We start from the raw sequence: 55,580 nt of genomic DNA on the forward strand, positions 1-55,580 counted from the left end.
ACCGAGTGATCTGGCGGAAAAGCTGACGTGCGAACCGGAAACCGACATTCGCCACTGCGCAGCGAGTCCGGAACTTTCGGCCCTTAGCGGTCGTTCGATCAAGTTTCAGCGAATGACCGAAACACCCTCTATCGACCGAAGCCGAGGCTTGGACGACTGGTCGCATTCTCTGGTCATTTAGGTCGCTCATCTAAGCCCCTACTGCCTCGATGTCAGTTTAGGGCCCAGCTCCAGAAAAGCTGCCGGCTCTCAATGTGGTCGATTTCGGCTGGCCTGAGCAGCTTTTGAGCGCGGTGGCCAGGTCGACCTGATATAAGCAAGTATGGTCCAAATATCTTCGTCTGAGATTACCTCACCGAAGGCGGGCATGCCGCTGTTGAAACCCTTCACGCCCCGGGCCGCCAGCGCAACCTCGCCCCCGAGTTTGGTGTAGTCGAACAGCAGCGTATTATCATGGTGCCAAGTATGCCCCGTTGCATCATGCGGCGGCGCGGGCAGCACACCATCTTCGTCTGGGGTGCGCCAGTCGGGCTGTCCTTCGAGGTCTGCGCCATGACAGGCGGCGCAGTGCTCGGCGTAGAGCGAGCGCCCCGCGACGGGATCGCGGCCGTCGAGTTCGTGATCGGCCTGCGCTGCTGATGCGGCCGCACAGAAAAACAAAGCAGCCCGTTTCATGCAACTTCTACCCATGTGCGCATCCCTCCGATCGCGTGGCTCAACATATGACAATGGATCAACCAGCGCCCCGGATTGTCGAAAACGCAGAGAACATCGCGGCTTTCCCCGGCAGCGACCAAGGTTGTATCACGCAGATCGCCGATGCTCCCGTCTGGGGCCACCTCATAGAAGTGGTGCCCATGCAAATGAATGCCATGTGGAAAAGCGGTATCATTAACCAAGGTGATCCGCACCGTTTCGCCGCGTTCGATGATGGCAAAGGGGTCCTGTGGCAGGTCCGAGACATCGTTGAAGGACCAGATATTGGCACCGCCGTGCCGACCGCCCATGGCACCGCCCATCATGGTCAGCGTCAGGTGCTGGGAGGGGGCGCCCGGTGCCGGGAGGTCCGGTGCCGCCAAGGTCGGCAGAGGCCCCGACTGCCGATCCGTATTCTCGCCAGAGATGGACAATTCGGCCAGACGGTAAGGCGCCTGTCGCGTGGGCATGTCAAAGCCGACCGGGCCGGTGACATCGACGATCAGATCGGCCCGCTGGGCCGGCGCCAGAACGAGGTCAGAGAACGCGCGAGGTTGGCGCAGTGCCATGCCGTCCAAGGCGACAACCGAACCAGAGACGCCAGAGATGCTCAGGGGGAAAATACGATTGGTCGCCGCATTGATCAGCCGCAGGCGGATGCGATCACCTTGCTTCACCTCGCTCCGCGATAGGAAACCGCGGGCAAAATTGCCCATATAGCCCGCATGGGCGACGCTATGCATATCGGTGAATTCATCAACAAGGCTGCCATCTTCGTTGATGATCCAATCGGACAGGATCACGGTGATGTCATGATCCAGATCGAGAGGGGCGTCGTCTTCGACGATCAGCGGCCCCATCAAGCCGCGCGCCACCTGCTCTTGCGAGATATAATGCGAATGATACCAATAGGTCCCCGCATCGGGTGGCACGAAGCTGTAAGTTTTGCTGTCATAGGGGTCGATCAGATCTTGCGTCAGCACCGGGACACCGTCCATCCGGTTTTCCAGTCGGATGCCGTGCCAGTGAACGGCGGTGCCCTCTTGCATGGCATTCTTGACCTCAATCGATGCCCGCGCACCCCGTCTAAGCCTGATCTCTGGTCCCGGCATCGAGCCGTTGAACCCCAGCATTGCGGTGGTGCCTTCGCCTTCGGGAAGGATCTGCTGACTTACTGTTTCTGCCTTCAACTTCAGTGGCGTCACGCCAGCAAAGCTTGGAAGGGGCAGAACCGCAGTGGCGGAAACACTGGCGAGGAATTGTCTTCTGTTCATGTCATGCCTTATCGGGGTGATTTGCGATTAATGCTGCCACGGGGCACAGGGCGCGCCGATGTCCGAGGCGTGTAGGTATGTCCTGCAGGGGCCAATTCCAACTGTCGATGACGGGTTGGGGGTGGAGCGCCTATGCGCTCTCTATCGGGAAATAGAATGTGTCGAACCACTTGGGTCATCCCTTCTCTGACAAGGGGGCGCGTCCCCCCATGATCTGCAGCACGAAGCTTCCTGACGCCGTGATCATAAGAAAGCCGTGAAATGCCTCTATCCCGGTAGTGAAGCGCAGGTGCCCCACGGGGGTCAGGTCGCCGCGTCCCAAGGTGGTGAAGTTGACCAGTGAGAAATAGAAATAGTCCATCATCGTGATTGGCTCATCCGTTGTTCCGGAAGCGTTTAGCGCGCCAATCTGCAAACCCTGCACCGCCCAGAGGAAGAACAGCGTATAGATGAAAGCCTCAATCACATGGGCAAAAGTAATGGCGCCGACCGCCAAGCCAAGGTTCTGGCCATGCGCAGTTCTTTTGCGTTGCGCGATGGTATCCGACACCCATTTAAGGACGAAATAATGGATTGTCGTGCAGATGCCGATAACCAGAATTGATAGAAGTATTGCTTGGATCATGACGAGCTACCTGTTTTGTTTGCGGGAGCTTCCCCTCAGGCGGTTATGCCGGGGCGGCTGTTGATTTGTGGGCAGCCACATGCGAACGCTCAGCCGCAGTTTGCGGGGCGTCCGCCGGCACCCATGCGTCATCCATCAAATCCTCAATGAATGTGCTGAGCAACTGCGTGCGCCCGGTGACGGCAGCCTTGCGATAAATCGCGTTTGTCTGCGCCTTGATCGTCCCTTCAGAGGTGCCGCGCAGCTCCGCAATGTCGCGGGTGCTCAGGCCCTTGACCAGAAAAACAGCGACGTCCCGCTCTGCGGGTGTCAGACGCCAGTCGGTGAAGTGCTGCGTCATTACCATCGAGAACTCCGAGGTGCATCGGCGCATCTTCTCTTCGGCGAGCCGGGCCCGTTGCAGACTGGTCCTGAGGGCGATCCAGCCAAGCGCCACGCCGAGGTTCAACCCGATGGCCAAGATCGTTTGCTGATACTCATGGCTCTGCCAGATCAGAAAATCAGGCTCCATTCCCATAGCGTCCAACAAGAAGCAGACGGTAAAGAAGATCGCCACAATGGCCTGCAGTGCTGCGATGGCCCAGAGGGCGATGGTTCCACGCGTTTTCATAGCTCGAAGTGCCTTATTATTATGAAAAGTGCATGGCCGGCTCGTTCAGCCAGCCATGCGATTGGCGCTTACTTCATCTCAGTCACAGTCAATTTGCCTTTGACACGGTCGGCTACGAACTCGATGTTCTGGCCTTCTTTCATTTTAGCAATCAGCGCTTCATCGGCTTTGAACACCATAGTCATCGACGGCATATCGAGGTTTTCGAGCGGGCCGTGGATGATGGTGACCTTATTGCCCTTAGCGTCGACCTTCTTGATCTTCCCGGATGAGTAGACGGCAGGTGCCGCGGGAGCCTCATCAGACTGAGCGACGGTGATCGGCCCATGCATGCCGGATTCGTAGTGGCCGGGGATCAGGCAGGCGAACTCAAAGCTGCCTTCATTGGCGAAGGTCCAGATCACCTCGCCTTCCATGCCAGAGTCGAGACGGACCGAGTTCGGGTCATCATGCTCCATGTCCATCTTGGCCATGGCTTCCTTGTGCTCTGCATTGCCCTCCATCGTGTCGACCACGAACTCATGCTCGATCTCGCCTTTGTTAGTGACGTTGAAGCGGATGGTCTCGCCTTTCTTGATGTCGAATTCTGCGGGCTCAAAAATCATCTCGCCATCGTCGGTTTCGCGCATAGTTACATCAATGGTGCGATCCACATTGGCGGATTTGCCCGGCATGCCGGCCATCATTTCCTTGTGCATGTCACCGTGGCCGTCATCGTCATGGCCGCCCCCATGGGTGCCTGCGGCAAAGGCCGGGGAGGTGATTAGAAGGCTGAGGGCGGTCGAGAGAAGAAGTTTATTCATGGTGTTTCCTGTATGGTTGTAGAGGTGATTATGGTCTGAGGGGCGCTTAGCCCTTGGAGGTTGGTTTCGGCGTGATCTGGGTTTTCGGACTGTGGTTCTGCGCAAAGTCCGGCAGCTCTCCCGTCCATTCATACGCCTCGGTGCCCGGAGGATTTTCATACCAGCCGGGATCTTCGTAGTCGTCCGCGTCGATGCCTTCGCGCACCTTCACGACCGAAAACATGCCGCCCATTTCAAGGGGTCCATGCGGCCCCCAGCCGGCCATCATCGGCACGGTGTTGTCGGGCAGCGGCATCGACATTTCGCCCATATCCGCCATGCCCGCCGTGCCCATGGGCATGAACTCAGGCTGCACGCGGCGGACCTGACGTGTCATGTTGGAACTGTTGGTGCCGATCAGCGTGGGCACGTCGTGGCCCATAGCGTTCATCGTGTGGTGCGACTTGTGACAGTGGATCGCCCAGTCGCCCAGATGCTCGGCCACGAACTCATAGGCGCGCATGGCGCCGACGGGAATGTCGATGGAGACCTCGGGCCACTGCGCCGATTCCGGCACCCAGCCGCCATCCGTGCAGGTGACCTTGAAGTCATAGCCATGCATGTGGATCGGGTGGTTGGTCATCGTGAGATTGCCGACGCGCACGCGAACCTTGTCGCCATGGTTGACGACCAGGGGGTCAATGTCCGGGAAGATGCGGCTGTTCCATGTCCAGAGGTTAAAATCCGTCATCGTCATGATTTTCGGGATGTAGCTGCCCGGATCGATGTCGAAAGCGTTCAGCATAATCAGGAAATCCCGATCAACGCGCATGAAATCGGGGTCTTTGGGATGGACCACGAACATGCCCATCATGCCCATCGCCATCTGCACCATCTCATCCCCATGCGGGTGATACATGAAGGTGCCGGATTTGGTCAGGTCGAACTCGTAGATAAATGTCTTGCCCGGCGGGATGCCCGGATGGCTCAGCCCGCCGACACCGTCCATGCCCGAGGGCAGGATCAGCCCGTGCCAATGCACCGTCGTATGTTCCGGCAGGCGGTTGGTAACATAGATGCGCACCCGGTCGCCCTCGACGGCTTCGATGGTCGGACCGGTGGACTGACCGTTGTAGCCCCAGAGGCGCGCGACCATACCATCAGCAAGTTCACGCTCGACCGGCTCGGCAACGAGGTGAAATTCCTTCACGCCATTGTTCATCCGGTGCGGCAGGGTCCAGCCGTTGAGCGTGACCACGGGGTTATAGTCCGGCCCACTGGTGGGACGGGTCGGCGCTTGGGTGAGGGCCGAATCCATCTCGGCGGCCTCGGGCAGGCCCATATTCATGGTCTGGCCCCATGCTTTGGAGGACACGAGCGTTGCACCCGCAGCGCCGGCCCCCAGGAGTTGACGTCTGTTAATCATCTGGTTGCTTCCTTGTCTCAATGTCCTGCGCCGCCACCGGCGGCGATCTGTGTCTCTCCGCCGGCACCGCCGCCGCCGCTCCCACCGCCGTAGATCGCGGCGGTCAGACCGGCAGAGGCCAGCCAGAACTCACGCTTGGCATTGGCTGCCTCAAGCTGGCTTCCGATCTTTTCGCGGGCGTCGTTCAACAGATCGAAGGTGCTGGTGATCATGCCGTTGTTGCTGAGCAGAGCCTCTTCATCGATGGTGCGGCGCAAAGGCAGCACCACGTCTGAGTAGTGCCGTGCGATCTGGTGGCTTGAGCGGTAGGCCGTGGCCGCCGCCCGGGCTTCGGAGCGGACGTTCACCGCCCGTTCGGCCAGCACATTGGCGGCTTGAAGATAGCTAAGCTCGGCCTTGCGCATTCGCGCCTTGCCGCTGTCGAAAATTGGGATGACGAACTCGAACTCGACCTGAGGTGAGATACTGGTCTCGACTTCCCCGTCCTCTTCCTCACGCTCGATCTCGGCACCAGCGATGACTTCGAGGTCGGTCAGGGTGCGGGTGGCATCGGTCAGACCATAGGCCTTGGCCGTTGCTGCCAACCCCAGCCGGGCGACTTCCAAATCAACACGATTGGCGAGCGCCAGCCGTTCGATGCCCTTGTGGCTGCTGACCGTATTGGGCACGCGGGGCAGAGCATCGGGCACATAATAGGCCACGTCCTGCCCCCAGAGCCCCATGAGCCGGGTCAGCTGTTCCTTGGCCAATTGCGCATCCAGCCGCGCCTGCGCCAGCTGTCCGGCCATCTCGGCATTGAACGCCTGCTCGCGGGCCTGTGCGGCCTTGTTGAGCGCGCCGGTCTTGCCCAGCTGCTGCGCCAGTTCCGCCGCCGCATCGGTGGTGACGGCAGCACGTTTAAGGTAGCCCACCGCCTCAAAGGCGGCGACCGCGTTGATCCATGCCTCGCGCGTTTCATTGGCCAGTGCCAGCGTGTCGCTCACCGCCTGCATCTGCGCGTGCTGGAATTCCGCCTCGGCAGCGGCGATGCGCTGTTTGCGGGTGCGAGCGTCCAGCAGGTTCACGGCGATCATGCTTTCCAAGGCACGGTAAAGCCCGACCTCGGGCGCGCCGATGCCCAGCAAGCCGATGGAGACGACGGGGTTTTCTGGCGTGGACTGCTGCCATGCTTCGGCCGCCGAGAGGCCGATCTGCGCATAGGACGCCTGAAGCCCCTTGTTGTTCAAAAGCGCGACCTGCACAGCGGTTTCGGCACTGATCGTTTTACCCTGCACCATGGCGCGGACCTGTTTGGAGGCCGCGACGGTCTCGGCCTGCGACTGCGCCCAGACGGTGCGCTTGCCGATGGCCTTGGAGGTGCGTGCCTCCACGGTGGCAAAGCCAGCATCACGGGCCGAGAAACTCACCGGCAGGTCCGTTGCCGTGCAGGCGCCCAAGATCAGTGGTGTAATGACGGCGGCGGTTTTCAATTTCCAACGCATCAGTGGTTCATCCCCTGCATATCCATCCCTTGCATAGGTGCCTGTTCAGCGTTCAACCGTCGCCAATCGAGCGGCTCCACCACGCCGCGACGCCGGTAGCCTGCAAAGGGTTGCTCTTCGGCGGTCGTGGCACTGCCGCGCGTGCTGTTGTCGGCGGCGGTCATCGCGGCGACTTCGGGCAGAGGCGTGGGCTGCTGCACATAGGCGGCAGTGACGTCTGGAAATGGGGGGAGCGTCGTGGCGCAAGCCCCAAGGGTCAGGGACATCGCCCCTGCAATCAGTGGTAATTTCATTGGTTTTTTGCCTGAGAATAAGGTGATCTTTCCCGCAGCCAGACGCCGCGGATGCAAAGGCCGTTAGTCGGCCGGGATCAACTCAGGCTCGAGGCGGACGCAATTGACCAGCGGATTGGCCAGAGGCGACAGAATGGGACACGCTGGTGTATTCAACGGATCGCACAGCCGTCATTTTGGCGTCCTGCGAGGAGGTCAGCGCTCCCGTCAGGCAAATTCCACCACAGCAAGGCTCGCCTTCGAAACTGTCAGATATTTCTGTTTGGTCGGGCATGGCCGCTGCGTCCGGATGCAGTTCGGACTCTGTGGTCATCTGATGACCCGCGTGATGCGCCGCCTGCGCGCTGTCATGCATCCCGCTTTCGGCATGAACCGACGAGGGCGGCAGCAGCAACAGACCACAGGCCAAAACCACGCCGAGAAGGACGCGACAGAGGTTGGATATGTCTTCCAGAGCACGCATAGGTGTTAGCAGTGTCGTAAGTCGCAGAGCCTGTCAACGCGTCCAGCGCTGGAAGGATTGCGGTTTTCTGGCGGAAACCGGCCTAAAGTGCGGGGCGGCGGATTGGCGTTCCGACCCAGAGAAGAGGTCAGAGGCGCTGGCTACGGTGCCAGAGCGCGATGGGCATTCGGTCCGAAACGCCTACTTCGACGCCTTTTGCAAAAGACCAATCAACTCGTCAAACTTGGCGCGTTGTTCTTCCGGGTCGCCGCTGGCAATCGCAGCCTCGACGCAATGCTGAGCGTGGTTCTCCAGCACAAGCTTTTCGACCCCCAGAACGGCGGATCGGATTGCCGCAGTCTGTGCTAAGATGTCCATGCAGTAGCGGTCGGCCTCAACCATTTTCGCGATGCCGCGCACTTGTCCTTCGAGCCGCGCCAGGCGATCCAGCGTCTTTTCCTTGTTAGCCTTCATGAGGCGTCGCTCCATTCGGGATTTGTTGCCGATCGGATAATATACCCCATATGGGTATAAGACGATGGCACACATTGGCAATTTAGGAGGACAATACAATGGATTCAAAGAATAAGCACGACGATCGCACAAGCAGCGGCTATGGCCGGTTCTTTGCGATGATCGGCACCTCGACGGTCGTGATGTATGGCCTGATGTATCTCAACACTTATGCGCTTGACCATGTCTTCTTCTCCCAGACGCGGATGTGGATGGCGCTCTATATGGGCGGGGTAATGGCAATCATTATGCTCGCCTTCATGCTCGGCATGTATTCCAATCGAAAGACGAATTTTGCGATCTTCACTGGTGCCGCCATCGCCTTTGCGGCTGGTGTCTACTTGGTCCGGTCGCAAGATACGGTAGGCGACACCGCTTGGATGAAAGCTATGATCCCGCACCATTCAATCGCGATCCTGACCAGCGAACGGGCAAACCTGTCCGATCCGCGCGTGCGCGAACTGGCCGACGCGATCATCGAGGCGCAGCGCAGCGAGATCGAAGAGATGAAGCTCTATATCGAAGACATCGAAGCAAACGGGGATGCAGCGCCTGGCACTTCCCGCACCAAACCCTGAGATCAAGGAGCATATCATGCCCAGAGACACCCGTGATGTTGCAGACGTAACAACTGATCCGGCCTCCTCCGCGACAGGGAAAACCGCCGTGCTTTACCGCATGGCCCTGCCAAACCATCTGTGTCCTGCGGGGCAGAAGGCGCGATGGCTTTTGGAGCGCAAAGGCTACGAGGTCGATGACCGCCTGTTCCGCGCGCGGTCTGAAGTCGACGCGTTCAAGGCGCAATACGATGTTCCCACGACCCCGCAAGTCTGGATCGAAGGGAAGCGCGTTGGCGGCTATGACGCCCTGCGCCAGGAACTTACCGACTATGACCCTACGGCGACCACTTACAAACCGGTGATCTATCTCTTCGCCGTTGCTGCGACCACAGCGCTTGCTCTGTCCATCGGCTTTCTTGGCGCGATCACGTGGCAGACGCTCGGTTGGTTCATTTCGGTCTCGATGATCCTGCTGGGGATGCAGAAGCTGAGCAATATCGAAAGCTTCACGACGATGTTCCTCAACTACGACCTGCTGGCACGTAAATGGGTGCCATATGCCTACGTTTATCCATGGGTTGAAACCGGGGCGGGCGTGTTGATGACCGGTATGTTGCTTACCCCATTTGCCGCTCCGGCTGCGCTCTTCATCGCCACGGTTGGCGCAATTAGCGTGTTCAAAGCCGTCTACATCGACAGGCGCGAGTTAAAATGCGCTTGCGTTGGGGGTAATTCGAACGTGCCGCTCGGATTTGTGAGCCTGTCCGAAAATCTAATGATGATGGGCATGGCCATCGTGATGTTGGCCAAGATGTTTACCTGAAGGTCGGGCGCAGCATCTTGCGCTTAGCACGAGTTCGCAGGGCGGAAATGGTCAACTGAAGCAAACGTGCATGGCACAAGTGTTTGTCTTAGCTTTGTTCGCATAGCTGCCGTTCGTGCGTTTTGCGGCGAACGGCGGCTTTCCGCCCATTCTGTGGAAAAACACCCGTTCGCTGGCGCAGAATACTGACCCCGGAATGGGACGCGAGCGCCTTTGTTGTCAGGCTTTTCGCGGTTGCTGCGGTGCGGGAAGGATCCTGGCCAATTTCCGGAGGTTCTGAGCAGTGGCGGCGAGGAGGAATTCGTCGTTTGCACCGCATGGCCCACGTAATCGGAGCCGATTCAGACCAAGGATCCGTTTGAGATGGGCAAAGAGCATCTCGACCCTCTTCCTCAGCTTCATCGAGATCACGTATTGGTCAGTTTTCGCAATGTCGCGGGCGACCTGCCGCGCATCTTCATGTTCCTCGCGGGTGATCTTGCGGGCATCAGCGTTCGGACAGCACTTTGCCTTGGAGGGGCAAGCCTGGCAGACTTCTTTCAGGGCACGATACCGGGCCGTCCCCTTGCCGGTCGGTCCCCGGTTCGGGTCGGAATAGTTCCGGCGGAACTGCTTCAGCTCGTGCCCCTCGGGGCAGATGTATTGGTCGTTCTCCGCATCCCATTCAAAGTCGGCGCGGGTCCATGTTCCGTCGCTGCGCCCCGACTTGTCGAAGACGGGGATGTGCGGAGAAATTCCGCGGTCAACCAACCATCCTAACATTGGCGCGGTGCCGTAAGCCGTGTCCGCGATCAGGCGCTCTGGATGCAAGTCGAACTTGGCCTTCACCCGCTCCAGCATGGTCTTGGTCGAACCGACTTCAGCCTGTCGGATGGATCTCGTCGCCTCCACGTCCACGATGACGCCATGGTCGGTGTCGATCAGGTAATTGTCGGAATAGCTGAAAAAAGCCGGACCTTTACGGGCGGCCGTCCATTGACTGGCCGGGTCGGAATGCGACGTGAACTTGGGTTGAACCTCGCTGGCGGCACCGAACGCCGCCTCATCCAGGGTGGCGAGATACTCGCGAACCGCGCGGGGCGCATTTGCCGGATCGACCTGCGCCGGGTCCCAATCCTCCTTTGGAGTCGAGTTCTGCTTGTTGGCATCCGCCTCAATGAGGCTGGCATCAACCGCCATGCGCTGGCCGCTGACCAAGCCCTCCTCGATGCACCGTGCGACAGTCGCTTCGAACAGGTGCCGCAGCAATTCGCTGTCGCGGAAACGGCCGTGCCGGTTCTTCGAAAACGTGGAATGGTCAGGAACGCGGTCGCTGAAATCGAGACGGCAAAACCAGCGATACGCCAAGTTCAAATGCACCTCCTCACAAAGCCGCCGCTCTGACCGGATGCCGAAGCAATAACCCACCAGCAGCATCCGGATGAGGAGTTCAGGGTCGACCGACGGCCGCCCCGTATGGCTGTAGAAATCGGCGAGGTAGCTGCGGATGCCGGACAGGTCCACGAACCGATCTATGAAGCGCAACAGGTGGTTCTGTGGGACATGCTCCTCAAGCGAGAACTCATAGAACAGCGCCGGCTGCGCCTCCTGCCTCGGTCCCATCATCGCCGATCCTCCTATCCCCTACAGGAATTGAATCAGCCGACGGACCGTCGATCAAGGGCGAGTTTTTCAACAAAATACGCCCTTGGTGTAGATTAGGAGCCGCCGTTCGCTGCGAAACGAAGGGTCTTTTTGATTTGAAGATTGCTTGCCCCTTCCAAGTTGTCGAAAGGCTTTTCGATCTCAATAATGCAGTGATGGCCAATAGGAATAGTTAGACCGATCCGAGATAATAACCGATGGCCTCTGCCAGTTCAGTTTCCTCGTATCTGAAATGAGATCGCACGACCTCCTCCAACTTTCTGAAGGCGGTGGCGGCATGAAGGAAATTCGCATCGTTCGGATCTTCCGTCAATACATCCGCCGCGCGGTCGAGGCGGAGGATCAACTCATGCACCACCGCGTGCTCCGCCTTCAATTTGGCGACGACCTCACGGAACTTGCCTTTACCCGCCGCCTCGATCCGAGGGAACATGTCGGCGCTCTCGATGTCGTGGTGGAACTTCAGAATTTGGCATTCGCGTCCGCAAAGCGAACCGAAGGCGCGGAAATTCTCTGCCATATCGAGCGAAAGCACGATCCGCTTGAGGTCATCGGGCGGGCTGTCCCCCGCTTCGATCCGCGCCAGAACCGCTCCGATTTGGGCCATCTCCATCAGATAGTGCCGATGAATGGCCGCCAGCTGCCGCCCCTGAGCACGGTGCCTATCCGTCGCCTCCGGCACCGGCGGCGCTGTCGGGCGGGCAGCCTCGTCGAGGCTGAGTTGATCCAGTGGCTGATTAGAAAGTTCGGTCATGATAGACATGTAAGTCCTTGTTCGTGAACGTCGACCGCCGGTGCAGGAGGCAACGTCATGGGTAGAAGACGCCTCCCTGCGCCCGTTTGATCTTGGGCTTGCCCTCCGGCGCCGGGATGAAATCGGCCTCGTCCCCCGGCACCGTCGAGAACTTACCCTGCCGCCATTCCTCGCGCGCCTCTTCGATGCGCTCGCGGCGCGAGGAGACGAAATTCCACCAGATGTAGCGCGGCCCCTCCATCGGCGCGCCGCCGAAGAGCATGAAGCGCGCATGTGCGCCGGTGCCGTCATCGACGCCCGTTACGGTGACCTCGTCCCCGGGGCGGAGGACCAGTAGCTGCCCCGGCGCAAAGGTATCCCCAGCCACGTCGATCCCGCCGTGGATGGTATAGAGGGCGCGTTCCTCGGTATTCGCCACGATCGGTGCCTTCGCCCCCGGCGCAAGGGTCACGTCGACGTAAAGCGTGTCCGACGCCGTCTTGAGCGGTGAGGCGACGCCGAAGGCTGATCCGGCGATCAGCCGGGCGGTCAGTCCCTCGGCCTCAACCGTGGGCAGGTCGGTCTTGCCGTAGTGCAGGAAGGCGGGGTCGCTTTCCTCCTCCGCCTCGGGCAGCGCCATCCATGTTTGGAGGCCGAACAAGCGCTGGCCGGTCTTGCGGCGCTCGGGCGCGGTGCGCTCGGAATGGACGATTCCCCTGCCCGCCTTCATCCAGTTTACCGCGCCGGGTTCGATCGCCAGATCGGTGCCGAGGCTGTCGCGGTGATGGATCTGTCCCTCAAAGAGATAGGTCAGCGTAGCGAGGTTGATATGCGGATGCGGGCGCACGTCGATGCCCTGATCGGTCAGGAATTCCGCCGGCCCCATCTGGTCGAAGAAGATGAACGGGCCGACCATCTGGCGCTTGTCCGAAGGCAGCGCGCGGCGGACTTCCATTTCGCCGATATCGACGGCGCGCGGGACGATCAACGTCTCCACCGCATCGACGCTCTTCGCGTCCCCGGGGATTGGGTCGGGACAGGGGCTCCAGCTCATGACGTGTCTCCTTTCAGCTTTTTCGTTGCAGGACGTCCTGCCATTCGGGATGACGGTCGATCTGTGCCTTGGCGAAGGGGCAAAGCGGCACGATCTTGCGGCCCTCGGCGCGGGCGTCCTCCACGCCGCGGCGTACCATCGCTTCGCCGACGCCGCGACCCCGCAGGGCCTCCGGCACGCCGGTATGGTCGATGATGATCGCGCGGGCGCCGAGGCGGGAGTAGGTCATCTCGGCCTCGTAGCCGTCGACCACCGCCAGGTAGCGGCCCTTGCTGTCGCCCTCTTCGCGGGTAATCTCGATCTCGCTGTCCATGGGCGCTCTCTTTACCTTTCGGTGTTCAGCTGCCTGCGCAGCCAGGCGGCCTCTTCGGCGACGATACCATGTCCGGCGCCGGGCAGGATCAGCGTCTCGACCTTGGCCCCCATGTTCTGCAGCACATCGGCGCTCTTCTGCACCCGCGCCAGCGGAATATGCGGATCGCGTTCGTGACAACCGAGCAGCACCGGCACATCGGCCAGCCGGCCCGCATAGTCGAAGGTCTTGGCCGGACGGTCGTAGAGGTCGGCCCGCGGAACGCCGCCCGCCTCGCCCGTGCCGACCAGCCCGCCGGAGAGCGCGGCCACAGCGCGGAACGGACGGGCCAGCCGCGCCGCCGCCTCCAACGCCAGACAAGCCCCCTGCGAAAAGCCGATCAGCGCCACGCGTGTTGGATCGAAACCCTGCTCAGACAGGTCATCCAGCAGCGAGGAGATGACGCTCAGCCCGCTGCCGAGCCCCGGCTCATTGGCCGTGAGCGGCGCCAGGAAACTGCCCGGCCACCAAGACTGCCCGGCTGCCTGCGGGGCCAGCACGGCGAGATCCGGCAGGGCAAGGTGTTTGGCCAGACCGAACATATCCTCCGGCGCGCCGCCGCGGCCGTGGATCATCACCAGAGCCAGCCGTGCGCGTTCCACCGGAGCACCAGCGCTGACCAGCCATTGTCCCGCGTGCGGACCGGTGCCGCGCGTCACCGCCCCGAGGCCGCTCACGACGGCACCCGGATCTGCGGCAGCACCTGCTCGATCTGAGCGCGGTGAGGCTCAAATTTCTCGGGCAGTTTCAGCGCCTCGCCCAGGTGGGCTGGGTCTTCGTCAACGGCGAATCCCGGTGGATCAGTGGCGATCTCGAAGAGCACCCCGCCGGACGTGCGGAAGTAGATCGCGTCGAAATACTGCCGGTCGATGACCGGGGTGACCTGTTGGCCCGCGGCAGAGAGCCGCGCCCGCCATGCCAGCTGCTCTTCCTCGTTGCGCGCACGGAAGGCGACATGGTGGATAGTGCCTGCGCCTGAGCGCCCGATTGAACGAGCGTCCGAGGTCATTAGGTCCACGGCCGAACCACGCTCGGGTTCGGTCGAGCGGTAGCGAATACGGGTCTCCGTCCCGCCGGTGCCGCCCGTGGCGGCGGCCTCCTCGCCCTCGCGCACGTAGCCCATTGCCTCAAGCACAGCGGCGGTGGCCGCGACCTCTTCAAGCCAAAGGGTCACGCTGTGAAACCCCTCGTCCCGCGCGCCGCCTTCGATCACCTCGACCCGCAGCCCGTCGGGGTCACGCAGCGCGATGGCGCGTTCGCCGAAGCGATCGAAAGGTCCTTCGAAGTCGATGGTGGCCTCCGCCAGTTCCCCCATGCGCCGGTCCAAGTCGGGGATCGCATAGGCCACCGCCGACGTCATGCCGGGCCCCGCGCGGCCTGGGCCTGCATCTACGAATGGAAAGAATGTCATGATCGACCCGGGCGCCGCGTCCTTATCCCCGTAGTAGAGGTGATAGGTGCCGGGATCGTCGAAGTTCACGGTGCGTTTGACCAGCCGCTGCCCGAGGGTGCGCACCCAGAAGTCAAGGTTGTCCTGCGGCGGGCCGGAGATAGCGGTGACGTGGTGCAGGCCGGGGATGGCTCGGGAAGTGCCTTGGGACATGGTGCTCTCCTTTCGATGCCAGCGGCGTGAAACGCTTCCGGCTTATTGTGTCGGTCGGTTGGGAACTTATGTAAGGCGAGAGTTACCAAGTGAAAGTCGTTACCAAATGGAAACCACCCAGAAAAAGGCACCCGGCCCCGGGGACCGGGACGCAGTTGATATCCCCTGCGCGGCGGACACGCTGCTGCGCAAGCTCTGGGGACAATGGAAAACCCATGTGATCTACGTGTTAGGCGATCAGCGTGCCTGCCGCTTCGGTGTGTTGCGACGCCAGATCACCGACATCTCTCCCAAGGTGCTGACCACCCGCCTGCGGGAGTTGGAAGCCGATGGGCTGGTTTGGCGCGAACAGGAGAATACCATTCCGCCCAAGGTGACCTATGGGCTGACTGAAACAGGCCTTGCCGTGCATGCAGTGCTGAAGAATCTTGAAAGGATTAAAGTCTAAGTGCGTAAAAAGACCGGAGTAAATCGGGTCAATCAATCTATCAAAACCCTTAGCAACGGGAATCGCGGAAACTTTTGAGTTGGCACTTATTGGTGCTTTCGGCCCATTGCCGACCTTGAGACAGAGCGGTCTCGCTGCGGCGCAGTTTCACCGAAGCGGTCTTTCATGCGTCGCGCAGCATTTTCCGACGGCCGACGTCGGCTGAGCGGACTTTGCTGCCTTTGGCCTTAGTGCTATCAGGTAGCAATCGGAGGTTTGAATTATGACACCTGAAAAACTAAGAGAAATTTATGGCAGCGCTTCGCCACATGCAGCGGCGAAGGTTATTTCGCAATTCGATAAGCATTGTAGAAAATTCATAGAACACGCGACTTTCCTCGTACTTGCGACCTCGGATGGTACAAATCTTGACGTGTCGCCAAAAGGTGATCCTGCTGGGTTTGTTGAAGTAGAAAGCGAAAAGACGCTTTTGATCCCTGACCGCCCAGGCAACAATCGGATTGATGGTCTCTTGAACATTTTAGCACATCCCAAAGTAGCACTTTTGTTCATGATTCCGGGAGTTACGGAGACCCTTCGGGTGAATGGTACAGCTGAAATAAGCGATGCCCCAGAACTCTGCGACAGGTTCGAAATCAACGGAAGAAGCCCTAAGACGGTCCTGCGTGTTTTTGCTGACGAGGTTTTCACTCATTGCGGCAAAGCACCTATGCGGGGTGGCTTATGGAAACCTACGACCTGGTCGGAAAGCCGCCCCATCGCTCCGCTCTATGAAATGATCAGAGACCACTCCAAAATGGAAGTTGCCTCTACTGAACAGTCTTATTCTGAACAGCGGTACAGAGAAACCTTGTACTGATCGTCGCGGTCGCATTAACCACCATTCTTCAGTCTGGTAGGTTGGGCTCGTTCCTGCCATTCGCTGCGGTCGCCCACCCAAACGGCGCTGAGGTTTGCAGGCCAACGTCGGCTTGGCGGAAAAGCAGACATCTTCTGACTTGCTGTGACCAGCAGGACATTTACCTTCGCAAACACAGGTATGGGAGAATGAAACTGTGCAGAAAATAGCGACATCCAATCCGAATTTCATGATCCAACACGCTTCTCCGGATGATGCGGGGCTTGTTGTCGAATACATGAAAAAACTGGGCGCCTATCAAAAGATGTCGGACAAGATCACGGCAACTGAGGCTCAGATCAAACGGCTTCTGAATGAAAAACTGGGCGAGGCGCTGTTTGGATACTACAAGGGCGAAATTGCGGGCTTTGCCTATTTTTGCCAGAAGTCATCTGCATTTACTGGACGGTCAGGAATCTATATCGATGGATTCTTCGTGGATACGAAAGTCCGCCATCAGGGTCTTGGCAAGATCATTATGGGGTATCTTTGCTCTCTTGCCCTCGAGAGAAACTGCGAGATGATGGAATGGGGGGTTCTGGACTGGAACAAACCCACCATAGAATTCTACAGAAGCCTTGGCGCCTATAGCGTAGACGAGATGACGATTTTCAGGTTTACGCCGGACGATCTGAAATCAAATGCTCTGGCATTCGAGGGCAAGCCATAACCATCTGTGATAGACGGTTTGGGCTCCTTCCGGACGTTCTCCGCAGCGCAGTATGGGCCCAAATCCGTACATTTTTGTCACCGGCGCTTACCACCGTATTTGTCCCGTGTGTTGTGACCATATGTTTTTGTCCAACAGGAGACATTCGTGGAGAGCGCAGCGAAATCCCGGTGTGAGCCCAAACTGACTACGCTGGACGTAATATGCTTTGCAGCCGCAGCATGGGCGTGCCTCTCGCTCCCCGGCCCTAAGCCGACCTTCACGCCTTGCGTAGCAAAGGTCAGCTTCGAGCCGTTAGTGACCGTGCCGAGCTCGAAGCTATTCCCAGTGGCAGCATATACTCACTCTTAGCATCTGAGGCTTGCGCCTATTCCTACAGGGTGTGCTAAGCTTAGCCGTGTCTACGAACTGAAGGAGTTCCTATGCCCATCCCGAAATCATTGCTGTTCACATTCGCAATCACCAGCGCTGGTTTAGCCGCCTGCACAGTACCTTCGATGCCCGAAGCACCTGATGGCGCGAGGTTTTTTGCGAAGAACTGTGTTTCCTGCCATGGAATGTCGGGCCGTGGCGACGGTCCTTCCTCGGCAGGGCTCGATCCAAAACCGACGGATCTCACGTTGTTGGCCCGTGAAAACGGAGGCTCTTTTCCCCGCGCCCGTGCATTGAGCTATATTTATGGTGACCCTGAACAAGGGCATCTCGCCCGGGTGATGCCTCAATTCGGAGGTGCTATGGCAAATGATACTGTGCCAATTGCGGTGGATGGTGTGATGACCCCGACGCCAAGAGTCTTGGCAGGACTTCTGGCGTATCTGGAAAGCGTACAGCGCTGATAAAAGAACCACTTTCAGCAAGGTTTTCTCGACCTGCGCGAAAAGCTTGCTGGCGAAATCTGACCTAACCCTGAAGCGACGCATGACCGGCGACATCGGCGGACCTCTCGGGATCCTTAGCAACGCCTGCAGCTGGCGCTGCAAGGCTCGTCACCTTTTATTCCGATCACCCCAGTCCGCCCTTTTTGGCAAACAATACCCTGCGCAATTGAGTTCTCTTTCGGTATGAGGATCGAGGTAGGAAGTACGGCTGCTGACTCCTATTTTAGAGCCATGCCGTTCCGAACAGGAGCAAACTGGTTAGCACGCCCAGGACGGGAATAATGATAGGCACATTGAAATGCTGCGGTACAGTGCCACCCCGCATCTTCAGCCTTATCAATGCAGAATTCACGAGAACGAAGACCAAGAGAACGATCTGCGACGTGCGTTCGGCCAGTGCTTCGATCGGCAATGCTAAGGTCAATAGCATGATGATGCACATCACCACGACCGTTGCAGAAACCGGAGTTTGGGTTCTTGGCCAGACCGTGGCCAAGGCAGCAATCAGGTGCCCGCGATCCGCCAGACCGTAGAGCACCCGCGACGCCATGATCATTTGGATTAAGACACCGTTGACGGTGGCAACAATTGCAACAATGGCAAAGCTCTGCTGGACACCTTTTGGGGCGGCCTCAAAAACGAGAGCAAGCGGGGCGGAAGATGACGCCAACCTGCTGAGCGGCACGGCTGTAAGTACCGCGGTTGTTGTCGCGAGATATAGCAAGGTTGCGATGGTCAGGGTCAGAACAATAGCCTTAGGCATGGTCGAAACGGGGTCTTTAACCTCTTCCGCAACGTTCGCCATATCCTCAAAGCCCACAAAAGCGAAAAACGCCAGTAGAGAGGCTGCGCCGATTCCTATCCAATGTGGTCCAACAAGGGGCGGCAGCATATCAACAAGATCGACCCCGAGAGGTTCAGAGATTCCGAAACCCCAAACAGCCACAAAAATTAGGCCGCCGATTTCGATCAGAGTGATAATCGCAGCGACAGTGACCGACTGAGTAATGCCCCACAACGCAATAAGCCCCATCAACACTACGACCACTACCGTCAGCACCCACTGTGGCGCTGCAAACAACCCCTGAAGGTATGACGCAGCCCCAATGGCGACAGCTGCTGCAGAAACCATCCCTGACAACGCAACTGCCAGACCCACCAAAGTCGCCATCGCCCCCGAGCGGAAGCCAGCTTCGACGTAAGCCGCTTCACCTGCACTAACGGGGTATCGGGTTGAGAGCTCTGCGTACGAAAAAGCGGTAAAAGCGACAACTACAGCAGCGATCAAGAAAGAAACTGGGGCGTAGGCACCGGCTTCCGCTGCTGTTGTTCCCACGAGTACATAGATGCCTGCCCCGACTGTGACGCCGAGCCCATAAAGGGTGAGCAAGGGGGTGGTCAGTGCCCGGCGCAACTTTTCTGTTTGGTTCCCGCTGTCGGAAAAGACGTCATGCGTTGTCACCGTAAAGAAATCCTCTCAAAGTTCGTTAAACTGGTCGTAGAATTGCCCACCTGCCCCGGATTAGATCCGGTCATTCGCCGCGCCGTCAACGAACTGGGAAAGTGCGGACGAAGCGGTCATAGGCGCATGAGACGCCCTCTACGCATGGAACAACGTTCCTACAAAAAACGCAATTGCGGCGGCCATCCCCCCAATCACCACAGTCTCGCCCGCAGATTGCCACCAGGGGCTGAGAGACCAGACGCTTTTCAGCGCGCCGATCGCGAAAAAGGTCATCATGGTCAGCGCGGCCGAGACAGAAAATGCGTTGCCCAGTCCGAGAATGAACGGGAATAACGGCACGATTCCGGCCGCCAGGAAGGCCAGAAAGGTGGTTACGGCGGATTTCACAGGATGTGGATCGACACCGCTTAGCCCGTATTCCCCTTCCATCATCAAGTCGATCCAGCTCTCGCGATCTTTCGTGATCGCATCGGTAGCCTGGTTCAGAACATCGCCCCTCAGGCCCTTTTGGGCCAAGATTTCTCGAACCTCAAGACGTTCGCCTTCGGGGTAGTTTTGTATGTGAAGCTCCTCGATTTTGCGGATGCGACGCATGTTGTCGAGTTCGGCTTTGGTGCCTGAATAATTGGCCGCCGCCATGGAAAACCCGTCGGCCAGGACGTTCGCTATTCCCAGCGCAATGATAATGAAAGGCGAGAGCCCGGCTCCAGCAACACCCGCGACGATGGCAAACGTCGTCACCGCTCCGTCAATTGCGCCGTAAACAGCGTCGCGCAGCACACCCCTACCCGGGGGGGCTCCGATTCGCTTTGCGATTTCTTGCTGGCTATGGCCGTGCTCAGACAATTCGAACCTCCTGAGAGATCAGTATAGGACCAAGGGGTCGCCCAGCTTTGATTCAAATCATAAGCCATGTCCGTTTCGGGATCTGGAGACGTCATACAAAGGGGCAGCGATTGTCCCTAAACATGGTTCGCACGCCAGTCATTCCCAAAGCTGCCTTTCGGGGTCTATCTATTGTAGCGGCACTGCACTCGCCAAAGCTGACCTTGGGCCCAGTGCCATTGCTGCTAAACGACGGCGATGTTCGCAATATTTTCCGCGCCTATCAATCGGCATTTTTTTGCTTGGGAGGCTGTGTCTTGCCGGTAAATTAGCGCAAGTATCGTCTCACGAGCCCTCGGATCGCCGAAAGCGTGAGTATCTTTGCTTAGTTACCGGCTTTCTGTGGCTTCTGAGTTGGTTCGGCGGCGTTCTCACTTTCGGTTTCGGTATCAGAACCAGCAGATTCGCCTTCGGTGTTCTGGTTTTCCGCCTCCGCCGACGATGACGTGTCAGACGCGTTGCCCTCGATCAAGGACGTATCACCCGATGCGCCATCGGTCGCTGTGTCAGTCTTCTGATCGCTGCTCGATGTCGGGCTCTGCATCTCATCTTTCGATGATGTGCCGGAGGATCCGGCATTCTGACTACCCGCTTCTGACAGGTCTTCGGGCGGGAGGCCGCCAGATTCCTGCAACGAATCCACCAAGTCGGCGCTGTCGTTAATGTCGCTGTCGATCTCGGTTACGCCCTCATCTTCGGCGTCGGACGACATGTCGCCTCGTTCATTCTCTTCGGCGGGCTGCCCGGAGGAGTTTGAATTTGAAGTTTCCGCTTGGGAAGCGACCGGATCATCGCCGTTGCCAGTATTTTCCTGCGTGCCTTGCATCTCGCGCGTGGCGGTTGATTCGGCCTCCGAATGACTGTCTTCCGACCCGTTGCTGTTGTTGCCGCCCGCAGAAGACCCCTGACCGTTTTCCGCGGCTGAGATCCGCTCCTCAATCTCCAACAGCTTGTTGGAGCGTTCTTCTACATTGCTGGTAAGGTCCGTTACAATTTTCTGGATTTCGTTTCGCTGCTCTTGGGCGTCAGCGACATCGGTTTCCAGGGCGGTCTTCCGCTCGGTCATGCTGGCGAAGCTATGCTCAAGCTCCGCTTGCCGGGCCTGCATGTCGTTCAGGCTGCTTTCCAGGGTTGCGACCTCGTCTCTCAAATTCGTTTCCTGCGCCCTCAGAGACTGGAGCTCGCTTTCGCCGGTGGAGACTTCTTCGGCGAGCCGCGCGTTGTCCTCACTAAGTGTTGCGAGGCTTTCCTGAACTTCGGCCTCACGCGCCCGAGCTTCTTCGACCCGGGTATTTATGTCGGTCAACTCCTGCGTCTGGGAGACAATTTGACTTTGGATGTCTGCCTTGCGGGTTTCAAAGCTGGTCATTTCTTCACGCATCGACGAGATCTGCTGCTCCAGCTCATTGTTTTGCTGCTGCTTCTGCGCCACCGTTTCGTCAATGGAGGTCTGCTGTACGATCAATTCGTCAAGCTTCGGCTGCAAGGTGTCGATGTCCGACTGGATGCCGTCGCGCTGCTCCTGCAGGGACTGGGTCTCCGTTTCCAGCGATGCGAGCTCCGCCTGCAATTCCTCGACGCTTCCGGCTGCTTCCTGCTGCGTGCTGATAGCGCTTTGCAAGCGCGAGATAGTGCGGTCGGTCTGCTTCTGAAGTTCTGCAGTGTCGGTGAATGCATATAAGGCAGCCCCCCACCCAACGACTGCCGCCGCCGCGATCCCGATTGTCTTTACATCCCAAGTTGAGCTTTTGTTCTCCGCCATGAGAAACTCCCCCTCCGGCCGAGCCGATCTCTGAAAAACTGTATAGGGCTGGAACGCGTCAGGCGGGTGGAAGTTCCGACCCCCGGGGTGCGCCGGTCCCAGCCTCACGGGGGGGCATCGTCGGGGACTGGCATGAAACGCGTGCCCCCTGTCGATCACTCTGAAGCATTACGCGTGGCGGGAGGCTGCGCTCAATCTTTCGCAGAGTGAGTTCATGAATGTATGGCAGGGGTCAAGAAGCCGGCGACATTGCACACGTTGCGACACAGTTTTGCCACCCACCTTTTGGAGGCAAACACCGACGTGCGGGTTATTCAGGTGCTGCTCGGCCACGCCAAGCTGACGACCACTGCGCGATACACTCATGTGGCCACCAAGACGATCCGCGACACTGTCAGCCCCTACGAGATGCTGGCCAAATTGCAGGATCAGACGGTGAAGCGAAGTCTGGAGTGACCGGGCGCCGGGGTGCCCCGGACCGAACTGGAGATTGCTGATATCTTCCGCACCCATGGTCCTGCGTGGCGGCTGGCCAATGCGGGGCATGTCAGCCTCTCCCAGTTGAAGGTGATGTCGTCGATCGAGGCCTGCCGGACTGAGGCTCTTGGCGGGCATGTGGCTGGCTGTGCCACATGCGGCCACCATCACATCGCTTATAACTCCTGCAAGAACCGACACTGCCCGAAGTGCCAGGGACCGGCCGCGCGCGACTGGATGGAGGCACGGGCCGAGGATCTGCTGCCCGTGGAATATTTCCACGTCGTCTTCACCCTGCCAGCTGAGATCGCGCAGATCGCCTATTGGAACAAGAAGGCGATCTATGGCTTGCTGTTCAAGGCGTCGGCCAAGACCATCATGAACATCGCGGCCGACCGCAAGCGCATGGGCGTGCGAGTGGGCATGACCAGCGTGCTGCACACATGGGGATCGGCACTGACCCATCATCCGCATATCCATATGATCGTCCCCGGCGGCGGCCTGTCGCCGGACGGCACCAAATGGGTCGCCAGCAAGCCTGGGTTCTTCTTGCATGTGCGCGTGCTGTCGCGCCTGTTCCGCCGCCTCTTTCTGGACGGGCTCGTGGCGCTGCACCAAGCCGGAGACCTGGCTTTCTATGGGGACTTGGAGCGGCTGGCGCTGACGGACGCCTTCACCACCTGGCTCACCCCTTTCCGCAAATCCGAATGGGTGGTCTATTCCAAGCCGCCCTTTGGCGGCCCAGAGGCCGTGCTTGCCTACCTGAGCCGCTATACTCACCGCGTCGCCATCTCAAACCACCGCTTGGTCAGCGCTGATGCCGACACCGTCGCCTTCCGTTGGAAAGACTACCGCCTCAAAAATGGGGACCGCCAGAAGATAATGCGCTTAGCCACGCCTGAGTTCATCCGACGCTTTTTGATCCACGTCCTTCCTGACGGGTTCCACCGGATCCGCCACTACGGCCTGCTGGCCAGCAGCGCTCGCAAAGCTAATCTCACAAAAATCCGCAAACTGCTCTGCGTCCAACCACCAGATCAGGCAGATGTCCAAGACGCTGAGCCAGACGTCACCCCGCTCACGCTGCGTGAACCATGCCCATGCTGCGGGGGACCCATGCGCATCATCGAGATCTTTCGTCGCGGGCAGAAACCGATGTCACGCGCGCCACCACGGGAGCAGGCCGCATGACCGACCGCCTGTCACAGATCATCAACCCACGCTGGCTGCTCCGTGCAGAACCGGACCAAGCCACCTGCGCCGATCAGGTATCAGCAGGTTCCCAAACCACAAATCCACCCAGCCCGGCGGGCAGCGCTTGGCGACTGGGCTGGGAAGTCCGCATCTGCAGCCTCGTGCAAAAGGCCAAACGGCCCGCTGAAACAGCCGTCGTCTCGATCGTCAGCGAACTTTACCCATAGCATCACCAAGACCCTCGCGGCTTCGACCTTGGGAGGTTTTCCAACGCGGGTCGTCCGCCCAACAAGACGCGAACCTCACGCCGCGACCCGCATCAGAAAACCTTCACCTTAGCCGACCTTGATGATGTCTGCAGCGAATGACGGCTTCGAGCCCCAGCTGACCGCATGAGGGACGGAGTTCTTCGCGGTTGCGCCAAAAGCTTGGCCGGCACGGTCGACCCTTAGCAGATCTTCACCGATTATACCTTATGATACGGTGCGGCACGCCAAACCGGACATTGCCCACACCCATTATTGAGAAGTTATAGAAACCGTAGCGTCTACCGAAATGCATTAAAGGTCGGAAACTGGCCAAGTGAAACGTGCTGCCACGCTGTTCGGCATCTCAAGATGTTTATGCACCAGGTTCTTCGCCGGCGTTGTTTCCACCGTCTTTATGGCCAAACAACGCGGCACCCTGATGGGCATTATCTGAGGTTTCAAACTCAAGGCTCGAGTGGGTGATGCCGAAGTCATCCGCGAGCTTTTTCTTGACCGCCTGCTTTACAGCTTCAAGGTCCGTCCAATCTCGCCCCATCAACACTACATGACAATCAAGCGCCACCTCATGCTCCTGCATCTGCCAGAGATGGACGTGATGCACATCCCGGACCCCATCGACATCAGTCATCGCGTCGACCACTGCGCCTGCATCCATGTCAGGCGGGCTACCCAGCATCAGCATACGGATCGGACCGCCGATTTCAGTGAGTGCCAGATAAAGGATATAAAGCGCGATACCGATGGTGATCGCGGGATCAACCCAACGCAGGTCGTAAAGGATGATGAGCGTGCCGCCGATAATCACCGCGACCGAGGCCAGAGCGTCTGACAGGTTATGCAAGAACAATGCCCTGATGTTCACGCTACCCCTTTGCATCGAATAGGTCAGCAGCGCCGTCATCGTATCAACCACCAGCGCGACCCCGCCCAGAATGACCATCGTCCAGCCCGCCACTTGCGGCGGATCAATCATGCGCATCCCGCCCTCGTAGATCAGATAGACCCCGACAAGAATAAGCGTGGTGTAGTTGATCAGCGCGGCAACGATTTCGATCCGGCCATAGCCAAAGGTCATCCGCGCATCTGCCGGACGCCGTGCGATTTTGCGAGCCACAAAGGCGATCACCAAGGAGGCCATGTCTGAAAAATTGTGAAGCGCGTCCGCGATAAGGGCGAGCGACCCCGCAAAGACACCGCCCACGATCTGCGCCACAGTCAGAAGGGCATTCGCCCAGATGGCCAGTGATACTCTGCGGTCCCCGCTTTCGGGGTCAATATGGGCGTGATCATGTGCCATGCGCGCTTCCTGCTTGTTTGGTCCAAGTCCGCTGCGATTTAGGCAGCCTCGTAGCTTGTGAACACCTCGCTGTTGCCATCGCGAGCAATCAGATAGACATCATAGGCGTCGCGCTCACTCTCCGGCCCCATCCCCGGCGAACCATAGGGCATCCCCGGCACGGCAAGGCCGATGGCATCCGGGCGCTCGGCAAGCAATTTACGGATGTCGGCGGGCGGGACGTGCCCTTCGATCATATAGCCGTCAATCTTTCCGGTGTGACAAGAGGCCATGTCCTGCGGGATGCCGTTGTCTTGCTTGTATTTGATCAAGAGCGTTCCCAAGCTGCGCTCGGTCGTCACGGCAAAACCCTCGTTCTCCAGAATCTCGATCCACGCCGAACAGCAGCCGCAGTTGGGGTCTTTCATCACGTGGATGGCGGGCTTGTCTTCGGCCCATGCCGCAAATGGTGCGGCGGCGGCAAAGCTTGCGGAACAGGCCAGCAGGCTGCGTCGTGTGAGGGTCATGTAAAATCCTTCCAAAGGTTCAGACTGTCGTTTCGTTGGTTGCATGGGTTGTAGGGCGGCAACCGGGCTCGGCCAACCGCTCGGCGGTAGTTGACCGGAAAAACAGCAGCCGCAGGGCGTTGAGCGTTACCAGAACAGTCGCGCCAGTATCCGCCAGGATCGCAATCCAGAGGCCGGTGATGCCAAGCACCGTGGTGACAAGGAACACGGCTTTCAGCCCAAGCGCGATGGCGATGTTCTGCCGGATATTGCCCATCGCGGCGCGGGCGAGACGGATCTGGCCGGGCACATCTGTCACCCGGTCACGCAAGATCGCGGCATCGGCAGTCTCGAGCGCCACATCGGTGCCGGAGCCCATTGCGACGCCCACGTGCGCTGCGGCCAATGCAGGGGCATCATTGATGCCGTCGCCGATCATCATGACCTTCGCCTCAGCCGTGAGGTTTTGAATGGCCGCAACCTTATCCTCCGGCATCAATTCAGCGCGGTGGTCGATGCCCAGCCCCTCTGCAATGGCCGCAGCGGTGCGCCGGTTGTCCCCGGTGAGCATCACCGATGAAATACCCAAAGCGTTCAATTGCGCCACTGCTTCTGCCGCATCGGCGCGGGGTTCATCGCGAAGAGCAATGAGGCCTTGGGCCTCGTTATCGCGCAAGACAATCACCACGGTCTTGCCCTGCGCTTCGAGCGTCTCGACCTGGGCGCGCAAAGTCTCTGACAGCGCCCCGCGTTCTGCCGCCAAACGCGGCGAGCCGACGCAGATGGTTGCCCCCGCGATCACCGCCTCGGCCCCTTTGCCGGGCAAGGCGCGGGACTGTGTCGCTGCGGCGGGGTCGATGTCGCGTGCCTCAGCCGCACCGCAAATCGCTTGGCCGAGCGGGTGGCTCGCACCGTTCTCAACTCCAGCGGCGAGGGCCAGAAGATCGGCTTCATTTCCCACAAGCACCTGAACATCAGTTACGCGGGGCTTGCCGTGGGTCAGCGTTCCAGTCTTGTCAAAAACCACATGGGTGACCCGCGCCGCCGCTTCGATCACTGCGCCGCCCTTCATCAGCAACCCGTTGCGCGCCCCGGTGGACAGGGCCGAGGTGATCGACGCAGGCACCGAGATCACCAGCGCGCAGGGGCAGCCGATCAGCAACAGAGCCAGCGCCCGATAGATCCATTCGCCCCAGGCGCCACCAAAGACAAGCGGCGGCACCACGGCCACTAAAGCGGCCATACCGACCACGGCAGGCATGTAGACGCGGCTGAACCGATCGATGAAGCGCTCGGTCGGCGCGCGGGCGCTCTCGGCCTCTTCCACCAGCCGCACAATACGCGCGATGGTGTTGTCCGCCGCAACCTTTGTGACTCGGATGCGCAGCAACGCTTCTGTGTTGATCGATCCGGCAAAGACATCCGCACCCGGCTCCTTAAGGCGCGGCACGCTTTCGCCGGTAACGGGGCTTTCGTCTACGCCCGAAGTTCCGCTGACCACCTCGCCGTCACAGGGCACCCGGTCCCCGGGGCGCACCTGCACAATCTGGCCGACGCTGAGCGCCTCTGCCGCCACCTCCCGCGTCTTGTTGCCCACCTCAAGCCGCGCCGTTTTCGGCACCAGCTTGGTCAGCGCACGGATGCTGTTGCGGGCCTTCCCGGCAGAGACACCTTCCAACAATTCGCCCACGGCAAAGAGAAAGACCACCAGCGCGGCTTCTTCCGGCTCTCCGATCACAAGCGCGCCACTGGCGGCGATGGTCATGAGCATTTCGATTGTAAAGGGCATGCCCACCCGCGCCATGGCAAAGGCCCGGCGCGCGACGGGAATAAGCCCGATCAACGTGGCGATGACAAAGCCCCAATGCGAAACCTCAGCAGGCAGGACAAGCCGCGAGGCCCATGCCATTGCGAGCAGAGCGCCGCTGCCGAGGACCAAGCGGCCTTTCGCGGTTTGATACCAAGCGGGGTCTGGCATCTCTTCGGGCGCATGCGCTTGAGGTGATGCCGCTGTCCCACCGATCACTGCATCGTCCGGCAGGATGAAACCGCCCTTCGGCCTCTCTGCCTGTGCCCCCTTTGGAGAGATGCCAAAACCGATGCCGCGCACGGCCTTCTCGATCCGCTCGGGCGAGGTCTCATTCTTATCCAGCGTCAGGCACAGCCGTTCTGACATCAGCGCGACATCGACATCCGCGACCCCGGGCAAGCGCTCCACCGCGCCGCGCACCTTGGCCGCGCAGGCGCCGCAGTCCATCCCCGTGACGCGCCATTCCCGTTGTGCTGTGCTCCCGTCCGTCATGTCTGCTTCCAATCCGATTCACCGTCAGACACAGAGATACGACCTACAGCAACTGTAGCTTCAAGTGGTTTGTTTAACTTTTCTCCTCCCGATCATCCTTCTTTGCAATAGGCTGCGAGAATGGCCGCGTGGCGGAACGTGATACAACGATTTGCAGAAATCTCAGCGTTGAGTGTCATCCAGTTCACGAACTGCCGGCTTGTGCGACACCCTTCAAAAAACCTACAGAGACTGTAGAATGAAAGGGGTCAGATATGCTCGCGATCGGCACACTCGCAAAACGGACCGGCACCAAAGTGCAGACGATCCGGTATTACGAACAGATCGGTCTGATGCCCGAGCCCGGCCGGACCGAAGGCGGCCAGCGGCGTTACGGCGATGCTGAGTTGGACCGCCTCTCCTTCATCCGCCATTCCCGCCAGCTCGGCTTTTCGCTCGAGGCGATCCGAGAGTTGTTGGACCTCTCAGACACGCCAGACCGGTCCTGTGCGCAGGTCGATGCCATCGCCCAAAGGCAACTTCGCGACGTCGAGGCGCGGCTGGTGCGGCTCGAGGCCCTCCGCGTTGAATTGCTACGCATGATCGGTGCCTGCAATGCGGATCGGGTGGCTGATTGTCGCATTCTTGAGGTGCTGCGCGACCATGAGGAATGTCTTGCCGATCACGGGCCCACCGCCTGATGCCCGCTGCCCCCCCCCCTCTATCCGCTTGCGGCATTGGCAAATACATTAGGGTGTTTCCCGGTCTGAGAGTTGCAAGAGGTTGCCGCTGTAGCTGGTGTCAGGGCTGCTGAGCCTGCTTTCGGCAAAGCTGACCTTTGTGCAATTTGCAGCGAGTGTCTGGTTTCCGCCCTCTCCGCCTCGACTGCTGCCGGCCCTCAACGGACCTTCGCCAGCTTGATCATCTCTGCAATGCAGCTTCTCCGAACCAGTCATCAGTGGCATCGTGCAGCATGGTCTGGCGGCTCAAGGTCAGCAGTGCGGGATATAGGGGCATTGGGCTCGGGACCGAGAATAGGTCTGCTGAGGAATTTCTACGGCGCCAGCTTAATCCACGGACAATTCTTTGCGGATCTTTTCCGTGCTGTTAGACCTCTTCATGCGGAGGTGCAGGATGGCCGATAACGACGAAGACGAGAAGCCGAAGAAGATCAAGCGGCGCCGGGGGAATACCCTTGAACGATGGGAGGTCGCGCTCGTGAAGGCGATGATCGAGCGCGGCCATTACAGCGATCAGGACATCCTGGCCTATTTCACTCGCCCGACGCGGTCGCTGAATGGTCGGACGATCCACGAAATCCACATAGGCAAGAAGCACAAGGCGACGAAAGCGGCCGATCCCGAGGAGCTCGACGCGTTTCTCGCGACGTGGCCGGACGTGGACCTCGAAACCGGCCTAAGCTCACGTGGCGACGAACTCCTGATCAAGAGCAGGGAGGCGATGATCGCAGCGGTCCACATCTTCAATTCGGCTGGGCTCATGTTCCGCGCTGAGCTGTTCATCACGACCGCGGTAATCGCATGGACCTATTTGCTGCACGCCTACTACAAGCGAGAGGGCATCCCCTACGTCTACAAGGACAATAAGACCGCTCACGGCGCCGATAGATATTGGGACCTCACTAAATGCCTAAGCACTGGAAAGTGCCCTATCTCTGAAGGCGCCAAGACTAATCTGAAGTTCTTGATCGACCTTCGACATGAGATTGAGCATCAGTCAACGAGTCGAATCGACGACGCGATCGGTGCTGAACTCCAGTCCTGTGCGATCAACTTCAACGATGCGCTCAACGGCTTGTTCGGCAAGCAGTTCGGCCTTGAAAAGAGGTTGCCGATCGCGCTGCAATTCGTGTCATTCGGGCCGGAGCAGCGGAGTGCCATGAAGAAAGCGTCGTCGCTGCCTGCTCACGTCTCATCTTTCATCAAAGCGTTCGAGCATGGTCTCACTGACGAGCAAGTGAAAGACCCCGCATTCCGGTTGAAAGTCGCTTTCGTGCCGGTCGCTGCGAAGAAAGCAGCCGGCGCCGATGTGGCGGTTGTTACGGTCAAGCCCGGCAGTGAGGAGGCGGAAAAGGTTGGGGACGTGATCTTCAAAGAGGTCAATCGCGCTCGATACATCAGAAAGGATGTCCTGACTTCAGTAACGAAGGCCGGCTACCCGAAGTTTGGCCCGGGGGACCATACTGCACTCATGCAAAAGCTCGAAGCTAAGAACCCGGCAAAGGGATATGGTTGCGAGGGCGACTACAAGGGCACTTGGGTCTGGTATGACCGCTGGATCGAGCGCGTCATCGAGCATTGCAAGCAGGGAGGTGATCGCTATCGGTGATTGAGAAACGGTTGCTGTGATCTGAGCCAAGATCGTGATCAGGCTGGCGAGCGAAGAGGTGTCGAGGTCTGACTTCGGACCTTCTGACTGGCCCATCTGAGGCTTGCGCGCTACCGTTATGACGGGAGATTTTCTGCATTGGCACACAAGCTATTCCATCGCAACATGCGCTTTCTTTAGCACGGACAGGAGTTTGAATGTTTTCCAAACGACATGGGTTTGCGAGCGCTCCACCAATTTTATTTCGGCATGATGCGCCGGAAGGTTTGAGGTTTGGGGTAATTCAGGCCGCATACGATCACCTCAGATACGATCTAATACGGACATGTATCTGCCGGGTTTTGCGTGCGTCACCCGACCGCGGAAATTGGAGCGAAATCCCAAATATCCGCGACGAGGTAATGCGCCTTATTGAGAACGCCGAATGGTATCAGGTCTACGACGTGATCGAAGGGCTGGTGGGGTTCCTTGAAAGCACTCGAGGTTATGACGCCGCAGTGCAGTTCGCGGCGCAGATCAACGACCTTTTCGTCGACACCGGCGCTGGCTGGCAATTGAAGCCCGGCGAAGGGGTAGTTCTCCGAGGCGATGCTGAGTTCGAAGAGGCGGTGGAGAGCGCGCGGACTTCGTTGAGCCAAGCGAATTACGGCGTCGCCGAGGGTGAAATCCGCGAGGCCCTTCATGACATATCGCGCAGGCCCGAACCCGATCTGACAGGTGCCATTCATCATGCACTTGGTGCGCTTGAGTCAACTGCCAGGTATATTAGCGGCAGCGAAAAGCCCTTCAACGAGGCGGTGACTCTGGCTGGCGTTCCGAAGCCACTCGATAGCGCGTTGTCAAAGCTTTGGGGCTACTCTTCAAATTTCGGACGCCATGTCAGCCCCACGAATGTGCCATCGCTTAATGATGCGACACTCGTTGTCCATCTTTCAAGCGCGATTTGCCGTTACCTCGTGGCGGAACGACAGTGAAGGGGCTTCTTGATTTCGCAGATGAGCGCCACAAAGCATGGTGCATCTACTGCGGCGCAGTCTTGGCAAATGTCGAAACCAACCTCGATCATATTCCATCGAAGAGCATTCTTGATCGACCCTTCCCAGAAAATTTGCCGACGATCCGCATCTGCCGATCATGCAACACCTCTTTCTCCAATGACGAGGAGTATTTCACAGCGTTCCTCGGATCTGTTCTTGCAGGGACCGCTGACCTTGATCACCGGGTCGTCGAAAGGGCCGAGAAGACGTTGAGCAAGAACTTTCGCTTGCAAGACGAGATTGAGGCTCAGCTTCGGGTCGAAGAAGATGTCGATGGGAATCACCAAGTGACATTCGTGCCTGACATCGACCGCATCCGCAATGTAGTCATTAAGAACGCTCGAGGGCACGTATTGTTCGAGCACGGTCAGCCGGCTCGAGGCGAACCGGCCCACATCGCCATAGAGCCACTGCAAATCCTGACGCCTGAGGCGGTTAGGTCATTCGAAATGATCGACTATGGCCCGGGATGGCCTGAGGTTGGAGGTCGGCTGATGTCGCGATTGGTCATCGGCGGGGACATGGGTGCTGACGGATGGGTGATCGTCCAACCGAATGTGTATCGGTTCGCTGTCGTGGATAACAGTCAGTTCGTCGTGCGAACAGTGATCCGCGAGTATCTTGCCACAGAGGTCGTCTGGGACCGGTAAGGCAGACAGCATGCAGCCAGCACGGCCCGTTCGTTCTGAACCGCGCCAACTATCTGGGGGCTAATTTCAGGGCGGCAACGCGGCAAGGTTTTCAGTATCCAGGGCGGCATAGAAAATAGTCTCGACTTCCCGGCGGGTATGTATCCGCTTCTGCGAGTGGTGTGCGTTGCAATCGCGTGTGCGGCGAACTACCGCTCTTCACCCTTCCTGTCGATGAGACCGGCATCGATCGGGACGGCCCGGCTGAATGTCTGCTTTTTCGGATCGTCTGGGGTGGATTAGCACGTGCGGCGAACTTCCGGAATCCGCCCAATTCCGAGCGGCGAGGCGCCTTGATGGCGGTTAACTGTCGGCGAAAGTACGTTATGCTCAAGGCCCTTGGCAAATTGAAAGTTAGTCTCGCAGATCACTTCGATTGGCCAGTGCAGCAGCAACTTGTTCTGCGATCCCCACTTCTCGCGAACTGAAAGCCGGATCGCCACGCAAGTAATTGATCGTGCCGAGAACCGAACCATCGAGGACGATGGGCACGTTCAACACAGCATTGAGCCCGAGCCCCAAGATGGTTTCATGGTCCGAAAATGCCCATCTGATATCAGCGGCCCCGAAACCCAGGTTGATCTCCCGGTCGATCAATACCTTCTTGCCCCACTCCGTATCCCGCTTTGGTTTGCGACCGCTGACAGGATAGCTATCGGGCAAGGTAGAGTGTAGGCGTTCCACCTCCATCGTCGCGGCGTGGAAGCGCATCGCGGTGAATAACTCATTTTTGAGAGCTTTATCACAGAGGTCAAGAGCCTCCTCCAGCGGGGTGTTCTGATCAACGATGCGTTTGCAAATGTCCGTTGTCATGATTTCGCTCCAGTCTTGGCCATGCCCGCGCGCCGAGGGTCTGCAACTGCGTCCACGCTGGACTCGTCGCGCAGGGCGATGCAGATCCCGCCTGCCATCCAGGTTCGAGCGGGCCATTCTTCGAGGTCGTGTCCGCGTGCGCGTAGCTCCTTGGCCTGCTCCAGTGGCAGATCGGCTTCGTACAGGACCTTGTTGGGGTGAACGTCATGTGGCGCGAAACTGCCGGGATAGGCATAGGAAGCAACGCGGGGCGCCTCGACCGCCACGCGCGGAGCCTGTCCGTGGTCCAGCAAGCCCAGCAATACCTGCGCCATGGCCTGAACCTGCACATCACCGCCGGGCGTGCCCATGGCGAGCCAGGGTTTGCCATCCTTCAGCCCCAGAATGGGGTTCGGCGTCAGTCGCGGCCGCTTGCCTGGAGCGAGGGCGTTGAGATGGCCGGGGATCGCCCGGCTCTGCGACCCGCGCGAGGAGACCGACAGTCCAGTACCGGGGATTACGACGGTGTCGTAGCTCGGATCGCTCGGGGTGGCGGAGAAGATGTTGCCGGCGCCGTCGATCACGCTGACATGCGAAGTATCGGCGCAGCCCACTTCGAAAATCGGGCGTTCGCCTGACGTCGCGGGAGCCGGGGCCGCGGGGGCCGGCAGCGGATCGGAGGTCTCCTGAATGCTGCGCAGCCGGTCGGCGATGAAAGCAGGTTCCAGCAGCGCCTCGGGGGCGAATTGCATGTAGCGGGGGTCGGTGACATGTGCTTCGCGGTCGGCAAACACGCGTTTCAGCACCTCGAGCAGGAAATGCAGATTGATCTGCTCCCCGTCGCGGGTCGCATCGGGGCCTGCCTGTTCCAGCATGGCAAGCGTCTGCGCCATCGAAATGCCCTGACACCAAGCACCGCAACAGTGAATCTGCGTGCCCCGGAAGTCGACGGCGAAGGTTGGCTCTTCGCGGACCTCGTAGGCGGCAAGGTCTTCGGCCCGCAGTAGCCCACCGTTCTCGGCGTGGAAAGCAACAATCTTTTTCGCGACCGGACCGGTATAGAAAGCCGCTCGGGCGGCGGCCAGACCTGCGCGCCGATCACCTCCCTCGGCACGGGCAGCGCTTTCCGCATCGATCAGTAGCTGCAGGGTGTTTGCAAGGTCGGTCTGGACAAAGCGCTCTCCGACCTTCGGCGGGCGGCCTCCGGGCAGGAAGATCGCCGCCGTTGACGGGAAGCGCGCGTATTTCTCCTCCCGTGAAGCGATGAAATCGGCCAGCAGCGGATAGACCTCGAAACCGTCGCGCGCGGCTTGCACCGCCTCTTGGGCGGCATCGCCGAAACCGAGGGTGCCGTGAGCCGCCAGGACCTTGATCCAGCTTGCCGGTGCGGCGGGAACGACGGTGCGCAGCAAGCCCTCGGGCACGTGGTCGCCGTGATCGCGCTGCATCTGCACCACGTCCGCGGCCTGCGGCCAGACCCCGACACCGTCATAGCTCGTCACATGCTCGCGGCCTGCGTCATAGAGGATCACCGGCGCGACTCCGGCAAAGGACACCAGATCGGGCTGCACGACGGCCAGCGCAATCCCGGCGGCAACCCCGGCATCCACAGCGTTGCCGCCTGCGCGCAAAACCCGCTCCGCGGCCCCAGTGGCAATGGGATGTCCGGTGGCCACTGCCCATTCTTTGCTCATCTCCACCCCCTCAACGCTGTAATATATGCCTCATACAATTATTAACTACGTAGTTGACAAGTGCAATACCCCTCGTTCTATGATAGTTGTATGGAGAGCCCCTCAGATAGACTGTCCCTCGAGACCTTGGTCGCCGCATGGGAAGACACGGCCCCCGATGGAAAGGGCCGGCCCAAGTACCTGCGCCTGAGCGAGGCGTTCACCCGCTGCATTCAGGACGGCACCTTCGCGCCCGGCGGCCAGCTTCCCGGCGAGACCGAGATCGCCGCCGCGCTGCCCATCGGCCTGTCCACGGTGCAAAAGGGCCTGTCGCGGCTGGTCGAACAGGGGCTGATCGTGCGCCACCGCAAGCGCGGCAGTTTCATCGCCGACGCGCGTCATCAGGTCCCCGAGGTCCATGTCTACCGCTTCCGCGATCCCGAGACCGGCGACTGGAAGATGCCCTATACCCGGGTGGTCGAGATCCAGCGCCTTCCCACCGCCGAATCCGGGCCGCTGCTCATCGGCTTCGAGGCCGAGCAGGTGATCCGCATCGACCGGCTTGTGTGGGTCACCGGGTCGCAACCGGCCTTCGGCACCATGTACCTGCGCTGCGACCACGCCGAGGCGCTGCTGTCGCGCCCCTTGGAGGAGCTGCACGGCATTTCCTATCACCGCATGCTCTGGGAGCAGTTCCAGATCCGCACCGCCAAGGTCCGTCACGAGGCGCGCGCCGACCTGCTGTCGCGGCAGGCCTGCCAGCATCTCGACCTCGCCGCGCCGCATGTGGGGATGATCTGGGACGCCCATGAGCATGACAGCCAGGACAGGCTGCAACTGATCCAACGCTTCGAATTGCCCCGCGGCCACCGCCCGATGGAACTGGTGGAGAGCAAACCGGGCTTCTGACGACCGACAAGACCGAAAACCAACCAAGAAACAGTGGAGTGACCATGAAACGTATTCTGATGACCACCGCCGCCACCGCCCTGCTGGCCGCCGGGCCCGCGCTGGCCGAATGGAACCCGGACGGCCCGATCCGCCTGTGGATCGGCTATGGCGCCGGCGGCGGCACCGACGTGCAGGGCCGGACCCTCGCCAAGGAGATCGAGGCCAAGCGTGGCTGGCAGGTGATTCCGGAAAACAAGGCGGGCGACGACGGCACAGTGATGTCGGCGCAGCTCAAGGAGGAAGCGCCAGACGGCCAGACCCTGGGCTTCGCGATCACCACGACCTATGATTTCGCGCCGATGAATAGCGACAACCTGTCGCCGGAGGATTTCACCTATATCACCACAACCGCAGGCTCGCAGATGGCGGTTCTGGCGCGCGCCGAGAGCGGCTGGAAGACGCTTGATGACCTTGAAGCCGCCGCCGCCAATGAGCCGATCGTCTGGGCCAACTGGGGCACGCAGGTCGAGGCCGGCGCCGAGATCGTCGCCCGCGCTCTTGGGATCGACGTGAACCACCTGCGCATGAAGGGTGGCCGTGGCACGCTCAATGCGCTGGTGTCGATGGACGCCAATGTCGCCTGGGGCGGCGGCGTACAGAAGCCGCTGGTCGAGGCGGGCGAACTGGTGATCCTCTCCTCCGCCGAGACCGGCCCGGTGGCGCTGGCCCCGGAGATGCCGACGCTGATGGATCAAGGCATCGACCTGAACCTTGGCTACCAGTACATCATCACCGCCCCCGCGGGCATGTCTGACGAAATCCGCGACGAGATCGGCAGCGTCATCGCCGAGATCCTCGCCGACCCCGAGAGCGAGACACGCCAGTTCATCGAAAAGCAGTATCCACCGGCGCCGATCGTGACGCAGGGCGCGGAGCTGCGCGAGCAGATCCTCTCGACCTATGAGGCCAACGTCTCGATGATGAAAGCACTGGCCGAATGACCCGAGGTCCCGTGGATACCGATGAAAGCGCCCCCTCCGGGGGGCGCTGGAACCTTTGGCTGGGCGGGGGCACGCTAACGCTTGTCGCGCTTTGCCTGCTGGTCTGGTTTCCGCGGGACATCAGCAGCGGATTTCTCAAGAAGAGCCTGACCGGCAATACCATCCCCGGAGACGCCTTCTTTCCCACGCTGCTGGTTCTGCTGATGGTGCCGCTGGCGCTCTTGCTGATCGCGGGAGAGCTGCGCGCCAAAGGGCTTAAGGTGGGAGAGCCCGTTGGGCGTATCGGCCTCGACAACCTCTTGTTTCTGGCCCGTGCTGGTTTTGTCACCGCCGCATCGCTGACGCTGATGACATGGGGCGGGCCGCTGGTGGTCTGGGCCAGCAACGCCGCGGGCCTCACGGATTTCTCTGGCTACCGCGCGGCGTCGGGGCGGTTTCCCTACAACGTGGCCGGGTTCTTTATCGGCGGCACGGCGTTGAGCGCCAGTTACATCTACATCACCCGCCGCGCGCTGCGGACGCGCGATCTCGTGGTCGCCATGCTCGCGACCGCCTTTCTGATCCTGCTGTTTGCCGGGTTGCTCGACAACATCCAACTGCCGCCAAACGCCGACCTCTGAAGGACACCCCTTGGACCTCTTGCTGCAATATCTCGCGCTCGGAATCAGTTCCGTCTTCACGGCCGCCGATGGTGGCCTGTGGCTCTTGCCTATGGGCATGGTGCTGACCGGGGTCGTCATCGGCATCCTCGTGGGCGCCACCCCGGGGCTCTCGGGCCCCTTCGCCATGGCCATCGCCCTGCCGGTTCTGGTCTCGATCTTCGGCTACGGGAACGAGGCACTCTATCCGGTGCTGGGCTGTCTTTTGGGCATCATGAAGGGCGCGACCGTGGGCGGCGCGGTGCCAGCGATCCTGTTCAACACCCCCGGCACGCCCGATGCCTTCCTGACCACGGTGGACGGCTATCCGCTGGCGCAAAAGGGACAGGGGCGCCGGGCGATCCAGACAGCGCATTTCGCCTCTGTCGTGGGGGACAACTTTTCCGACCTCGTGCTTTTCATCGCCGCCCCTGTGCTCGCGGTTGCGGTGGAGCGGGTGCTGGACCTGCCCGAGAAATCGGCCCTGATCATCCTGTCGCTCTGCTTCATGGCGGCCGTGGTCGGCAAGGCCCCGTTGAAAGGCCTGATCGGCGGCCTTCTGGGGATGTTCGTCTCGCTTGTCGGCACCACGATGTCGGGCGACGGGCCGCGCATGACGCTTGGCATCCCCGAGCTGGGCGGCGGGCTGCCGTTGACCTCCTGCGTGCTGGGCGTGCTGGTCCTCTCGGAAGTACTGATCGCGGTCGAAGACATGCGCCGCGACCGTGCCGCGGCCAAGGGGCCGGTCTCCGCCCCTGAAATGGGGCCGAGGCTGAGCTGGGGCGAGCGCTGGCGCATGATGCCGGCGATCCTGCGCGGCGCCGGGATCGGCACGATGATCGGCGCGCTGCCGGGGATCGGCACCACCACCGCCGCGACCCTGTCGCATGACACCGCGCGGCGCCGCTCAAAATCGCCCGAGACCTTTGGCAAGGGCGCGATCGAGGGGGTGGTGGCGACGGAATCGGCGAACTCGGCCGTCTCCGGCGCCAATCTGATCCCGGTGATGAGCCTCGGCATCCCCGGCAATTTTGCCGCCGTCTTCATCATTCTGGCGGTGGAGACCATCGGCGATTTTGCCTTCGGGCCGCAGGTTTTCCGCTTCACCCCGATCAAGGAGATCGAGGGGTTCGACACGATCATGAACCGCGATCTGGTTATGGCCTTCGGCCTCTTCACGATGATGGCAATCGCCAACCTCTGCAACTGGAGCGTCGGCAGTTTTCTAATGGGCCAGCTGGGCCGTCTCATCCGTATTCCGAAGGACGTGATGTTGCCGGTGATCCTGACCGTCTCGCTCACCGCGGCCTATGTGCAGGACGGCGGCTATGTCGGCCTGCTGAGCGCCTGCGTTTTTGCCGTAATCGGCTACGTGCTGCGACGGCTGGGGATCTCGATCCTGCCCTTCGTCATCGGTTTCCTGCTGGCCCCGGCATTGGAGGGGCTGATCCGTGGCAGTTTCACCGCCTCGGGCGGCGATCCGTGGTTCCTGCTGAAATCCCCCATCGCGCTTGTGATGCTTGCGCTGTCGGTCTGGCTGCTGGTGCGGATGTTTCGGCAAAGCCGTCCGCAAACCTAAATTCTTCGATGAGAGTATGCGAGCATTCTGTGTCAGTTGAGATGTGAAGGCCTGATCGTTTCTTTGAGGGTTGACCTGATCAATATGCTCAGGAAGCCCAAGTGCTCCATTTAAGTATGTGTAGGCGTTTGCGAAGGCACTTGGACTTGTTCTTCTGGGCAAATTCACCGTTCGATACGGCCGCGGGCACTCCTTGGTTTCGCTCCTTCTGGTCGGTGATGCCCGAGACACGTCCGGCCCACTGCGGTCATTCGTCCGACTGGCCGCGTTGCGTCGCAGCTTCGCCAAACCGGACATCGGTGGCATCCAGCAGCAAGATCTGGCACGCCAAGGGCAGCTCCCCGGGCAGAGCGGTCATTCGCCTTTTCAGTAGGCCAGTAATAAAGCAAAATAGTCTTTTGGCCCGCACGGGGAGTTCCGGAATGAAATTTGGTCTGTCGTTGGCACTGATCCTGGTCGCAGGGCCTTCTCTTGCTCAAACCGTTCCGGGACTTGCCCATCTCCGGGACACATCCGACGACGCACGTCCTCTGTCCATGTCGATCTGGTATCCGTCCGAGGAAAAAGAATCGGGCACTGTCGGCGGAAATCCTGTGTTCGAGGGGGTTGCAGCAGCACCTGATGCGGAGTTCACGCAAAGCCCGCTTCCGCTGGTGGTCATATCACATGGCGGCCTGCGATCCGCGACTGACTCAGGTGCTTGGCTCAGTTCCTCCATCGCACGGGCAGGCTTTGTTGTGGTCGAAGTCAATGCGCCGCGCCCGGACAACGCCGAAGCTGCTGTGAACGAAATCTGGCAAAGACCCCAGTATATAAGCCGCGCGATTGACTTGGTGCTGGCCGACTCGACTTGGGGGCCGCGAATTGATGAAACCACAGTGTCAGTCGCGGGATTTGCACTTGGCGCGACCGCTGCCCTGTCCGTCGTCGGAGCGGAGCTAGATGTCGCCAGCTACCTTCACTCTTGCGCGCCGGACAGAGAGCCGCGCGGACCGGATTGCGGGTGGTTTGCGGCCCAGGGAGTCGACATGTCGGCCACCAACCTGGACGGCCTAACTGGAATGGCGCGAGACCCCCGCGTGACTTCGGTGATAGCCATAAACCCGGAATACTCGGAAGACCTGGGCTCTGCGCCCGCGGATGTTCGGGCGCTATCGATTTCCCTCGGCCAGCTCGCGCGCACATCGGCTGATGGGCAGCAGGCTCCGTCCTTTGCCATGCCCCAAGCGTCGGTATTCGATGCCTTCGCCGTTTGCACGTTCGCCGGACCGAAGATCCTGATGGAGGAAGAAGGTGATGCATCGATCTGTGGTGTATCTTCGGACGCACGCCGGGCGATCCACCAGGACGTCTCTAACGCAGTCATATCCTTCCTGAATGGCAGCCCTGAATAAGCTGGGGCGGACCGTCAGACCGGCCCGAAGGAGACATCCACAAGCCAGCCTTGATGCTGTGGTAGCAGCCCGCATTGCAGTCATGCGTCTACTGCGCGAGGTGTAACCAGGCAGGATACGGAACAAGGCGATATCGCAGTCGACGAACAAGGATCGCGCTTCCGGCCCCTACAATGTCATCAGCGAGTCCGCAGCACCTCTGCAATCGACGAGAGCCCGTCCCTGTCAGTGATGCACTACATCGCATTGGCAACGCTCGCCGCCGCGTGGGGGACCGCACAAGCCTCCTTGATGATCTCAAGCTGCTCTTTGTCCAGATTGTGAACAAGCATGCAATTTTGGGTCCGACTCAATTTCTGTGGCGCCTTTCATGCCGAATGCTGAAGGCGCGCCAGGAGCAGATCGATGCCTGCGGCTCCATACATCTGTCGTTTCAGCAATTTCAGCCGGTTGATCTGACCCTCTGTCTGGCCGTTGGACCAAGGCTCACGAAGCGCTGCGGTAACCGCGTCGAGATCGGCAGAGAGGCCGCGCGAAAATGACGCCAGTCCAGACGCCTTCGCCTGATCTAACCAGTCAGCCAGCCCGTCTTCCTCGCCGCTGCGGACCATGGAGGTAAAGGCATCAAGGAGCCGACGATCTTGCGCCAGTTGCGGCAGAGCGTTTTCAACCTGAGCGACGAATATGCTGTCGGCTTTCGAGAGGTGATGCCGACCAGAGGTCATCATGCGGGCGATCTTGCGACTCGGAGGGCATTTGCCTGTGCCCTGCGGGATGGCGGCCTCGGCTCGGCGCTGGCGTGTGGCCCATTCCCCGACCACGCGGAGACTTCCTTGGAAACCGTCCGCTCGCAGCCGGCGCCAGAGTTCAGCGCCATTGCGACATCCCTGCTGCCAATACTGCTCAAGCTGCGGGAACCAAGGGGTTAGGCTGCTTTGGCGTAGCCTGAAGACGTCTTCCCGTTCGCCGCGCAGGACGCGCGGGACCAGGCCTCGGCTTAGACCAGTGACCCGGACGATCCGCTTGATAGGCACGCCTTCGGCACCCATCCGCTGGATCAGCACGTTGGTTTTCTGGCGCCGTTCAAAGCCTTCGAATTGCAAACGTTCCGCCGACGTCAGAATACCGGAATCCAGCTCGGCGTCGCAGACAGTTCTTCGTATGGCCGGGATTGCGCGACGGACGGCGGCCAGAAATGCATCGCTTGCGTTCTGCAGAAGGTGCCAACGGTCGGCAACCTGGGTCGCATAAGGAAGCGCTTCGGAAATCGCCTGTCTGTATCCGCCGTTCCGGTCTCGCGCGACGATTTCGATCTGCGGATGCTGGCGCAGCCATGCAGCGACTGTCGCAGGCTCGCGATCCGGCAGCAGGTCGATGACGGCACGCCGTTCGAGATCGCAGATCAGCGTTCCATAGCGCTGTCCTTTGCGCCAGGCCCAATCGTCGATCCCGATGACGCGAGGTTCATGGCCCTTGGTCCGAGCACCTGACGCAGCCCCCCGGAGAAAGGTATCCTTGCTCACACCGAACCGGAGACGGCGTCCAAGTGCCTGAGCTGGCCGACCGCCCAACGCGCGACCGAGGTAGGCAACGAGGTCCTGAAATCGACCGGTCCGACGACCATAACGGCACGCAAGGTAATCTGGGACTTTCTCGCTGAAAGTCATGATGGAACATTGCGACGTAACACAGCGGAACCGTCGCACCGACAAGCGCACCTGAACGGAGCGACCATGCGCTGGAAAGTCTTTGAGGTGCCGGACGTAACGTCCATGCTGACGAGTAGACCGCTGTCCGCAACCCGGGCAAATCACTTCTGCGCCCGTAACCTCTGCGTTAATCGCGAGGGTCGCGCCGCCCACGTAATATCCGGTGGCGCGAAGCCCTTCAGGCAACAGCTCGGTATCAAAACGCTTTGTCATGGTGATCATCTCCTCCAGCATGTAAGCCAGATGTAGGAGTGGGGCCGCCAAAAATCACACAATGTGCGACAGAGCCGACGAAAGCTCTGTCGGGTTTGCTGTGGAGGTCCGGATAGAACTGGTGGCAACTAAGCCAGAATAGACCCTGCACCATCGAGACGAAAAAAAGGGCCGCGCGAGGAATCGCGCGACCCTTGTGGTAAAGTATGAGGCTTCGATTATTTAGCGGGCACCATCGCTTCGATCGAGATATCGATCGCAACCTCATCCCCGACAAACGGAGCGAACTGGCCCATGTCGAAATCCGAGCGCAGCAGCGTGGTTGTCGCGTCAAATCCGGCCCAGGGGCGATTTTCCATCGGGTGATCGCCCAACTGGTTCAGTGTGGCGTCCAAAACGACAGACTTCGTAATGCCGTTCATGGTCAGATCGCCGGTGATCTTTCCGGTCTCTTCGCCGGTTATTTCGATCGACGTTGAGGTGAATGTCACCAAGGGATTCGCTTCGGCGCCGAAGAAATCTTCGCTCAGAAAATGCGCTTCGCGGGCGGGCCAGCCGGTGATGAGGCTCTTGGCGGGAAATGAAACAGAGACGCTCGATGCTGCCGGGTCTTCTTGGTCCAGCTTGATACTGCCTTCGAACCCAGAGAACATGCCTGTGGTGGTCGAGAAACCCAGGTGATTATAGCTGAACACGATCTGGCTATGGGATGGATCGAGCACATAGGTCATCGTTTCAGCCTGCGCCGCAGTCGCGAGTGTTGCGCCCATTGCCGTCGTAAGAAGGAAGTTTTTCATCTAAATCTATTTCTCCGTTTGAGATGCATACGTCACGTCAGATGCACCTAATTCAGACGCGAAAATACGCAACTCTCTACCTTCAAACACACTCTGTGCGTTATCGAACAGCGTGCAGAATGTTTACCAGCAGGCACAAAGATATCTGCCCAAAGAAGCCCTGAGTTTCATCTCGAAGACTTCGAATAGCGCCTCAAACCGTAATCTCTCAAGTATCCATTCATTTCTGACCTGTAGTGAGGGTCTGACACGACAAAGGAATGACAACTTTGAAGAACTTTAAGTTCGCCCAATCAAGATGGAGGCGGACTCAGGCGCAGGTGCAGCGAACGGCAGCTTCGTCTACATAGCCAACTCGTGTCTCTCGGATGATGCTGTGAAGGGTCATGAAGGACCGTTTTGAATACCTGCGCCGCAGAGATGACCAGGGGCGAAGGTCCGGTCTAGCCGCAGAGCTGTGGTCAACAGAAAGGCACGAGCTATGGGTCTTTGTTGTGGAGCAACATGAACAGTACCAACGCAGGGCCATGGTTTAAGCGCGACCGATCGCGGTGATCCAGAAGTTGATCTCTCGAAATGGTCTAGTCAATCTGGCAAAGCGCAGAATAGGCCACTTGGATGCGAAGGTTCGGGGGGATATAGTTAGGTCTTTCATCGCTCAGCAATCCTGCGAAAGTTAAGTTCTGGTTTCCGCCTCTCCTCTCTGCGGTCGCGGCCAGGGAACTGGCAAGCCGGGCGCAAAGACGCCCCGCACGAGGGCGAGGCCTGTCGCCTCAATCGTCCCACCGGGGCGCAAGGCTCGATGGCGATACAGTCCGGCCATCAAGCTGGGCAAGCGCAGCGATGCGGCGATCTCGGTCTCGCTCAGCGTAATTTCCGCCGCCGTGAGGTTCTCGGCGAGCCGCTCCGGCTTGGCTGTCTTAGGCAGGGCGATGACATTAGTCTGAGACAGCAACCAGGCCACGGCGATGGAAGCCGGGGTGATGTTGTGTGTCTCAGCAATCTCCGTGCAGCACCGGGTCCGTCATCACCTTTCCCTGCGCCAATGGAGCGTAGGCTGTTGGCGGCAGGGCCACAGCGTCCATATGAGCGCGCAGATTGCGCTGATCGATACAGGGATGCATCTCGACCTGATTGGTCGCCAGCGGGGCTTGCAGGATCGTCGCCGCCTCCTTCAGCATCGGCACCGTGAAATTCGACATGCCGCCATGGCGTACCTTGCCCTCGGCGATAAGCGCGTCGAGGACGGGCAAGGTCTCGCTCAATGGCACCTCACGCGAGGGCCAGTGCAGCAGCAGCAGGTCGATGTAGTCAGTCCCAAGCGCCTTCAAACTCGCCTCTACCGCTTTGCGGAAATTCCCGGCAGCGAAGTCGTGCGGCAGGATCTTGGCTGTCAGGAAGACCCGATCGCGCGGGGTCGCGGCAGCACGCAGGCCTTCACCGACCTCGGCCTCATTTTCGTAGGCCTACGCGGTGTCGACATGGCGGTAGCCTTCGGCGAGAGCCGCCTTGGTGATCTCGCGCGCTTTGCCCGCATTCATCTTGAAGGTGCCAAGGCCAAGCGCTGGAATTCCTGCGGGGCCGATATGGTCAATTGTCATGCGATGTCCTTTCATTCAGCAGCGACTGCGCGCCGCGGAGTTGCGGCGTTGTCCAGCCGACCCGACAGGCGGGTCAGCGCAATGCCGATGGCGACGATCAGCGCGCCGAGATAGGGGGCAGCGGCAAGGCCCATGCCTTCGACGATCAGCCCGCCGATCCATGCACCAAGTGCGATGCCGAGGTTGAAGGCGCCGATGTTCAGGCCCGAAGCCACATCGACTGCTTCCGGCGCCACTTCGCGAGCAATCTGCACCACATAGGCTTGCAGCGGCGGCACATTGGCGAAGGCAAAGCCACCCCAGACCGCGACCACCGCCACCGTGGCCACTGGCGACGTCAGCACCAGACCGAGGCCCAGCAGCACCACAGACAGGCCCGCAAAGATCACCGTGAGCGCCGGCACCGGGCCGATGCGGTCCGACAGCTTGCCGCCAAAGATGTTGCCCGCCGCGACCGAGGCGCCATAGAGCAGGATGATGACGCTCACGCTGGTCGCGCCGAAGCCGGTCACATCGGTGAGCATCGGGGCAAGATAGGTGAAGGCGACGAAGTTGCCGCCATAACCGATGGCCGTAATCAGATAGACCAGCAGCAAGCGCGGCGAGGTCAGTACGCGGGCCTGGGCGCGCAGACCGGGGGCCGCGCCCTGCGGCAGGTTGGCAGGCACCAGCAGCGCCGAAGCCACAAGCCCAATCAGGCCAAGCGCCACGACCCCGAGGAAGGTCGCCTGCCAGCCCCAGGCTTGCCCGATCCAGGTGCCCAGTGGCACACCGGTGACCAACGCTACGGTCAGACCGAGGAACACCAGTGCGATTGCAGAGCTTTCCTTGTCGCGGCTGACCAGACCGGTGGCAATGGTCGAAGCGATGGCGAAGAACACCCCATGCGCCAGCCCGGTGATGAAGCGCGCGGCGATCAGGCTGCTATACCCCGGTGCGAAGGCGGCAAAGGCGTTCCCGGCGATGAATAGCACCAGCAGAGACAAGAGCAGCGTCTTGCGTGGCAGGCGCGCGGTCAGCGCCGTGAGCACCGGCGCGCCGATGGTCACGCCGAGCGCGTAGAGGCTGACGAGCAGGCCCGCGGAGGGCAGGCTCACGCCAAGGTCGGCGGCGATGGTGGGGATCAGGCCGACGATAACGAATTCGGTCGTGCCGACGGCAAAGGCGCTGATCGTCAGCGCCCAGAGGGCAAGGGGCATGGCAAATCTCCTGTTTTGCTTGTCCCGACCCAGATGGACGGGATAGGTTTTTGCGTGAACAGACGGGTTTGCAAAGGGTCTTTGCGCAACATGCACGAATTGCCCCAGACACGGGAGCTCGCGGCTTTTGCGGCTGTGGTCGAGGACGGCAGCTTTGCCGAGGCCGGGCGGCGGCTGGGGGTGGCTCCCTCGACCCTGTCGCGCACGGTCACGCGGCTGGAGACGCTCTTGAACGTCACCCTGCTGCGCCGCTCCACCCGCGCGATCGAACTCACGCCCGAGGGGCGGCAGCTGTTGGCGGCGGCGCAGGAAATCCTCCGCCAGACCGAGGCGCTGTCGGACATCGCCCAAGGCAGCCGCACCCCGCGCGGACCGCTGAGGGTGAACGCGCCGGTGCCCTTCGTGCTGCATGCCATTGCCCCGCGTCTTGAGGAATTTCACGCGCGGTATCCGCAGGTGGCGGTAACGCTGGATATGACCGACCGCCCCGTGGACCTGATCGACAGCCACGCTGATTTGGCAATCCGGTTCGGGCCGCTGAAGGACAGCGATGTGCTGCACCGCAGACTGGGGCGCACGGCGTGGAAGCTCTGCGCCGCGCCCGCCTATCTGGAGCGGACGGGCTGGCCCGCGGGGCCTGCGGATCTCGCGGGGCTGTCACAGGTGGGTTTCACCGCGCCCGCGCATATCAATCGACTGGTGTTCAAGGACATTGGTGAGGTGACGCTGCCCACCTCTGTGCAGGCGGAGAACGGTGAGGCGGTCCGCGCGCTGGTGCTGGGCGGCATGGGGGTGGCGCGGTTTAGCGATTACATGGTGGCTGATGACCTTGCAGCAGGACGGCTGGTAGAGCTGTTCCCCGGCCAGCTGGACACGTTCCCGCTCGACGTCACCGCGCTCTACCTCACGCGCACCGCCGGCCTGCGACGGCTTGCCGTGTTTCTCGATTGGCTACGCGAGGTGCTGCCGGACGGGGGTTGAGGGATCTGGCTGGTCGCGCTGCTGGGGGGGGGCCTGCAGGATACCTGGCAGTCAAGAATATCCATGCAGGCCCTGCCGCGTGGTCCCGCCGAATGGACCAGAGCGCGCGGAAAGTTCGCCAAATAGTTTAGTGCTTATTCCCATTGCTGGGGCAGGCGACATGCCCCTGCTGCTTTTTTCTGCGGCTTGCTGATCCGTTGGGAGCCCGCCGTCAATTGAACGCCAAGCGCTTAATACACTGCGCTTCTAAGCCTCTTGCGCGTTTGGCGCGGCCAGCTCCAGCCGTAGTTATCCACACCCAATACTGCGGCGACCCTTTTTCGGGGCAACGCTCGGAGCGATTTTGGTTTTGCTAGATAAACGATCAGCGTTCGCCGTGGATCAAGAATCCGCGATAGGGCCAACTAGGAAAACTGCAATGATGAAACGTCGAGCTCGGACCGATGAGAAAACGAAGCCGCGGAAGGTGTCCCTGACGGATGCTGAGTGGCACGAAATTAAACGGCAGGCCGATAGGAAGGGCGTATCACGATCAAGGTACATCGCCGAACGAACATTGGTATCCGGTAGGCCCACTAGTGCCAGTGGGGATATTTTTGACTTGCTCTTTGCATATCGCGAAGCGGTTCGCGTATTGGACGCTTTGCTTGAGGCCGTCTTTGCCTCACCAAACGAGATCGACATTTTGTTTGTCATGCAGAGGCTGGATCGGCTTAACGAAATCCTCTGGCGTGGTCTCCAGTTTGGCGCCGGAAACGGCTGGACGGACGGGAGCGATGCGCTGTGAAGCTGCTCTGGTCGCCTCATTCTACCGGGCCTGCGGCTCGCGTGGTCAGCTATCTGATGTCTGACCGCCACGTGGCACAGATCGCGGGGACGCGGGAGGTGGTGCTCAGGAAACCCGTGCCGGAACTCATCGCGGGGGACGGGCATCTGGTCGCTGGATGTATTGAGGCGCTGGAAACGCGCCACCGGTACAGCTGCGCCACATTGTCGTTTGCTCCAGACGAAATTGATATGGTCGCGTGGCGGTCAGGCGACCCCGAACTGAGGCGGAAAACCAATGCCGCTTTGGCTCTCTGGGCGGAAGTGGCCTGGTCCGGCATTGCGCCGGAGGCGCGCCCGCCAATGCTGGCTGGCACACATCTCCATGCCGGTCACCTTGAGATTAATATCTTGGTACCACGGGCGCTTTTCCGAAAAGTTTACGGGAAGGTCGTGCCGCGGGCTTGGAACCCTCATCCACCAACCGGCGAGAGCTGCAGGATCTGGGATGCGTATCAGGATGCGGTCAACCATGCCTATGGATGGCATGACCCTGGGGATCCCCATAGGACGGCAGCGATCGGCGGTCCCTCGTGGGTGCTCAAACGGGCTGCAGCCTTGGATCGCTGGGCGGGCTGCCTCTTTACCCCTGATGGCGACATCGCTGGTGGGGACGCTGATCGCGTGGCTGCCGAGGACCCGAAGGTCCAGATCATGCTCGCGGCCCGCATTCTGGCACGCTGCGGTGTCGGCAACCGCGAGGCGCTGTTGGCCGGGATTGAGCCCGTGCTCGCCGATCTCGGGTGGCGCATCGATCATCTCCGCCCCGATTCCATCGCCCTGTGCTCGGAGCGTGAGGAACGTGATCAGCGGTTGATCCTGCATGGGGCACTTTGCCATCCGACCCCGCCTACACCTGACCCAGCCATGGTGCTGGCGCGACAGCGCATCCTTTCGCTGGCTTCAGGGCATCTGGCTGAGGCGATGAGTCGGCGGGCGGATGATGCACGCCGCATCCTCCACCGCGCATTCTGTCGGCCACCTGCTCCAGCGGACCCTATGGGCATCCTGCGCGGCCCGAGTCCGACCTCTCACTCCATCCGGGATCGCCTAGCTAGGCGTGTCAGAGATATTCTCGATCGGATCGCTGCAATGCTTCAGCAGGCCCAGGTCACGGATGCCTTGACCCGTTGGGCTGAACGTCCCGGCGGCGGCTTCGGGGCAGCCCGCGACCAGATTTCGGAACTGGCGAATATGCCGCCCATCAACATTCCCGACTTCCACAATCCACAGCAAACACCGGCACCCTCGGCCGAACACGATATGGAGACCCCGACACCATGACAGATACTGAAATCCTTTACCGCGACCTGCGCCGCCTCTTGGATGCGATTGAGGCGCTGTTGGAGCGCGGTGCGTCACCGATCGCCGCTCCGATTGAACAGATGCTCGCAGACCTTCATGCGATCCAGACCGATCTCGAGGTCTGCGCCACCGCGATGTTCAGGACCGCCGAAGCTGTCCAGGCACTTGCAAACCGCACCGATCCGACGAACGAAATCGCCCGGCTGCATCGTCGGCTGGACAAGATGGGGGTCCCGGAGTGCTGAGGACGGGTGCGACACTCGTGAAGGAGGTAGAGTCTGCACCCAGCCTCTACCCTTCTTTAGGCCCAGACGCGCAGAAAAGACTGAAAATTGTGGATAACCTCTCCGGTGCGTTGTCGCTGCGCATAAGTCTAACCTGCGACAACAACGGATGGGATCGACAATTATGAGCCGGAAGGCCAAGCACACTGACCGGGAGCTGGACGCACGCATCGCCGACTTCTTCGGCACGGCAGGTCGCAAACCGACATATTCGGAAATCAAGGAGATGTGTCCCCTTGGCGTGTCCAATGACAGGATTTCGTCGGCGCTGAGCCGGGCGGAAGATAGGGGCTACGTCACCGGCAAGGCAGATGGAGGCGATAGTAAAGAATTCCCTACGGCCGCGCTGGTGGAATTTCGGGCAACGTTCGAAGAAATCTGTCAGGAGGTCGAAACACTCCGCCAGAAGACTCGGAGGCTTGAGACCGAGAACAGTAACCTTCGCGCCTCACAGGAACGCCTTCTCGCCAGGCAGTCGGCAGAGATCGCCAAGGCTGTGGAAGAAGTGCGGCAGGAAGCGGAAGGGCACCTCAACGCTATGGCGCGTGCATTTCTTAAGGTAGGTCTCGAAGGCTGATCGCGCTCACCTGCGAGGGGATTGGCCTATTCCACCGTCAGGACGCCCTCTACTAAAAAAAGCTGCAGAAGCTCCGAAGAGCCAGTCTAGCTCCAGTTCTGACCGCTGGACGCAGCGCGACCGGGAAGCATTTCAGGTAGAGGCATCGTCTGGTCCACTTCACTCGTGGCATTGTCAGCAAACCACCTGAGACGGATCAATACGGCCTGAATGGTAGGCGCCCACGTCACCCGCCCGTTCGAACTCGAAACTGTCGTGGGGGCGGCGCCACAGCCCTAGGATTTGAGCTAATTCAGAACACCCGGGGCAAGAGATCGATTGCCGCTTTCTTAAGGTCGAACGGCATCCCATTCACATCCCCATACACCTCCTCGTTGAGGTCCGCCCCGGCGTGCCCGAGAAGGTCAAGGCGGACGTCTTTCAGGACCTCTGGCCGTACTTTAAGAGCCTGATTGAAACTGTGGCGCAAGCTATGACCATCGAGGCCTTTTGGGTTGCCATCCAGCTGACACTCGCGAAGCTTCCGCCAGTTGTATCTCAGGGCAGACATGAACTTTTTCTTGGCGCTGGTCGGGCGCAGTTCGGGAAACAACAACCTCTCCCCTTCGGACATCGTCCGGTCGCGATGCTCCAGCAAACCAAGCTCGAGCAAATGCTCATGGATCGGGATCAGCCGCGCGCTGTGCGCGTTCTTGATCCGGCGTTCCTCATGAGAGCGAATATCAAACCCGTACTGGCCATCGACCTCAACGATCGCATCCACGGTCAGACCGGCGACTTCTTCCATCCGCCCGCCCGAATAAGCGACCATCAGTGGCACGAAAAACAGTCCATCTTTGATGACTTCATTACCGCGTTCATGCCGCCTGCCGTCACTGCGGCAGCCCTGCCAGACGGGATGCTGAAACAGCGCATTGATCTCGTCAGGCTGGAAAGCAGAGCGCTTGCTGCGGGCGCGCACATCCTCCCGCCGGCGTAGCAGTGAGGGATCAAGGTCGACATCTACGGCAGACCGCTCGTTGGCCCGCGCATGCTTCAGCACAGCACCAATTTGATCAAGATACGAATTATACGTCGAGGGAGCGCGACCCAGTTGTTCATCTTCCAATTCCTGCGCTTCAGTCTCGAGATCCGCCCAGGTCAGGAAGGCATCGTCTCTTCGTTTCAAGAAATTATTCCTGAGGTCCTCAATCCGCTCTTCGAAGATCCGGAAATGATACTGTTCCACCTCCGTGACGGTCTGGATGCCTGTCAGCAAACAAAACGTCTTCACCCGAGAGCGCCGCTGGTCGGCGGTTTTGTCGTCCATTTCGCCCTTTGCCTGCGCGATCTTGATGCTGCGCTCGCAGGCGCCCGCGATGTCTACGCCGTAAGGCTGTTTGGCGGGCGAACGGTGTAGCGGTTCATTGCAGTCTCGCGCTGCCTCGAACTGCTCCGTCAATCTTTGGATGGTCAACGGCTCCTCAGAAAGCTGAACGCCGGGAGTCAGACACACGGGAGTAGGCTCAGCAATCGCATGTTCAGGTTCGATCTGTTTCGCCGCAACGGCAACATTCGTTGGTGGTGCCGTAGTTTGCGGATTAGCGGCCTCCTGCATTGGGATGCCTTCGGTCACGGGCTTCGCGATCTCGCGGAGCATGCTCTGGTACGTTTCACGAACAGACACCTTGTCCGTATCAAGGCAGTCCAGAGAGGCAAGCCGCGCCTGCAGATAGACCTCCATGATCTGAGCGCGATGCTCCATCGACTTCGGAATCATTCCTGTCGCCCTGGTAAACTCCTCTGTCAGTGCATTTATCGTTTCCGGCGCCGAAAGCGCATGGCCCTCTGCTTGGTGACACCGCATAACGTTCGCCAGCATGTCGGGCGACCATTCCGGATTGATTTGGCTAGGCGGAAACGCTTTCCCAATGCCGTTCTGCAAGAGAGAAGCCAATGCAATCCGGAGAGGCTCACGGTTTTCCGGAGCGGCAAAACCGGACCGGCCCAAGATCCATTCAAGCCGCCGCTGACGACGCGATTCCTGAATCGACTGCGTCAACCGCACCTTCATGTAACGGTGCAGCAGATCTTCTGGGATCTCGTCCAAAACAAAGGTAAACGCATCCAGCACGTTTTCGAACTCCATGGTCAGCATCCCAACACATGTAAGCGCAAGATTCGGGTCTTTCGTCCCTAGCGAGACCAAGACGGGCGAACGAGATGTGGATAACTCAGGGATACGCCGACGAAAATAGTATTGTCCGCGTTGCTGGTAGAGGTAACTTGACAGGGACATGCAATCTCCGGGTTTCGGAGAGCCTACTTCGATGGGTGAAAAGGAGCAGAGGCAACCCGATGTGCAACCTCGTGTGCAACCAAATCTGCCAACTCGGGGGAACAACATCGGAGCCAAACACGAAATGCGTTTATTCTCAGATGCTTACCAGAAAATTGGCTCCGGCGGTAGGGATCGAACCTACGACCAATTGATTAACAGTCAACTGCTCTACCGCTGAGCTACGCCGGAATGCCTATGTCTGTCTTTCGGGCAACGCCCTCGGACAGCGGCTCTTTAACGCGGGCGGTCCGGGGTGCGCAAGAGCAATTGACCGATTGAAGCGAATTTTTTTCGATTATCTGCAAACCCACGTGAAATGCGCCCCGCGACACGGTTCGGCACCGGGGGCCGGCATCACAGGTCCGTGACACATCCCCTCCTCCGGCGCTTAGGGCTGGACGGGTTGCACGGGCTGCGGTTGAAACTGGGATCGTATGAACAACTCAATGTCCTGAAAGGGAAAACATGACCTTCCTCTCCCCCTACCAGCCGCAGATACTCTCGCTTTTCCGCATCATGTCGGGGCTCTTGGTGCTGCAACATGGCACGACCAAGATCCTTAGCTTTCCAGCCGGACCGATGAACGGTGTGTCGATCGCCTCGATGGGTGGAATCGCGGGCGTAATCGAATTGGTCTTTGGCGTCTTGCTGGCGATCGGCCTGTTCTCGCGCCTGTCAGCCTTTATCCTGAGCGGCTTGACGGCGGTGGCCTATTTCATCGCGCATATGCCGCAGGGGTTCTTTCCGCTGCTGAATGGCGGTGAATTGGCGGCGCTTTACAGCTTTGGCTTTCTCTACCTTGCCGCCGCCGGGCCGGGGCCATGGTCGGTCGACGCGATGCGCGGGCAAGGCTGAAAACAAAACGGCCTGGCCCTGGAACGGGCCATGCCAAACTCACATGGGCAGAAACGCGCGGATCAGAAACCCGCCGCCTGCCCGTCTTTGCGCGGATCGGACCCGGCGGAATATCCGCCCTCGGGCAAGCGCTGCACCAGCTGCGCGCCGCCGAAACCGAAAGCATTGTCCGGCGCTTCGACATGGACGACATGACCCAGATCGCGCAGCCCTTGCAAAAGCTCGGGCGCCATGGCCGGTTCGCAAGCCACTTCCAGCCCCGACAGAATGCGCCAGCGCGGCGCATCGGCGGCGACCTGAACGTCCTGCCCCCAAAGCTGCGTGCGCAACAGCAGTTGCATATGGCCTTGGGCCTGAATCGGGCCGCCCATCATGCCATAGGCCATCAGGGGCTGGCCGTCCTTCATCGCGAAGCCGGGGATGATCGTATGGAAGGGCCGCTTGCCCCCCGCCACGATATTCTGATGCCCCGGCTCGGTGGTGAAGCCAAAGCCGCGGTTCTGCATCGATACGCCCGTCCCCGGCACCACCACGCCCGAGCCGAAGCCCGCGTAGTTCGACTGGATGAAGCTGACCATCATGCCCGAGGCATCCGCCGTGCTCATCAGAACCGTGCCGCCTTGCTTGGGCGCGCCCGCGCCAAAGTCCTGCGCCTTCTCGGTCGAGATCAGCGCGGCGCGCGACTTGAGGTATTCGGGATCGAGCAGCGCCTTTTCGTCGACCTCCGTCATGGCCGTGCGATCCGCCACATAGGCATGCAGATCACTATAGGCGAGCTTGCAGGCTTCGATCTGCAAATGCACCGCCATCAAGTCGTCTGCGCCATACGCGCGGATGTCGCTATGCTCCAGAATGCCAAGCGCCATCAGCGCGGCGATCCCCTGCCCGTTTGGCGGAATCTCATGCAGCTCTACATCGTCGAAACTTTGGCTGATCGTGCCGCACCATTCGGGCTTGTTCGCCGCCAGATCTTCCATGGTCATCGCGCCGCCATTGGCCTTGGCATGGGCCACGATCTCTTCGGCGATCTCCCCCTCGTAAAAGGCGCGGCCCTTGGTCTCGGCGATCAGCCGCAGGGTGCGGGCCGCGCCGGGATTGCGGAACCGCTCCCCTGCTTTCGGGGCGCGCCCCTCGGGGAGAAAGGTCTCGGCAAATCCCGGCTGCTTGCCCAGAACCTCGGCCCCGCGCGCCCAGAGTGTCGCGATAGTGGGCGAGACGAGGAAGCCCTCTTCGGCATAGCGGATCGCCGGGGCCAGCACCGTCGCCAGATCGAGCTTGCCGAACTTCTCCAGCAATTCGACCCAAGCGCTGACCGCGCCCGGCACGGTGACACTGTCCCAGCCATGCTCGACCATGCCCTCGGGGAACCGCTCAGGCGACCAAGCGGCCGGCGCGCGGCCCGAGGCATTGAGACCGTGCAGCTTTTCCCCATCCCACAGGATACAGAAGGCATCGGACCCCAACCCATTGCCCGTCGGCTCCACCACCGTCAGCGCCGCGGCGGTCGCAATTGCAGCATCCACCGCATTGCCCCCCTGCTGCATCATCAAAAGACCGGCTTGCGTGGCCAGTGGCTGAGAGGTCGCGACGACGTTGTCGGCAACCACGGGGGATCGGTGGGACGGGTAGATGGGATCGTGACGAAGCATAGCTGTCCTTTGCTTGGGTAAGGCCAGCGGCACGGTCAAACCGGCCGCCTGCGGCGTTGCCGGCAAAGTGAACGTGAATGCATCTGCATGCAACTGCCCAGCCGGAGAATTCCGCGGGGATAACGTGCTTGTTGGCGGCTTTGTTACCCGCCGCTGCCCGCCGAGCTGCCTGCCTTGAGGCGCAGCATCTTGCGATGGTGGCGGAAACTCCGCTCGCAATGGCCCGGGGTGAAGATCATGACCCAAAGCGCCCAAAGAACGCTCTCCTCCCGGTATTGCCACGCCCTTGCACAGAGCGACTGATCGGCATCGGAGAAGATGCAATTATGCAGGATGCGAGACCAGTCTCTTACGTTAACCAACATCTGGAACCTCCCTTTCGCTGAGCAATGGGGCGTCTCGCCGTCATCGCCAAGGATCTGGTCCCCCCGGATGTTTAGAATGCTGGCCGAAAATTCTGCCGAGAATAAGGCGGAGGGCTGGTGAGACCGTGCCGGGCAAATGTTACAAAGTTGCAAAGCGGGGGTACGCTGGGGGCGCATGCGATGACGGCCCGAACGGGGGCGGTGCTATCGTGCAGGTGTGGGTGGCGGAGACGAAGGGATTCGAACCCTCGAGACCCTTCCGGGCCTACTCCCTTAGCAGGGGAGCGCCTTCGACCACTCGGCCACGTCTCCGCGGATGGGTATAGCCGCGCAAGCCAAGGAGATACAAGGCGAAATTCCGTTAATTGCGAAATACGCCTGCGACCCCTTCAAACCCTTGAAATGGCACTAAAAGGCACTGATCGGCACCGTTCGGAGGAAAGATTTGGACAATTCCCTCACGCGGGTTCGCGGCTTGGGCAGGCGGGGCTGTTCGCCGAAAAAGGCCTGCGGTCACGATTCGAGATGGCACGACCGCGCGTTTCCGTCGCGCGATCATCGATCCCAGCTCCTCGCCAAGAGGAGGTTGCATCATGAACAAACCCGATCAAGATCCTGGCCACGCCACCCTTGCAGAGCTTGCTGCCTACTGGCGGATGCCGTCGAAGCGCGCCGCCCGCGAACTCGCCCGAGCGCTCGGCCTCCGTCGGGTTCGGGGGAAATTTCCTTGGTTCGCAATCTGGCAAGCGGAAAGGATTGCGCCGCCACCCAAGAAAAGGTGGGACGAACTCAAGCATCCCCATCTGACAACAACCGATCTGGCAGAACTGCTCGGAGAGTCTAAACGCTCCGCGCAACGTCGGGATCACTCGAAACCAGACGCAGGCTTTCCCGATCCCGTGCCAATCCGGAAGAAGCCCAAGCTGTGGCGGGCGTC

The 55,580-nt window shown here is 60.1% G+C and carries 57 protein-coding genes, 2 tRNA genes and 2 pseudogenes (1 of these 61 running past the window's edge); 26 read left to right on the top strand and 35 right to left on the bottom strand.

Annotated elements, in window-relative coordinates; translation table 11 throughout:
* Nucleotides 1–181: hypothetical protein (locus ACGYLD_RS16315; protein WP_394403228.1), on the top strand; the 181-nt coding region annotated here is incomplete at its 5' end.
* 68 nt (nt 182–249) lie between these two features.
* Here ACGYLD_RS16315 and ACGYLD_RS16320 read toward each other — a convergent pair.
* The 10 genes from ACGYLD_RS16320 to ACGYLD_RS16365 all read right to left on the bottom strand — a co-directional run bounded on the left by ACGYLD_RS16320 (nt 250) and on the right by ACGYLD_RS16365 (nt 8,118).
* Complete coding sequence (locus tag ACGYLD_RS16320; protein ID WP_246253383.1) at nt 250–690, bottom strand: c-type cytochrome; 441 nt, start codon at nt 688–690, stop codon at nt 250–252.
* Nucleotides 672–1,970: a multicopper oxidase family protein gene (locus tag ACGYLD_RS16325; protein ID WP_304951561.1), complete on the bottom strand. Its 1,299-nt coding sequence runs from the start codon at nt 1,968–1,970 to the stop codon at nt 672–674. Before ACGYLD_RS16325 ends, ACGYLD_RS16320 begins: the two co-directional genes overlap by 19 nt.
* 175 nt (nt 1,971–2,145) lie before the next feature.
* The gene (locus tag ACGYLD_RS16330; RefSeq protein WP_394403230.1) at nt 2,146–2,595 is read right to left on the bottom strand and encodes an ion channel; all 450 of its coding nucleotides are present in this window, start codon (nt 2,593–2,595) and stop codon (nt 2,146–2,148) included.
* A 43-nt stretch (nt 2,596–2,638) separates the two neighbouring features.
* Entirely contained in the window at nt 2,639–3,205 is a 567-nt protein-coding gene (locus ACGYLD_RS16335) for a LuxR family transcriptional regulator (RefSeq protein WP_271693701.1), read from the bottom strand.
* A 68-nt stretch (nt 3,206–3,273) separates the two neighbouring features.
* A complete protein-coding gene (locus ACGYLD_RS16340) occupies nt 3,274–4,008 on the bottom strand; it encodes a copper-binding protein (protein WP_174859251.1) in 735 nt (244 codons plus the stop codon).
* Nucleotides 4,009–4,054: 46 nt separating this feature from the next.
* Nucleotides 4,055–5,413, bottom strand: a complete 1,359-nt coding sequence (locus ACGYLD_RS16345) for a multicopper oxidase family protein (RefSeq protein WP_209218807.1) — start codon at nt 5,411–5,413, stop codon at nt 4,055–4,057.
* A gap of 17 nt (nt 5,414–5,430) precedes the next feature.
* Nucleotides 5,431–6,894, bottom strand: coding sequence for a TolC family protein (locus tag ACGYLD_RS16350; RefSeq protein WP_271689140.1), 1,464 nt, complete (start codon nt 6,892–6,894; stop codon nt 5,431–5,433).
* Nucleotides 6,894–7,187: a hypothetical protein gene (locus tag ACGYLD_RS16355; RefSeq protein WP_136720347.1), complete on the bottom strand. Its 294-nt coding sequence runs from the start codon at nt 7,185–7,187 to the stop codon at nt 6,894–6,896. The genes ACGYLD_RS16350 and ACGYLD_RS16355 overlap by 1 nt, the downstream gene beginning before the upstream one ends.
* A gap of 82 nt (nt 7,188–7,269) precedes the next feature.
* Nucleotides 7,270–7,650, bottom strand: a complete 381-nt coding sequence (locus tag ACGYLD_RS16360) for a hypothetical protein (protein WP_271689137.1) — start codon at nt 7,648–7,650, stop codon at nt 7,270–7,272.
* A 180-nt stretch (nt 7,651–7,830) separates the two neighbouring features.
* A complete protein-coding gene (locus ACGYLD_RS16365; protein WP_209218806.1) occupies nt 7,831–8,118 on the bottom strand; it encodes a metal-sensitive transcriptional regulator in 288 nt (95 codons plus the stop codon).
* An 83-nt stretch (nt 8,119–8,201) separates the two neighbouring features.
* Here ACGYLD_RS16365 and ACGYLD_RS16370 point away from each other — a divergent pair, with 83 nt between their 5' ends.
* Both ACGYLD_RS16370 and ACGYLD_RS16375 read left to right on the top strand, forming a co-directional pair.
* Entirely contained in the window at nt 8,202–8,720 is a 519-nt protein-coding gene (locus ACGYLD_RS16370; protein WP_246253384.1) for a DUF305 domain-containing protein, read from the top strand.
* Between the two features lie 16 nt (nt 8,721–8,736).
* Entirely contained in the window at nt 8,737–9,525 is a 789-nt protein-coding gene (locus ACGYLD_RS16375) for a MauE/DoxX family redox-associated membrane protein (RefSeq protein WP_174859256.1), read from the top strand.
* Between the two features lie 219 nt (nt 9,526–9,744).
* Here the strand turns inward: ACGYLD_RS16375 and ACGYLD_RS16380 are convergent, their stop codons facing one another.
* From ACGYLD_RS16380 to ACGYLD_RS16405, 6 genes are all read right to left on the bottom strand, one after another.
* Complete coding sequence (locus ACGYLD_RS16380) at nt 9,745–11,130, bottom strand: IS1182 family transposase (RefSeq protein WP_304951560.1); 1,386 nt, start codon at nt 11,128–11,130, stop codon at nt 9,745–9,747.
* A 211-nt stretch (nt 11,131–11,341) separates the two neighbouring features.
* Complete coding sequence (locus ACGYLD_RS16385) at nt 11,342–11,923, bottom strand: hemerythrin domain-containing protein (protein WP_271689182.1); 582 nt, start codon at nt 11,921–11,923, stop codon at nt 11,342–11,344.
* 55 nt (nt 11,924–11,978) lie between these two features.
* The gene (locus tag ACGYLD_RS16390; protein ID WP_304951559.1) at nt 11,979–12,956 is read right to left on the bottom strand and encodes a pirin family protein; all 978 of its coding nucleotides are present in this window, start codon (nt 12,954–12,956) and stop codon (nt 11,979–11,981) included.
* A 13-nt stretch (nt 12,957–12,969) separates the two neighbouring features.
* A complete protein-coding gene (locus ACGYLD_RS16395) occupies nt 12,970–13,269 on the bottom strand; it encodes a GNAT family N-acetyltransferase (protein ID WP_276154973.1) in 300 nt (99 codons plus the stop codon).
* Nucleotides 13,270–13,280: 11 nt separating this feature from the next.
* The gene (locus ACGYLD_RS16400) at nt 13,281–13,985 is read right to left on the bottom strand and encodes an alpha/beta hydrolase (protein WP_304951558.1); all 705 of its coding nucleotides are present in this window, start codon (nt 13,983–13,985) and stop codon (nt 13,281–13,283) included.
* Nucleotides 13,982–14,911, bottom strand: coding sequence for a ring-cleaving dioxygenase (locus ACGYLD_RS16405; RefSeq protein ID WP_304951557.1), 930 nt, complete (start codon nt 14,909–14,911; stop codon nt 13,982–13,984). Before ACGYLD_RS16405 ends, ACGYLD_RS16400 begins: the two co-directional genes overlap by 4 nt.
* A 106-nt stretch (nt 14,912–15,017) precedes the next feature.
* Here ACGYLD_RS16405 and ACGYLD_RS16410 point away from each other — a divergent pair, with 106 nt between their 5' ends.
* The 4 genes from ACGYLD_RS16410 to ACGYLD_RS16425 all read left to right on the top strand — a co-directional run bounded on the left by ACGYLD_RS16410 (nt 15,018) and on the right by ACGYLD_RS16425 (nt 17,763).
* The gene (locus ACGYLD_RS16410) at nt 15,018–15,359 is read left to right on the top strand and encodes a helix-turn-helix domain-containing protein (protein ID WP_304951556.1); all 342 of its coding nucleotides are present in this window, start codon (nt 15,018–15,020) and stop codon (nt 15,357–15,359) included.
* 262 nt (nt 15,360–15,621) lie between these two features.
* Nucleotides 15,622–16,218 (top strand): pyridoxamine 5'-phosphate oxidase family protein, encoded by a 597-nt coding sequence (locus tag ACGYLD_RS16415; protein WP_304951555.1) that lies wholly within the window; start codon nt 15,622–15,624, stop codon nt 16,216–16,218.
* 229 nt (nt 16,219–16,447) lie between these two features.
* The gene (locus ACGYLD_RS16420; RefSeq protein ID WP_394393635.1) at nt 16,448–16,927 is read left to right on the top strand and encodes a GNAT family N-acetyltransferase; all 480 of its coding nucleotides are present in this window, start codon (nt 16,448–16,450) and stop codon (nt 16,925–16,927) included.
* A 422-nt stretch (nt 16,928–17,349) separates the two neighbouring features.
* Nucleotides 17,350–17,763, top strand: a complete 414-nt coding sequence (locus ACGYLD_RS16425) for a cytochrome c (protein ID WP_241962936.1) — start codon at nt 17,350–17,352, stop codon at nt 17,761–17,763.
* Between the two features lie 265 nt (nt 17,764–18,028).
* On the opposite strand, the gene ACGYLD_RS16430 is transcribed toward ACGYLD_RS16425, so the two are convergent.
* The 3 genes from ACGYLD_RS16430 to ACGYLD_RS16440 all read right to left on the bottom strand — a co-directional run bounded on the left by ACGYLD_RS16430 (nt 18,029) and on the right by ACGYLD_RS16440 (nt 21,917).
* Nucleotides 18,029–19,267 (bottom strand): APC family permease, encoded by a 1,239-nt coding sequence (locus tag ACGYLD_RS16430; protein WP_394393634.1) that lies wholly within the window; start codon nt 19,265–19,267, stop codon nt 18,029–18,031.
* A gap of 138 nt (nt 19,268–19,405) precedes the next feature.
* The gene (locus ACGYLD_RS16435) at nt 19,406–20,116 is read right to left on the bottom strand and encodes a VIT1/CCC1 transporter family protein (protein WP_394380792.1); all 711 of its coding nucleotides are present in this window, start codon (nt 20,114–20,116) and stop codon (nt 19,406–19,408) included.
* Nucleotides 20,117–20,480: 364 nt separating this feature from the next.
* Nucleotides 20,481–21,917, bottom strand: coding sequence for a hypothetical protein (locus ACGYLD_RS16440; RefSeq protein WP_108640274.1), 1,437 nt, complete (start codon nt 21,915–21,917; stop codon nt 20,481–20,483).
* A gap of 222 nt (nt 21,918–22,139) precedes the next feature.
* Here ACGYLD_RS16440 and ACGYLD_RS16445 point away from each other — a divergent pair.
* The 3 genes and pseudogenes from ACGYLD_RS16445 to ACGYLD_RS16455 all read left to right on the top strand — a co-directional run.
* Nucleotides 22,140–22,373: pseudogene (locus tag ACGYLD_RS16445) on the top strand (tyrosine-type recombinase/integrase); the annotation flags it as partial.
* 12 nt (nt 22,374–22,385) lie between these two features.
* Nucleotides 22,386–23,585 (top strand): IS91 family transposase, encoded by a 1,200-nt coding sequence (locus ACGYLD_RS16450; RefSeq protein WP_394393632.1) that lies wholly within the window; start codon nt 22,386–22,388, stop codon nt 23,583–23,585.
* Nucleotides 23,582–23,815, top strand: a complete 234-nt coding sequence (locus ACGYLD_RS16455; RefSeq protein WP_394393629.1) for a hypothetical protein — start codon at nt 23,582–23,584, stop codon at nt 23,813–23,815. The genes ACGYLD_RS16450 and ACGYLD_RS16455 overlap by 4 nt, the downstream gene beginning before the upstream one ends.
* 394 nt (nt 23,816–24,209) lie before the next feature.
* On the opposite strand, the gene ACGYLD_RS16460 is transcribed toward ACGYLD_RS16455, so the two are convergent.
* The 3 genes from ACGYLD_RS16460 to ACGYLD_RS16470 are packed head-to-tail and all read right to left on the bottom strand — an operon-like array spanning nt 24,210 to nt 27,941.
* Complete coding sequence (locus ACGYLD_RS16460) at nt 24,210–25,154, bottom strand: cation diffusion facilitator family transporter (protein ID WP_394393627.1); 945 nt, start codon at nt 25,152–25,154, stop codon at nt 24,210–24,212.
* A gap of 38 nt (nt 25,155–25,192) precedes the next feature.
* Nucleotides 25,193–25,660 (bottom strand): DUF411 domain-containing protein, encoded by a 468-nt coding sequence (locus ACGYLD_RS16465; protein WP_271693710.1) that lies wholly within the window; start codon nt 25,658–25,660, stop codon nt 25,193–25,195.
* Nucleotides 25,661–25,679: 19 nt separating this feature from the next.
* Nucleotides 25,680–27,941 (bottom strand): heavy metal translocating P-type ATPase, encoded by a 2,262-nt coding sequence (locus tag ACGYLD_RS16470; protein WP_271689176.1) that lies wholly within the window; start codon nt 27,939–27,941, stop codon nt 25,680–25,682.
* Nucleotides 27,942–28,195: 254 nt separating this feature from the next.
* Between ACGYLD_RS16470 and ACGYLD_RS16475 the strand changes: the two genes are divergently transcribed.
* The 4 genes from ACGYLD_RS16475 (at nt 28,196) to ACGYLD_RS16490 (ending at nt 31,956) form a co-directional block, all read left to right on the top strand.
* On the top strand, nt 28,196–28,621 hold the full coding sequence (locus ACGYLD_RS16475; RefSeq protein ID WP_243265542.1) for a helix-turn-helix domain-containing protein: 426 nt from the start codon (nt 28,196–28,198) through the stop codon (nt 28,619–28,621).
* Nucleotides 28,622–29,054: 433 nt separating this feature from the next.
* The gene (locus ACGYLD_RS16480) at nt 29,055–30,269 is read left to right on the top strand and encodes a DUF3644 domain-containing protein (protein ID WP_394393625.1); all 1,215 of its coding nucleotides are present in this window, start codon (nt 29,055–29,057) and stop codon (nt 30,267–30,269) included.
* A gap of 197 nt (nt 30,270–30,466) precedes the next feature.
* The gene (locus ACGYLD_RS16485) at nt 30,467–31,243 is read left to right on the top strand and encodes an AbiJ-NTD4 domain-containing protein (RefSeq protein WP_394393624.1); all 777 of its coding nucleotides are present in this window, start codon (nt 30,467–30,469) and stop codon (nt 31,241–31,243) included.
* Nucleotides 31,240–31,956 (top strand): hypothetical protein, encoded by a 717-nt coding sequence (locus ACGYLD_RS16490; protein WP_394393621.1) that lies wholly within the window; start codon nt 31,240–31,242, stop codon nt 31,954–31,956. The genes ACGYLD_RS16485 and ACGYLD_RS16490 overlap by 4 nt, the downstream gene beginning before the upstream one ends.
* A gap of 393 nt (nt 31,957–32,349) precedes the next feature.
* Here ACGYLD_RS16490 and ACGYLD_RS16495 read toward each other — a convergent pair whose 3' ends face one another.
* Together ACGYLD_RS16495 and ACGYLD_RS16500 are read right to left on the bottom strand one after the other, a co-directional pair.
* Complete coding sequence (locus ACGYLD_RS16495) at nt 32,350–32,808, bottom strand: GAF domain-containing protein (protein WP_394393619.1); 459 nt, start codon at nt 32,806–32,808, stop codon at nt 32,350–32,352.
* Nucleotides 32,805–34,481, bottom strand: a complete 1,677-nt coding sequence (locus ACGYLD_RS16500; protein WP_394393616.1) for a gamma-glutamyltransferase family protein — start codon at nt 34,479–34,481, stop codon at nt 32,805–32,807. The genes ACGYLD_RS16495 and ACGYLD_RS16500 overlap by 4 nt, the downstream gene beginning before the upstream one ends.
* A 90-nt stretch (nt 34,482–34,571) precedes the next feature.
* Between ACGYLD_RS16500 and ACGYLD_RS16505 the strand changes: the two genes are divergently transcribed.
* From ACGYLD_RS16505 to ACGYLD_RS16525, 5 genes are all read left to right on the top strand, one after another.
* On the top strand, nt 34,572–35,369 hold the full coding sequence (locus tag ACGYLD_RS16505; protein WP_394393614.1) for a GntR family transcriptional regulator: 798 nt from the start codon (nt 34,572–34,574) through the stop codon (nt 35,367–35,369).
* A gap of 44 nt (nt 35,370–35,413) precedes the next feature.
* Entirely contained in the window at nt 35,414–36,352 is a 939-nt protein-coding gene (locus tag ACGYLD_RS16510) for a tripartite tricarboxylate transporter substrate binding protein (protein WP_394393612.1), read from the top strand.
* Entirely contained in the window at nt 36,349–36,972 is a 624-nt protein-coding gene (locus ACGYLD_RS16515) for a hypothetical protein (RefSeq protein ID WP_394403238.1), read from the top strand. The genes ACGYLD_RS16510 and ACGYLD_RS16515 overlap by 4 nt, the downstream gene beginning before the upstream one ends.
* Before the next feature lie 10 nt (nt 36,973–36,982).
* Entirely contained in the window at nt 36,983–38,569 is a 1,587-nt protein-coding gene (locus ACGYLD_RS16520; protein WP_394393606.1) for a tripartite tricarboxylate transporter permease, read from the top strand.
* A gap of 422 nt (nt 38,570–38,991) precedes the next feature.
* On the top strand, nt 38,992–39,963 hold the full coding sequence (locus ACGYLD_RS16525) for an alpha/beta hydrolase family protein (RefSeq protein ID WP_394393604.1): 972 nt from the start codon (nt 38,992–38,994) through the stop codon (nt 39,961–39,963).
* 368 nt (nt 39,964–40,331) lie between these two features.
* Here ACGYLD_RS16525 and ACGYLD_RS16530 read toward each other — a convergent pair whose 3' ends face one another.
* The 6 genes and pseudogenes from ACGYLD_RS16530 to ACGYLD_RS16555 form a co-directional block, all read right to left on the bottom strand.
* A complete protein-coding gene (locus ACGYLD_RS16530; protein ID WP_394393602.1) occupies nt 40,332–41,885 on the bottom strand; it encodes an ISL3 family transposase in 1,554 nt (517 codons plus the stop codon).
* A 218-nt stretch (nt 41,886–42,103) separates the two neighbouring features.
* A complete protein-coding gene (locus ACGYLD_RS16535) occupies nt 42,104–42,682 on the bottom strand; it encodes a YceI family protein (RefSeq protein ID WP_394393599.1) in 579 nt (192 codons plus the stop codon).
* Between the two features lie 676 nt (nt 42,683–43,358).
* A complete protein-coding gene (locus tag ACGYLD_RS16540; RefSeq protein WP_394393597.1) occupies nt 43,359–43,646 on the bottom strand; it encodes a hypothetical protein in 288 nt (95 codons plus the stop codon).
* 31 nt (nt 43,647–43,677) lie between these two features.
* Nucleotides 43,678–44,133, bottom strand: a pseudogene (locus ACGYLD_RS16545) (aldo/keto reductase); the annotation flags it as partial.
* Nucleotides 44,134–44,148: 15 nt separating this feature from the next.
* On the bottom strand, nt 44,149–44,283 hold the full coding sequence (locus ACGYLD_RS16550; RefSeq protein ID WP_394393594.1) for a hypothetical protein: 135 nt from the start codon (nt 44,281–44,283) through the stop codon (nt 44,149–44,151).
* An 11-nt stretch (nt 44,284–44,294) separates the two neighbouring features.
* Nucleotides 44,295–45,482 carry an MFS transporter gene (locus ACGYLD_RS16555; protein ID WP_394393591.1) on the bottom strand — a complete coding sequence of 396 codons (1,188 nt, stop codon included), beginning with the start codon at nt 45,480–45,482 and terminating at the stop codon, nt 44,295–44,297.
* A gap of 90 nt (nt 45,483–45,572) precedes the next feature.
* On the opposite strand from ACGYLD_RS16555, the gene ACGYLD_RS16560 reads away from it, so the two are divergent.
* From ACGYLD_RS16560 to ACGYLD_RS16580, 5 genes are all read left to right on the top strand, one after another.
* Nucleotides 45,573–46,463: a LysR family transcriptional regulator gene (locus ACGYLD_RS16560; protein WP_394393588.1), complete on the top strand. Its 891-nt coding sequence runs from the start codon at nt 45,573–45,575 to the stop codon at nt 46,461–46,463.
* Nucleotides 46,464–46,881: 418 nt separating this feature from the next.
* The gene (locus ACGYLD_RS16565; RefSeq protein ID WP_394393585.1) at nt 46,882–47,250 is read left to right on the top strand and encodes a hypothetical protein; all 369 of its coding nucleotides are present in this window, start codon (nt 46,882–46,884) and stop codon (nt 47,248–47,250) included.
* On the top strand, nt 47,247–48,572 hold the full coding sequence (locus ACGYLD_RS16570) for a hypothetical protein (protein ID WP_394393582.1): 1,326 nt from the start codon (nt 47,247–47,249) through the stop codon (nt 48,570–48,572). The genes ACGYLD_RS16565 and ACGYLD_RS16570 overlap by 4 nt, the downstream gene beginning before the upstream one ends.
* The gene (locus tag ACGYLD_RS16575; RefSeq protein ID WP_394393579.1) at nt 48,569–48,838 is read left to right on the top strand and encodes a hypothetical protein; all 270 of its coding nucleotides are present in this window, start codon (nt 48,569–48,571) and stop codon (nt 48,836–48,838) included. Before ACGYLD_RS16570 ends, ACGYLD_RS16575 begins: the two co-directional genes overlap by 4 nt.
* A 163-nt stretch (nt 48,839–49,001) precedes the next feature.
* Nucleotides 49,002–49,454, top strand: a complete 453-nt coding sequence (locus tag ACGYLD_RS16580) for a hypothetical protein (protein ID WP_394393577.1) — start codon at nt 49,002–49,004, stop codon at nt 49,452–49,454.
* Nucleotides 49,455–49,746: 292 nt separating this feature from the next.
* On the opposite strand, the gene ACGYLD_RS16585 is transcribed toward ACGYLD_RS16580, so the two are convergent.
* On the bottom strand, nt 49,747–51,840 hold the full coding sequence (locus tag ACGYLD_RS16585; protein WP_394403242.1) for a DUF6538 domain-containing protein: 2,094 nt from the start codon (nt 51,838–51,840) through the stop codon (nt 49,747–49,749).
* 48 nt (nt 51,841–51,888) lie between these two features.
* Nucleotides 51,889–51,963: transfer RNA gene (locus ACGYLD_RS16590), tRNA-Asn, on the bottom strand.
* A gap of 276 nt (nt 51,964–52,239) precedes the next feature.
* Here ACGYLD_RS16590 and ACGYLD_RS16595 point away from each other — a divergent pair.
* On the top strand, nt 52,240–52,629 hold the full coding sequence (locus tag ACGYLD_RS16595) for a DoxX family protein (RefSeq protein WP_271691942.1): 390 nt from the start codon (nt 52,240–52,242) through the stop codon (nt 52,627–52,629).
* Between the two features lie 62 nt (nt 52,630–52,691).
* Here ACGYLD_RS16595 and ACGYLD_RS16600 read toward each other — a convergent pair whose 3' ends face one another.
* The 3 genes from ACGYLD_RS16600 to ACGYLD_RS16610 form a co-directional block, all read right to left on the bottom strand.
* Nucleotides 52,692–54,278, bottom strand: a complete 1,587-nt coding sequence (locus ACGYLD_RS16600) for a gamma-glutamyltransferase family protein (RefSeq protein ID WP_394403244.1) — start codon at nt 54,276–54,278, stop codon at nt 52,692–52,694.
* 143 nt (nt 54,279–54,421) lie between these two features.
* Entirely contained in the window at nt 54,422–54,643 is a 222-nt protein-coding gene (locus ACGYLD_RS16605; RefSeq protein WP_209217413.1) for a hypothetical protein, read from the bottom strand.
* A gap of 222 nt (nt 54,644–54,865) precedes the next feature.
* Nucleotides 54,866–54,955: transfer RNA gene (locus tag ACGYLD_RS16610), tRNA-Ser, on the bottom strand.
* A gap of 281 nt (nt 54,956–55,236) precedes the next feature.
* Between ACGYLD_RS16610 and ACGYLD_RS16615 the strand changes: the two genes are divergently transcribed.
* Nucleotides 55,237–55,580, top strand: partial view of a hypothetical protein gene (locus tag ACGYLD_RS16615; protein WP_394403246.1) — the 5' portion only. Its footprint extends 211 nt past the window's final position; only the first 344 of its 555 coding nucleotides appear in the window; the start codon lies at nt 55,237–55,239; its stop codon lies off the right edge, out of view.

This window comes from Sulfitobacter sp. 1A12056, from assembly GCF_043558125.1.
GTDB lineage: Bacteria > Pseudomonadota > Alphaproteobacteria > Rhodobacterales > Rhodobacteraceae > Sulfitobacter > Sulfitobacter faviae.

Bases quoted from the DNA above. Each gene is read 5' to 3' on its own strand.
- ACGYLD_RS16575 (WP_394393579.1), top strand. From the start codon at position 48,569: ATGACAGATACTGAAATCCTTTACCGCGACCTGCGCCGCCTCTTGGAT.
- ACGYLD_RS16340 (WP_174859251.1), bottom strand. From the start codon at position 4,008: ATGAATAAACTTCTTCTCTCGACCGCCCTCAGCCTTCTAATCACCTCC.
- ACGYLD_RS16365 (WP_209218806.1), bottom strand. From the start codon at position 8,118: ATGGAGCGACGCCTCATGAAGGCTAACAAGGAAAAGACGCTGGATCGC.
- ACGYLD_RS16535 (WP_394393599.1), bottom strand. From the start codon at position 42,682: ATGAAAAACTTCCTTCTTACGACGGCAATGGGCGCAACACTCGCGACT.
- ACGYLD_RS16320 (WP_246253383.1), bottom strand. From the start codon at position 690: ATGGGTAGAAGTTGCATGAAACGGGCTGCTTTGTTTTTCTGTGCGGCC.
- ACGYLD_RS16345 (WP_209218807.1), bottom strand. From the start codon at position 5,413: ATGATTAACAGACGTCAACTCCTGGGGGCCGGCGCTGCGGGTGCAACG.
- ACGYLD_RS16480 (WP_394393625.1), top strand. From the start codon at position 29,055: ATGGCCGATAACGACGAAGACGAGAAGCCGAAGAAGATCAAGCGGCGC.
- ACGYLD_RS16375 (WP_174859256.1), top strand. From the start codon at position 8,737: ATGCCCAGAGACACCCGTGATGTTGCAGACGTAACAACTGATCCGGCC.
- ACGYLD_RS16550 (WP_394393594.1), bottom strand. From the start codon at position 44,283: ATGACAATTGACCATATCGGCCCCGCAGGAATTCCAGCGCTTGGCCTT.
- ACGYLD_RS16555 (WP_394393591.1), bottom strand. From the start codon at position 45,482: ATGCCCCTTGCCCTCTGGGCGCTGACGATCAGCGCCTTTGCCGTCGGC.
- ACGYLD_RS16505 (WP_394393614.1), top strand. From the start codon at position 34,572: ATGGAGAGCCCCTCAGATAGACTGTCCCTCGAGACCTTGGTCGCCGCA.
- ACGYLD_RS16510 (WP_394393612.1), top strand. From the start codon at position 35,414: ATGAAACGTATTCTGATGACCACCGCCGCCACCGCCCTGCTGGCCGCC.
- ACGYLD_RS16325 (WP_304951561.1), bottom strand. From the start codon at position 1,970: ATGAACAGAAGACAATTCCTCGCCAGTGTTTCCGCCACTGCGGTTCTG.
- ACGYLD_RS16485 (WP_394393624.1), top strand. From the start codon at position 30,467: ATGTTTTCCAAACGACATGGGTTTGCGAGCGCTCCACCAATTTTATTT.
- ACGYLD_RS16370 (WP_246253384.1), top strand. From the start codon at position 8,202: ATGGATTCAAAGAATAAGCACGACGATCGCACAAGCAGCGGCTATGGC.
- ACGYLD_RS16600 (WP_394403244.1), bottom strand. From the start codon at position 54,278: ATGCTTCGTCACGATCCCATCTACCCGTCCCACCGATCCCCCGTGGTT.
- ACGYLD_RS16395 (WP_276154973.1), bottom strand. From the start codon at position 13,269: ATGGACAGCGAGATCGAGATTACCCGCGAAGAGGGCGACAGCAAGGGC.
- ACGYLD_RS16530 (WP_394393602.1), bottom strand. From the start codon at position 41,885: ATGACAAAGCGTTTTGATACCGAGCTGTTGCCTGAAGGGCTTCGCGCC.
- ACGYLD_RS16350 (WP_271689140.1), bottom strand. From the start codon at position 6,894: ATGCGTTGGAAATTGAAAACCGCCGCCGTCATTACACCACTGATCTTG.
- ACGYLD_RS16495 (WP_394393619.1), bottom strand. From the start codon at position 32,808: ATGACAACGGACATTTGCAAACGCATCGTTGATCAGAACACCCCGCTG.
- ACGYLD_RS16390 (WP_304951559.1), bottom strand. From the start codon at position 12,956: ATGAGCTGGAGCCCCTGTCCCGACCCAATCCCCGGGGACGCGAAGAGC.
- ACGYLD_RS16380 (WP_304951560.1), bottom strand. From the start codon at position 11,130: ATGATGGGACCGAGGCAGGAGGCGCAGCCGGCGCTGTTCTATGAGTTC.
- ACGYLD_RS16420 (WP_394393635.1), top strand. From the start codon at position 16,448: ATGATCCAACACGCTTCTCCGGATGATGCGGGGCTTGTTGTCGAATAC.
- ACGYLD_RS16565 (WP_394393585.1), top strand. From the start codon at position 46,882: ATGATGAAACGTCGAGCTCGGACCGATGAGAAAACGAAGCCGCGGAAG.
- ACGYLD_RS16425 (WP_241962936.1), top strand. From the start codon at position 17,350: ATGCCCATCCCGAAATCATTGCTGTTCACATTCGCAATCACCAGCGCT.
- ACGYLD_RS16415 (WP_304951555.1), top strand. From the start codon at position 15,622: ATGACACCTGAAAAACTAAGAGAAATTTATGGCAGCGCTTCGCCACAT.
- ACGYLD_RS16595 (WP_271691942.1), top strand. From the start codon at position 52,240: ATGACCTTCCTCTCCCCCTACCAGCCGCAGATACTCTCGCTTTTCCGC.
- ACGYLD_RS16410 (WP_304951556.1), top strand. From the start codon at position 15,018: ATGGAAACCACCCAGAAAAAGGCACCCGGCCCCGGGGACCGGGACGCA.
- ACGYLD_RS16440 (WP_108640274.1), bottom strand. From the start codon at position 21,917: ATGGCGGAGAACAAAAGCTCAACTTGGGATGTAAAGACAATCGGGATC.
- ACGYLD_RS16475 (WP_243265542.1), top strand. From the start codon at position 28,196: ATGCTCGCGATCGGCACACTCGCAAAACGGACCGGCACCAAAGTGCAG.
- ACGYLD_RS16465 (WP_271693710.1), bottom strand. From the start codon at position 25,660: ATGACCCTCACACGACGCAGCCTGCTGGCCTGTTCCGCAAGCTTTGCC.
- ACGYLD_RS16500 (WP_394393616.1), bottom strand. From the start codon at position 34,481: ATGAGCAAAGAATGGGCAGTGGCCACCGGACATCCCATTGCCACTGGG.
- ACGYLD_RS16335 (WP_271693701.1), bottom strand. From the start codon at position 3,205: ATGAAAACGCGTGGAACCATCGCCCTCTGGGCCATCGCAGCACTGCAG.
- ACGYLD_RS16455 (WP_394393629.1), top strand. From the start codon at position 23,582: ATGACCGACCGCCTGTCACAGATCATCAACCCACGCTGGCTGCTCCGT.
- ACGYLD_RS16470 (WP_271689176.1), bottom strand. From the start codon at position 27,941: ATGACGGACGGGAGCACAGCACAACGGGAATGGCGCGTCACGGGGATG.
- ACGYLD_RS16460 (WP_394393627.1), bottom strand. From the start codon at position 25,154: ATGGCACATGATCACGCCCATATTGACCCCGAAAGCGGGGACCGCAGA.
- ACGYLD_RS16605 (WP_209217413.1), bottom strand. From the start codon at position 54,643: ATGTTGGTTAACGTAAGAGACTGGTCTCGCATCCTGCATAATTGCATC.
- ACGYLD_RS16525 (WP_394393604.1), top strand. From the start codon at position 38,992: ATGAAATTTGGTCTGTCGTTGGCACTGATCCTGGTCGCAGGGCCTTCT.
- ACGYLD_RS16405 (WP_304951557.1), bottom strand. From the start codon at position 14,911: ATGTCCCAAGGCACTTCCCGAGCCATCCCCGGCCTGCACCACGTCACC.
- ACGYLD_RS16355 (WP_136720347.1), bottom strand. From the start codon at position 7,187: ATGAAATTACCACTGATTGCAGGGGCGATGTCCCTGACCCTTGGGGCT.
- ACGYLD_RS16580 (WP_394393577.1), top strand. From the start codon at position 49,002: ATGAGCCGGAAGGCCAAGCACACTGACCGGGAGCTGGACGCACGCATC.
- ACGYLD_RS16330 (WP_394403230.1), bottom strand. From the start codon at position 2,595: ATGATCCAAGCAATACTTCTATCAATTCTGGTTATCGGCATCTGCACG.
- ACGYLD_RS16360 (WP_271689137.1), bottom strand. From the start codon at position 7,650: ATGCGTGCTCTGGAAGACATATCCAACCTCTGTCGCGTCCTTCTCGGC.
- ACGYLD_RS16560 (WP_394393588.1), top strand. From the start codon at position 45,573: ATGCACGAATTGCCCCAGACACGGGAGCTCGCGGCTTTTGCGGCTGTG.
- ACGYLD_RS16585 (WP_394403242.1), bottom strand. From the start codon at position 51,840: ATGTTGTTCCCCCGAGTTGGCAGATTTGGTTGCACACGAGGTTGCACA.
- ACGYLD_RS16515 (WP_394403238.1), top strand. From the start codon at position 36,349: ATGACCCGAGGTCCCGTGGATACCGATGAAAGCGCCCCCTCCGGGGGG.
- ACGYLD_RS16385 (WP_271689182.1), bottom strand. From the start codon at position 11,923: ATGACCGAACTTTCTAATCAGCCACTGGATCAACTCAGCCTCGACGAG.